Origin of the sequence: Cohnella massiliensis (genome assembly GCF_900169535.1) — a bacterium.
Taxonomy (GTDB): domain Bacteria; phylum Bacillota; class Bacilli; order Paenibacillales; family Paenibacillaceae; genus Cohnella; species Cohnella algarum.
The window spans coordinates 230,685-287,967 of record NZ_LT821259.1 but is presented as its reverse complement, the minus strand read 5'-3'; the positions used below and the strand labels follow the sequence as shown (position 1 = coordinate 287,967).

The following is a 57,283-nucleotide window of genomic DNA, read 5'->3' as shown; positions in this document are numbered from 1 at the left end:
GCGGCCGACAATGCGGAAGCTTCCCTCGCGCTCCAGCAGCACGAGCTCGGTGTGGCCGCCCGACACGACGAGCGCCAGCGCCGGGTATTCGATCTCGCCGATAAGCCGATTGGCGTAAATATGACCGGCGATATGATGCGTGCCGATCAGCGGCACGTCCAGCGCCATCGCCAGGCTTTTGGCGGCGACGACCCCGACGAGCAGCGCTCCGACGAGGCCCGGTCCTTGCGTGACGGCGACCGCATCGATGTCGGAAAGCGCGATGCCCGCCTCCTCCACCGCCTGCTCGATCATAAGCGTAATGCTCTCCACGTGCTTGCGCGAGGCGATTTCCGGCACGACTCCGCCGAAGCGGCGATGGGTGTCGATCTGGCTGGACACGACGTTGGAGAGCGCCTCGCGGCCGCCGCGCAAAACGGCCGCGGACGTCTCGTCGCAGCTTGTCTCGATAGCGAGCAGATGATAAGGCCGGCTCATTGCGCTTCTCCTTCCGACGTCCCGGCGGTCCGTTCTCCGTCCCATATTTCGGGAACGAGGTCCGCCCACATAATCAACGCGTCCTCCCGGTTGTCCGAATAATAGCCCGGACGGATGCCGGAAGGAGCGAATCCGAACTGGCGGTACAGCCGCTGCGCGCGTTCGTTCGAAACCCGCACCTCGAGCGTCATCCGCTGCGCTCCGAACCAGTGCGCGGTTTTCATCAATTCCCGAAGCAGCCGCTTGCCGTGACCTTGCCCCTGATATTGCTCGCGAATCGCGATATTGGTCACGTGCGCTTCGTCCACGATGACCCACATGCCGCCGTACCCGAGCACCGTCCCCGATTTTTCCATGACCATGTACTTGGCGAACATGTTGGAGGTCAGCTCGTTGCGGAACGCTTCCTCGGTCCACGGAGCGGCGAACGTCTCCTGCTCGATCTCCACGATCGTCCCGATATCTTCGATCGTCATGGCGCGAAACCGGAATTCTCCCGGCTCCGGCCTACCGTTATTCCGCATTACGCTTTACGCTCCTTCTGCGCCGCCAGCAGCTTGGCTTCCGCCTCCGCCAATTGCGTATAATTGGGGACGAACGCATGGGGTTCGTCCTTTTCTCCGCCGCGAATTCGCCGTTCGGCGAGCAAGCCGACGGCGCCGGCATCCATGCCGAAAGGGACGGCTTCGATCGAAATGCCCGCGTCGGCCAGCGCGCCCGCTGCGGCAGCGACGAGCTCCGCGAACGGTTCGGTTTGCCCGACGAAAACGATCGAGGACGGCCGCTCCCCGCCCGGGAGCTCCTCCGCAGCCTGCTTCAGCTTGTCGAGCCACGGCCCGAACAAACGGATGCCGTCCTCCTCCGTCCGCCGCCAGCTCCCGTCCGGAAGCGCCGCGAACCGCGCGCCATAAGCTTGTCCCCTCCGGCCGTCCATAAGCGGAACGATCCAGGCTTCGCCGCCGCCGTTGTTCGGCCCGATTTCCTTCCAGGCGCCGAACGCCAGCGCTTCCAGGCTGGAGATTCCGACGAGCGGCTTATTCCACGTCCAGGCCAGCGTCTTGGCGGCCGTCACGGCAATGCGCACTCCCGTATACGAACCGGGACCTTGCCCTGCCGCGATCGCGTCAACTTCGTTCCGGGACAGGCCGTTTCTTTCCAGCAGTTCTTTCAGTTCGGAGACGATCCGCACCGCGTGATTGCGCTCCGTAAATGAAAGGGAGGAATCGAGAACGGCCCCGCCCCTTGTGATCGCGGCCGCAAGCACCGCCGTAGACGTATCGAAAGACAGCACCGTCATGGGCGCCGCCTGGTTCTGCAAGTTCACTGAAGCGGTTCCTCCTCCATTTTCCGATCCCGTTCCGACCGAGCCGAAACGAAAACCCAGCCCGACCCCCGAGCCGAAACGAAAATCCCGCCGGTCATTCCCCGGACGGAACCATGCCGAGCTCCCGGCACCAGGCCGCATGCTTTGCGCCCCGCGGTTCGGCCGTAATCCGGCGGGAAGCCGGACCGGTCGTCTCCAGCCGGATATGCAACCGCTCATGCGGAAGCAGCGGCTCGATCAGCGAGGCCCATTCCACCAGGGACACGCCTTGTCCCTCGAAATATTCGTCCAGGCCGAGCTCGTCCGCCTCCTCCGGGGATATCCGGTAGACGTCCATATGATAAAAAGGCAGCCGGCCGCTTTCGTATTCCTTAATGATCGTAAACGTCGGGCTGCTGACGATTTCCCGCACGCCAAGGCCGTCCGCGAACGCTTGCGCGAACTTCGTCTTGCCGGCCCCCAGATCCCCGTCCAAAGCGAGCACGGTTTGCGGTTCGGACAATTCGGCAAGCCGCCTCGCGAAGCTTGCGGTCTCTTCTTCGGACCGCGCTTCCCAAACAAACGAGATTCCCTTCCGATCCCGTTCTTCCGTGTCGTCCCTATCGCTCATGCGTCTGCGACCCCCGGTTTATAATTGTCCTTATTATATCGGTGCGGGCCGGAAGTTGCAAAGATTTCGGCCAAGCGCAAACGGCGCGGGAGAGAGAGATTACGAACGCTTAAGCTCCCGTATGCCGCGAATCCGGTCCGCTCCTTCGTTCGCGGGCAAGGCCGCCCTTCGGTCCGAACCAGCGGGCCAGCATTTCGAAAACCGCCAGCCCCAGCGCCCCTCCGGCCAAATCGATCCAAATATCGGATACGAGCGACGTTCGGCCGGGAGTATACTGCTGGTTCAGCTCGTCCGCCGCCGCGACAAGCATGACGGCAAACAAGCAATATACCGCGCGCTGCGGGAACGAGCGCACGCGCCGCAGCGCGAGCCGGACGAGCACGGCCAGAAAAAAGTAGATGCCGAGATGGGCGGCTTTGCGAACAAGAAACTCGAGCCATGAGTAAGGGTTGCCGGCAGACGTACGTTTCGACTCCCAGAATTCGATCGGAAGGTCCGGCAGGGACCGCGAGAGCGATTCCGCGGACCAATGCTTTTGAAGATAGGGGATAAAATTTTGCTCGTCTCGGCTTTGCGAGGAAAAAAAGAAAATGACGCCGATCCATGCCGCAACGAACGCAAGACAGATGACAACCTTTACGCGCAACGGACGCCTTCCCTTCCAGCGAAGCGGCGGTACGCTTTTTCGCTTTTCTTTTTACTATCCTCCAAACCGCGGGCCTGCGCATCCCCCCTGGGTACTACTTCCGGGCGCTTGGCCGGCTTAAGCGATATCGGATTGGAACGGAATTTGGATGTGAAAAACGCTCCCCCCATTCCGGCCTTCTTCCATCCAGATGTCGCCGCCCATCAGCTCGACGAGATTTTTGCAAATGGCCAGTCCCAGTCCCGCTCCGTCGTAATTTCTCGCCATGGAGGAATCCACTTGGGAGAAAGGAAGGAACAACAGCTCCCGTTTGGAGGGGGGGATTCCGATTCCCGTATCCGCAATCGAAAATTTGACGATCGTGAGCATGCCGGAGTTGGATTTCAGGCTTTCGACCCGAACGGCCTCGGCGCGAACGAAGCCATGATCCGTGAATTTGACGGCGTTGCCGATCAGGTTGACGAGAATTTGCCGCAATCTTACCCGGTCGCCGTACAACCGGTCGGGGATCGTCCCGTCGATCGCGCTTTCCAGCCGGATCCCTTTTTGCATGGCGTTGACCGCAAACAGGTTCAAACATTCCTCGACGCAGGCGCCAAGGTGGAAATCCGAATTTTGCAGGCCGATGCCGCCGGCCTCGATCCGGGAGAAATCGAGAATGTCGCTCATGATGCGAAGCAGGGCCTGGCTGCTTTTCTCCTGGAAACGCAACAGCTCGCGCTGGCTTTCGTTGATCGGCGAGTTCTGCAGCAGCTCGTTGATGCCGACGATTCCCGTCAGCGGCGTTCGAATTTCGTGGCTCATGGCGGCCAGAAACCGGTTTTTGGCGGCGCGCGCGACTTCGGCCTCCCGCTTTGCCCGAACCAGTTCCAGCTCGGTCGCCCGCTCCTCGGTAATGTCTCTTCCCGCAGCGTACAAAAGCAGCCGATTTTCCTGGATCAACGGGAAAAAGGTACCGGAAACCAGCATCTCGTTCCCGAACCGGTTGACCAGATGGAATTCCACTTGCTGGGGCTCGGACAGGCGGAGAGCCAGGCTCGATCTCAATTCCAGCTCCATCCGCTCCTGGGCGTCGTTCACGAGCTTGACCGGATCGATCCCCGAGAAATCTTCCTCCGAAAAGCCGAGTCTCTCGATCACGGCCGAATTGACATGAACGACGCGTTGAACGAGAGGATCGTAACAGACGACCATGACCGGCGAATTTTCGAACAGGGAGACGAAGCGGCTTTCGTGTTCGGCGGCTTTTTTAAGCGCATGCCGCTTGTCGAGAAACATGCTCGTCCAACCGGCCGCAACGACGAATAAAACGCTGGCGCCGATCCCGATCGCCGTTTGCCGCTCATGAAGAACGGCCGGTCCCGGCCAGGAACCGTCCTCCGGCACGAAGCGGGCTCCGGCCATGGAAACGTAATGGGTCGCAATGATTGCAAGACCGAGCAGAACCGCCCCTAATATACGGGACTGGATCGGGATGCCGCCGGGATAACGCGCGCGGAACAAAACGCGTACGGCCATATACGAAATGCCGAAGGCGAAAAGCGCGGAAATCGCGATCGAAAGCGGCTCGTATTCGATTTCCTTCGGCATTTTCATCGCGGAAAAGCTGATGTAATGGAGGACGAGGATATTGAACCCGATCTGCAGGCCGCCGATCGCCAGATGCCGCCGGCGGATCTCTTTTTTCGTCAAGATATGCATCGCCCAATAGGAGGAGAAAACGGACAAGGCGAAGGATAAAATCGAGGAAGACACGCAATACGCGACGGGAAAATCGATATGAAGGGCGCGCATGCCCGTATAATGCGTGAACCAAATAGCCTTGCCCATGACGAGGGAAGACGCCGACAGCAGAAGGCCTTTATTTTTTCCCCTTTTGATAAAAAGATGGAGGATGTTCAATGAAATAAAAGAAAAAACGAGCGCGATCGTTATGGAGAACAGCACCAAGAAATCATTGTAGTGTCCGGTATCGTGTTGCATAGGCGCAGCTCCTACAATATTCGTTTGTATGCCTAAATCTTAAAACGCTTATGGTTAAAAATCAAACCCCAAAGTTAGGCGATTCGGCCGGGTTGAATTGGAACGAAAAAAGAAAAAACCAGAGACTCGTGTCCCTGGTTTCGCGAAAGCGGAAAGATCGAATTTACGCTTGCTTCATCACGTCGTGGTCGACATAACGCTCGCCGTTCATTTCGCTGATCACGTTGATCGCGACTTTGGCCCCGTCCCCCGCCGTAATGATCGTATGCATGCTCGCGCCCGCAACGGTTCCCGCCGCCCAGACGTTGTCGAGGCTGGTTTTCCCCTCGGGAGTGGCATCGATAATCGTCTTGATGCGGGGCTCGGTGCCGGGCTTCGTGCGAATGCCGCTCGCCTCCGCGAGATCGGCGAACATGCCGGTCGCTACGATGACGTGCTGCCCTTCGTACGAAGCTCCGCCCTCGGTCTCGACGGCGATGAAGCCGTCGCCGGCGGTTATTTTTACCGCTTTGTCCGTGACGAATTCGGTTCCGTGCTGCGCCGCCTGCTTTTTGCCGGTTTCGACCAGATCGGGCCCGTTAATGTTCGCGGCTCCGTAGTGGTTTTCCAGCCATGCCCGTCTCGTTACGCTTTGATCGTTGTCGATGACGAGCGTTTTTTTCCCCGCTTTGGACGTGAAAATGGCCGCGCTCGCCCCCGCGGGACCTCCGCCGATAATGACGATATCGTACGACATAGTGAATTCTCCTTCCGCATGGTAATGAAGATTGAAAGATTGCTCTTCCTTATCATACCATTCGGAAAGACCGCTTTCAAAAGCCCGACGTTACGGCCGGCCCTCTTCCAGCCGTTCCACCGATACCGTCAGCGTATTGAGCGGGTCGGATCCGACCCGCACGGTCGCCATTTCGTTCGCGACGTCGACATTTTCGATCCATACCGATTTTCCGCCCAATTGCACGGCAAACATGTCTTCGGATTCGTAAATTTGCTTCGCCCGCTTGACGTCCATCAGGGTCTGTCCTCCTCCATCGTGTCGGTCGTCGTTTCCTCGATCAGTCCGTTGTGGACCGTCACTTGCCCGCCGCCGAGCCCTTCGTTGATCATTCGGTCGACATCCATGTCGTATTCGTCCTTGCCTTCGTAAATGGAATCGGTTTGCTGCGGATTTTCCGCCATGTCCTTTTCCCCTCCTTGAGCGAAACAATAAAAACTTGCTTTAAGTTCCCCCGAGGGGTTTGATTTGATGCAAACGCGGGGAGGATAACAAAATCAAAAACGTTTCGGATGGGAGTGAAATCGCGATGCATACCGTGTGGAAAGGAGCCATCAGCTTTGGCCTCGTTCACGTCCCGGTGAAAATGTTTACGGCAACCGAAGATAAGGACATTCACCTCAGATATATCCATAAGGAGTGCGGGACTCCCATCTCGTATACGCGCAGCTGCCCCCATTGCGACCGTCCGGCCGAATGGGAAGAAATCGTTCGGGGCTACGAATATGAGAAAGGGCATTTCGTGCTGTTCGAAAACGAGGAGCTGGAGGCCGTAAAGCCGGAAAATACGCGAACGATCAAAATTTTGGATTTTGTCGCCCTGGAAGAAATCGATCCGCTTTATTTTCAAAAAACGTACTATTTGTCGCCCGATCAGGCCGGCGCGGGAGCCTACAGCCTGCTGCTTGAAGCGATGCGGGATTCGGGACGGATCGGCATCGCCAAAGTGGCCATTCGGAGCAAAAGCAGCCTCGCCGCCATCCGGGCGGTGGATAACTGCATTTGCATGGAAACGATGTTCTACCCGGACGAAATCCGGTCGCTCCAGGCCGTTCCGAATTTGCCGCAGCAAGCGAACGTGAACGACCGGGAGCTCGATATGGCGAAAATGCTCATCGAGCAGCTGTCCGCGCCTTTCGAGCCGACCAAATATACGGACGATTATCGGGTGGCGATGCTTGAGGCGATCGAACGCAAAGTCGCGGGCAAAGGCGTGGACGTCGTCACCGCGCCGGCCGCCGAGAGAACCAATGTCATCGATTTGATGTCGGCGCTGCAAGCGAGCCTGGAAGCGGTGAAGTCCGTTCCGGCGGACAAAGGGGCAGCGAAGGATGGGGAAGCTCCGGCGGCCCCGAAGCGGCGGACGGCCCGTGGGCGCAAAACGAAGGAGACGGCTCCGTAAGCGGGCGTATGGCTGACGCTGCTCGCCGAGTTCTCCCGAAAGGTGGATGCCGTTTACTGCCTCGCTCTGACATAATAGCGGCCTCCAGGGGCCGCTATTTGCCCGCAGTTCGGGAAATTCCTCGAATAACGGTCTCTCGCGACCGTTATTTCGGATGACGCATCCGTACCCGGGGTCACGCTCAATCAAATGTCGCTGTGCTCGCTGCCCCGCGATCCGGCGATGCGCCCGAATTTTTCGCCCTCATCGCCTCGCTCGCCCCGCCATCCGGCCAATGTGCCCGAATTTTTCGCCCTCAGCGGCTATCCGGGACGCCATTTTGTACGCGGCGTCTTATTTTTCCTGCGCTTCCATACCATTATTTATAGAATGAAATAGAGTCGGAAGATTGATAGAATGTTAAGCGTTCCAAAGCCAAAGTCTGCAGAGCAGACGCGGGGGAACCAAGTTTTCGGGGTGAAGCCGCTAATCGAAGCTATTGCGGCAGGGGCGCTCTTTGACCCGAACCCGTCAGCTAACCTCGCAGGCAAAACAAAGGGAGGAATGCTTTTTGTTCAAGAAGGGAAGCAAACGTTGGGGTACTCTGGCTCTTTCCGGCGCTCTGGTTACGGCCTTGTCGCTGCCGGCCGGCGCTGCATCCGCAGCATCCAATGCCGACGTGAGCGTGCATACTTTCAAATATACGATCAATAGTTCCGATTTGAACGGTCTGCTTAACGGCATCGATCTGGACAGCTTGCTCGACCAAATCAAGCAAGGCCTGTCGCAAGGCACCGTGACGAAGCCGACGGCTCCGTCCGCGCCGTCCGCCGACAACGGCAATTCCGGCTCGAACGCCGGCTCCGGCAATGCGAGCGGCGGATCGAACGGCAGCGCCGGATCGGGTGCGGGCAATGCCGGCTCCGGCAGCGCGGGCTCGGGCAACGCCGGTTCCGGCAGCAACGGCTCCGGCACGACGAATCCGGGCACCACGAACCCGGGCTCGGGCTCGACCGTCCAAACATCGCAATACGCCGCGGAAGTCGCCAAGCTGGTGAACGCGGAGCGGGCGAAAGCCGGCCTCGGCGCGCTTGCGATGGACAGCAAGCTGTCGGAAGTCGCTCTTGCCAAAGCCAAGGACATGTACAATAAAAACTACTTCAGCCATACTTCGCCGACGTACGGCTCTCCGTTCGACATGATGAAGCAGTTTGGCGTGTCGTTCAACTACGCGGGCGAGAACATCGCGAAGGGCCAAAGAACGCCCGCGGAAGTCATGAACGCCTGGATGAACAGCTCCGGCCATAAAGCGAACATCCTCGGCCAAAACTTCACGAAGATCGGGGTCGCTTACTACAACGGCGTATGGGTCCAAATGTTTATCGGCTAATCGCCGCGACGAAAGCAAAAGGCTGCGCAGCCGCATGAGGCGGGGCGCAGCCTTTTTTTTCATGTCGGCTTAACCGAATCCGTTCGTCCGCTTCGCCATCGGCATCGAAATCCGGCTTTCGATTTTCACCCAATCCACGACAACCCCAAAAAGCCCGCAATTCCGCAAACGAGGGCTCCGATCCGATAAGGCAGGTACGTTCTTCCTTCGGGCTCCTTCGTTCCTCTCAAGCGATGCACCCAGCTCCGGAACCATTCCGGATGCACGGCGATGAACAGAGCCGTTCCCGTCCAGAACACAAGCAGAAGCAATACGGCGGCGGTCAGCGGATTGCTCAAGGCGTTCACCTCATTTTCGAAAACGTTCGGAAGGAAAAACGCGAAGCTCCGTCATCCGGCAAAGCCGCGTCCTTGCTCCCGCTATGTTCGGTTTATGCAGGCAAAACGCCGCTTGTGCATGCCGGCGAAAATGTTCCGGCGGATAAAACGGCCGATTTTGGCGTATATTTTCGGAAAAGGCCGGTTGCCGACAATCCGCCGGACAGACGAGGAGAAAGCGATGCCGCAAAACGTTACGTTAACGATGGGCAAGGACGAACTGAACGTTTCCCACCCCGACAAGCTGCTATGGCCGGAGTCCGGCATTACCAAGCTTGACTATGTTCAAACGCTGGCCCGCCTCTCGCCGTATTTGCTCCCGCACAGCCAGGGACGATATTTGACGACGATCCGGTATCCGGAAGGCATCGCCGGCGAGACGTCCTTTTATCAAAAAAATTGCCCGCGCCCCGCGCCGCCGTTCGTCCGCACGGCCAAAAACGGATCGATCGAGTACATCGTGCTCGATTCGCTGCCGACGCTCGTCTGGCTCGGCAGCTTGTACAGCCTCGAATTCCACGTGTCGTGCGAGCGGATCGGCGAGGAGCTGCCCGACCGTTGGATGCTCGATATCGATCCGTCCGTCGAGGAGGAGCCGCGCCTTATGGAAGCGACGGACGCCGTGCTGGACATGCTGTCCAGGCTCGGACTCGAAGCGGTCGCGAAGACGTCGGGAGCGACGGGCGTGCAGGTCGTCATGCCGATCGAGCCCGGCCCGACGTTCGACGAGCTGCGGGCTTTCGGCAAATTCGTGTCGGAATATTTAACCGCCATGAAGCCGAACATGTTCACGGTCGCCCGCATGAAAAAAGACCGCGGCACGTTGATTTATCTCGATTACTTGCAGCACCATCCCGGGCGCACGCTGCCCGTTCCGTACACGCCCAGAGCGCGTCCGGGCGCGCCCGTATCGACGCCGCTCACCCGCGACGAAGTCCGCCGGGACGTGAAGCCCGGGGACTTCCACCTGGGCAATATCGTGCGGCGGCTGGAGACGGTCGGCGACTTGATCGGCCGCTGCAAGCCCCAGCCGCTCGGGCGCGTGCTTCAGTCGCTTTCCACGTTGTAGCCCGAGCCGCCAGCGATTCGCGCCGCGCGCAGCAAAGGCGACAGCATTCGCGCAAGCGCCCGGGCCGCGAACCGCGTCGAAACGTTTCCGGATCGACTTCGCGGCTGTCCCGCAAATCCCGGACGAAATCCTCCTGCGATAATCGCGGGCCGCAAAATAATAGAACGCGAGGCCGGCGATATTCAAGCACAGAACGGCGTCGCCGACTGCAGTGCGAACAGGAGCGGCAAAACGCACAGCCAACCCCATCCGGCTCCCTATTCGGCTCGCCCCCCCTAAAGCGCTCCGCTCGCATAGCTTGGACTCGGGCCTGGCCGGCCTTCGTCGGCCTTTTCGAACAAAAACTTCAGGTATGTTCATAACCTTGCAAGAATAAATAGCAATAGAGCGCTCAAATCGGCAAATCCCCCAAATCTTCGGTCTGGAAAGGAGAGGAAATGGCCAAGCGTAAAAAAAACGTCAAATGGTCGCTGCTCGTCATTCCGGAACCGAGCCGTTCGGCCAAACAATATCATCTTTCCCGCAGGACGATGCTTCTGCTGCCGGCCGCGGCCGTTTTGGCCGCAGCCGGCTCTCTGATCGCCCTCGAGGCCCGCTCGGAGCTTCGCCTGCGGGCGCTCGAAGGCAAGCATGCCGAGGAAGCCGGCGCGCTGTCGTCCGCGCTCGCGGCCAAGGAAAAGGAACTCGCCCTGCTGAAGCGGGAGCTGGACCGCCTGGCCGGCGAAGCCGCCGCCGCAAAGGCTTCCATGCGGCTGCGGAGCGAAACGCCGCGGCCGGACGCGGCCTTCGATCGGCGCGACAGCGGGGCCTCCTCGGCCGCTGCAGCCGGCGGCGCTCCCGTCGCCAAGCTGTCGCTCGAGGACGCCGCCGCCGCGGCCGGTTCCGATCGGCCGCCGGACGAAACCTCGGAACCGGACGAAACCTCGTTTTCTCCTTCCGCGTGGCCGACCGATTCGAAGCGGCTATCGTCCGGCTTCGGGTACCGCAAGGATCCGTTTACGGGAAAATCCGCGTTGCATGCCGGCGTCGATATTTCCGGGGAAATCGGAGATCCCGTCTACGCCTCGGGGAGCGGCACCGTAAAAGAAACGGGCGAAGACGGCTCCCGCGGCCATTATATTATCCTCGCCCACGGCGGCGAAATCGAATCGTGGTATTTGCATTTGGACGAAATCGAAGTGAAGCAGGGGGATGCCGTACGGCAGGGCGAGCAGATCGGCCGGCTCGGCAACACGGGAAGGAGCACCGGGCCGCACTTGCATTTTCAGGTGGTCGAGGACGGCGAGGCGGTCAATCCGCTGCCCTATATCGCAAAGGAGGATTGACGGCCATGCTCAATAAGTCCAAAAGCCCGAAGGGCGCCGCCGATACGTTGATCGGTGCGGGCACCGAAGCGGAAGGCGCGCTCAAGACGCCGACCGGCCTGCGCATCGAAGGCGAATTTCGGGGCGAACTCGAAAGCGAAGGAAACGTGGTCATCGGAAAAACGGGCATCGCCCGCTGCAGCATTCTGGCCCGCGACGTCACCATTGCCGGCAAAGTGTTCGGCGACGTTTGGTCGAGCGGCAAGCTGACCATACTTCCCGGCGGGCATTTGGACGGCAATGCGCAGACGGCCCTGCTTATCGTGCACGAGGGCGGCTGCTTCAACGGAACCGTTCGAATGGAGCCGTCCGAAGGCGCCGCCGCCCGCCTTCAGCCCGCGGTTTCGGCGCCGGCCGGGCCGCAAGCGGACCCATCGGCGGAATCGTCGGGCAAACGGGACAAAAAGGCGGTCTGACCGCCGACGAAGCCAACGCGAAAAAGCCGTCCCGTTCGGCGGCGATTGCCTGCCCGAAGGGACGGCCGGAACGAATGGCTTTCCTTAGCCCGCCACGTCGCGTTTGCGGAACACGGTCCAGGAAATCAGGTTGAAAATGACGAAGTAAACGGCCAGCACGGCGAGCGAGAAGCCGAACGTTGTCGGGTGATTCGGCAGCGGCCCGTTGCCCCCGTCCAAATAATTCGTCAACTGCAGATGCGGGAACAGCACGAACTTGACCCAGGGTTTGTCCGTCAACGACAGCAGGCCGCTGAGCATGCTGCCCGACAGCAGCAGGAAAATCGACAAGCCGATCGCCAGCCCGCTGCTGCGGAAAGCCGCGGACAGCATGAATCCGAACGTCAAAATCACGAGCTGGGTAATGAACAACAGCAAATATCCCGTTGCCGCGTACGCCCACGGAGACCCGCCCGCCAGCGGCGACGATTCGGGAATGAATCCCGCCGGGGATGCTTCGTATCCGAAGATCGCCGCGTTGATGACAAACGTCGCGACAAAGCAAAGCGCGCTGAACAGCAGGGCGAACAGCACAAGCGAAATAAATTTCGAGAGCAGGATGGCCGAGCGGCTCCACGGGCGAATCAGCAGCAGCTTGATCGTTCCCCACGTGAACTCTCCGGCGACGGAATCGGCTCCCTTGACGACTGCGAAAATGGTGATCAGCTGGAAGACGACCGACGTTTCCACCATCATCATATCCCAGTTCGTATAGCCTTCGGTGCCGTCCATGAACGCGATCAGGGCGCTCATCAGCAGCGGCGTCAGCACGATGAAGGCCATCATGATCCACGTCCGGGGTCGCCGGTAAATTTTCATGTTTTCATTTTGCACGAGTTTCCAGAAATTAGCCAATCGAATCACTCCCCGTCACCTCGAGGAATTGGTCCTCCAGCGATTTCGTTTTCTTGCGGATGCCGTAGACGTTGATCCCCGCTTCCACCAAGCGGCGGTTGACGGCCGCGACCATGCTTTTGTCCGCCGTTACGCTAAGCAACCCGTCGACGATCGTTCCCGCGCCCTGGCCTTCGAGAACGCCGAGCGCCGCATCGGGATGATCGACCTCGAACAGCACGTCTTCCGCCGCTCCGGACGCTCCGGAAGCTCCTCCGATGGAACGGATGTCCAAAATTTTGCCCTGCTGCAAAATGGCGACCCGGTCGCACATCAGCTCCATCTCCGAAAGCAGATGGCTCGAGACGAACACGGATGTTCCTTCTTCCCGGGCCAGCACGCGCAAATAATCGCGCAGCTCCCGGATGCCCGCCGGATCCAGACCGTTCGTCGGCTCGTCGAGGATCAGCAGCGAAGGACGGTGCAGGATCGCCTGCGCTACGCCGAGGCGCTGCCGCATGCCCAGCGAATATTTTTTCACCTTGTCGTGAATCCGGTTTTTGAGGCCGACCAATTCGATCACTTCGTCGATCCGCGCCTTGGTGACGCCCGGATTCATGCGGGCGAAGTGCACCAGATTTTGATACCCGGTCAAAAATTTGTACATCTCCGGATTTTCCACGATGGCGCCGACCTTGGAGACGGCTTGCTGCCAGGACGATTTTACGCTGTGTCCCGCAATCGAGATATCCCCGCCGGTAATCGAAATCAATCCGACCATCATGCGGATCGTCGTCGTCTTGCCCGACCCGTTCGGACCGAGAAAGCCGAACACTTCTCCCGGATACACGTCGAGCGAAACCCGGTCGATGATCGTGCGGCCGCCGATGCGCTTGGTCACTTCCTGCAGCCGGACGACTGGTTCCTGAGACATCGTTTCCCCTCCATTTTCCTGCATGCGAAATCGATAGCACCTATTTAAAATAGTTCATTTATGCCCGACCGTCACTAGCCTTAGGGCTAAGTTTCGCGACTGGCCTCGGGGCTAATCGTCGGTTTCAGCTTTCTCCGGAAGCGAGCTCCTCACCCCTTTTGGCGCGTTCGACCGCCTCGCAGCTCAGGCAAACGCCGAGCGGAACGTGAATTTTGTAAAATCCGGTCAAAAACAGCCGATGGGCCGACTCCTTGGGCAAAGACTGATTGCACCGCACGCAAAAAAACCGAACCCCTTGCTTCATGGACCTTCTCTCCTTTTGTCCCCGCATGATCCGCGATACTAACTGTATCAAAGAAAGGGTAACGAGGAGAGCGAAATTTGTCAAGAAAAATCGAGCGAAATTGTCGTTTTTTCGGGAATAAACGTCGCCAAACGCGGTCGGCGATCGGAATCGCAACGAAATCGCATGCGAAAAGGAGGGGCGGGAGGGGAAAAACGCGGGGAATTAAACGGCGCTTTTTCGGGATGCCAAAAGAGCCGCTTTTCTCAGCGGCCAAGAAAGGATAGGAAACCGGACCATCGACCAACTCCAAACGAACGCGAAGAAGCCGCTCGCCTTCCTGATGCGGCGGCCGCGGCGAATCCAAACGAGCTTGCCCAAAATTTGCCCGTCTTCGATCGGTTCGTCGTATTGAAGATTCGTGTCCCCTTTCAACCGATAGCGATAGGCATGTTCCGCCCTTTCGACGCGATGCAGCCGATGCCCGATCAGCCGGCCGTCCCCGGTCGCGAACAGCAGCACGTCTCCGGGCCGGCAGGCGGACCGGTCCGCCTTCTCCAGGGCCAAAAAACGGCACGAGTCGCCCTCCCGAATGTACGGGAACATGCTGTAGCCGCGCGATCGGATGTCGATCCATCCGTGAAGTTCGAGAAACCGCTTGCAAACCTCGATCCGTTTCTCTTCGTGCAGCATTTTCGGTCACCTGACTCTGGATTCGTTCAAATGGAAAAACCGCGGACATCGCAGCATGAAGCGATGAGGCGGAGCGCGCCTTGAGTTCAAGGCCGCTCGCGAATTCGCTCTGCTTGCGATGTCCGCCGGTCAACATCTTATTGCGTCAATCTGTATCATATTTTTATTCGTTAATTCGTTGATTCCCTCTATTGCGCATACTCGTTGTTTTTGAATTGGCCGCGGTAAACTTCCTGCCCGTTCTCGTCGTAGACAACGCCGGATCCGCTGCGAGCGCCGAACGCGAACTCGCCGACGTACTTCCACTTGTCGGGCCATACGTACTCGCCTGTTCCATGGATCATTCCGTCCAGGAAAGAACCGGTGTACGTCGAGCCGTCCGCCCAAACGATCGTCCCCTGTCCCGAAAACTTGTCGTTCGCAAACGAGCCGGTGTACGTATTGTCTCCCGTTTTCGCTTCGTCCTCGGCCAAGGGATTGCTAACGGCTTCGGCCTCCTCTTCCCGCCAAATGAACGTTCCTTTCCCTTCCCTTTTGCCCGCTTTATATTCGCCTTCGTATTTCAACGTTCCGTCCCCGTAGTACCACTTGCCGGAGCCGTCCATCAAGTTGTTTTTCCAGCCGCCCTCGTATACGACGAAGCCTTTGTCGTCGAAGTACTTCCCTTGGCCTTCCAACTTGCCTTTTGCGAAGTCGCCTTCGTAGAAGGTCATTCCGTTCGGATAGACCAGCCTTCCCTTTCCTTCCCATAGACCGTCCTTCTGTTCGCCGACGTAGGTGAATTTGCCGCCGTTAAAGGCGTCGACGAATTGGGAAAGATCCGTCGTCACGATATTGATCAGCTTCTCGCTTTGGTTCCAGCTGACAAAGCGGCCTGTCGCTTCGCTGATGAACCGAAGCGGAACCATGACATAGTTGGCGGAGGCGAAGGGGGCGGCCTCCAGCGTGAAGGAAACGCCGTTGACATAAGCTTCCGTCTTTCCGACGAACAGCTCGATCTTGTAGCCCGCCTTCTCGGCCGTCACTTTCCGGGCCGCGGCGTCCCACTGGACCGTCATGCCGAGTTCTTCGAACGTCGGCCTGAATTGAACGTAAGTTCGGTTCTTTTTGGAGACGGGATGGACTTCGTATTCGATCGCTTCGCCGTCGATCTTTACCTGAATGACGGGCCCCTCCGCCGCGAAGGCGGAGACCGGCAGCAGCAGCAGGAGCAGCCCCGCGACAATCGTGATGACCAGTTTTTTCAAACGCATGTACCTCCTCGTTCAATCGCTTTTCCGAATCGGCCCGGTCAGGCCGGATCAGTGCGATCCCATATCTCCCGACTTGGGCAGGAACGGAATCGTGTAGTCGACGCCTCTAAGCCGTTCCGGCTGGAACGGCGCGATTCCGCCGATCGGACCTGAAAATGCCGTTTCGAAACGAATGGGAACCACTTGCAAAACCGCAGGGGCCTCATAAGGCTTCTTCTCCATGTAGGTAACCTCCCGATCAAACCTTTTTAAGAACTCATGCCTTGCTTCGAACGAAACCGATTTCCGCCAGCTGCTGCAAAAAAAAAGGCAACGTCCCGTTCGGCGGCTTCGCGGCCAATTTCGTACCTTGCCTGCACGGCCTCCGTCAACTGCCCGATGTCCAGAGCCTGTTTCTCCAGGCATTCCCAGACAAACCCGCCGACTTCGTTTACCTGCGCAACCACTCCCCTCTCCGCCTCGACAATCATCCACTCGCCATCCATAACGACGGATTTCGCATGCTCCGTCCGTTCGAATGCAGCCGTCACGAAATCAACTCCCAAAATGCGTCGTTCTTTTGGAAAAACAAATCGTAGGATCGGACGCGGGAAGCCAGCGTTTCGATCAATCGGATAACCTTGACCGTTTCCTCGGGGGCATGCGGCCAGTAAAACACGGCGTTCATCAGCTTGCGAAAGGCGTCCGATCCGGCAAGCTCGGTCCGTTCGACGCGTTCGGACTGATTCAGAAAATGAACGGCGGCCAGCGGGTACGAGACCTCTCCGTTGTTCGCTTCCGAATCGCTTCGAAACGGAGAGTCATAGACGCGAACGTTCCCGTCTTCGGGGATGCAAACAAGAGACGCTTCATCCGACAAGACGGGACGCGACCGCGACATCAAGGCGACCGTCGACTTTCCGGCCCCCGAGCGGCCGGCGAACAAGTAGGCGTTTCCTCGATCCGCAACGCCGGACGAATGGATCAGCACCCCCCATCCGCGAAACGCGATCAACGCGCTGTACAGGTGAACCATCGCATGCTTGAGCGCCAACGGATCGCGCACCTCGAGCCAGGACTCGGCATAATCCTTCGCGACCCGAAGGCGATAATCGCTTCGCGTATAGGCGGTAACCGCGTTCGTCCGGTCGACCGCGACTTCGTAGCCCATAAAGGGCCGTCCGTACCCGTCGGCGACGTGCAGGACCGTATCCGGCTCCGCGGCGGAGTCGTCCGTCCGAAACAGCCCGCGAAACCAGTTCTCGATCCAAGCGGCCGAAGCGCGAATTCGCACCTTGTGCACGGCGATGGAAATCGTGAAATCGGACACAGTCGTTCTCTCCTCGATGTCCGGGATGGGCACCGCCCGGCAGGCGAGCGGAAAAATTTGTAACTATCATATGATACGTAATGTATCTTTGTCAAGCATGGTTTCATCATAGGCTCCGCGCATTAAATGCAGAAACCTTGCGCCCGTTACGGGGAAATCCCGGGCTGTTCGTTAGCCGCATTCTTTTTTTTCATCTGCTCGAGGTACATCAAACCGATCAGACCGACGACAAACAGCATATAGGCGGGTTCTTCCATCCATTGAAATACCGCCCCGTGAATCACGATGGTAATGACCAGGAACTTCGAATAATTATTAAAGCACAGCTTCCGATAGACGAAGAACCACATTGTGATGTAGATGATTAGTCCGAGTAGACCAAGATCGCCATATACGCCCATCCAAGAAAACAATAACGACCACATGCTAGATCCCGTTTGGGAATTGGTAATCCAGTCCGCTTGCTGAACTTCCCAAATGTAGCTCGTAGCCGGATGAATCGTAGCTCCCAGTTGGGATAGAAATCCGTAGTAATCCGGCATGATTTGCGCCAATCTTCCAACTGTGTGACCGGGACCAAGACCAAATAAGCCGTCTTTAAAGGATTGGTGGTATGAATGAATAATGTCGAATACTTGAAGCTTGGCCAGCAATCCCTGAAACGACTTATCGTAATCGGCCCAGTCCGCAAGTTGAGGGAACACCGTTTCCATCATCACCCACACAATGCCAACCAAACCGGACAGCGTGAGAAGGTAGATCATCATTCTTTTTACGCTATAGAAGTTGAAAACGGTCAATAAAGCGAGGCTGATCATAAATACAACCAGCGTTTGCTTATTGTCGACAAATGCCGTTACGAGCAGTTGAACGAGAATGAAGCCGGCTTTGAGTTTGATGGACTTTATGTGGGTAAGCGCATAAATGATGCTCGATAATGCAATGGCTCCGGCCACGTGGTGCCCTGCGCCCATGTTAAGAAATACGCCTTTCACATCGTCTTTTCTGAGGCCGAGCGCAAAGTATTCGACAAATGCGAATGCGGCGTTGATCAAGGCAAAGACAAAGAAGAATTGTCTTAGGCTGCTGATATGATGTTCGGACCACTCTCGATTGACCATGATATACAACAGAACAAACGGCTGAGATAACATGACGAATTCGAGAACGAAGTTTATGGCTCCCGCTCCTGAGTTTACGGCGCTAAGCGCAATCGATCCGGACAGTAAAAAAAGCATCATGTAAATCGGATACGCCGCTTTCGTTTGGATATTCAATAATACGAACGTAGCGATGATAGCGAAAAACGCATAATGCACGAAGTTGAATACGCCCGGAACCCCTACGGCCGTTACGATACGAGAATAGAACGCAAGGATTAACGAAAACATAAGGATTCGAACGTAAGTATCGCTCGTGTGCAAAGTCTGGTTGTCATTCATCGTCATGTAATGCAGCCGTGTCGATGCAGGATTCATATTCATCATCATTTTTCTCCCCGCATGAATGAATGAAAAGAGTCACTTTGTCGGTTGCTCTCTCGCTTTTTGGAAAAACGTTCGTTTCATCCATCGCAAAACCCAAAGAAACGGACGCAAGGGAAAGTAAAGAAAATGGAGTTTTCGCGGCAAAGGCAGCGTCAGGGCATCCTGATAGCTGGGATAGAGCAGTCTTCTGACGTACGCTGCCTTATGCCGGTTCGACAGCAATCGATACCAGTATCGATTGAATTCCTTGGACGAGCCTTCCGCCGCTGGCTCATTTATGAAAAAGAGCGCCTCCTGGGCCAATCGCCGGGAATGCCGTTTCGACATCATGCTCCTCATTTCCCTGACCGGGGAACCGAGCAACCCGGACGCCAGCAGCAAAGCCTGGCCGCCCAAATGCCGGCAATGATACTTTTTAAATAGCGCTTCGGTCCTGCTCCAGGCCAAACCGAGATGAATCATCCGGTCGATATCCACCAGCCAGCGCAGCCGAAACCAGGCATGCTTTGCTCCGTGAGCCACCAAATAAAAAAACAAGTCCTCTTTCCCGAGCGTGTAGACGGGATAGTTCGAAAATTGCTGCTTGTTTTTCCGTTCCCATAGTTCATCGAAAGAAGGTTCTTTTCCGAAATTCGCGTACAGTCTCCAATGAAGTTCGATTTGAATGCCCTTTTCAGAATGGATATAAGAGTCGTTTCTCCTTTTGATTTTCCATTCGTTCAATATCCGGGGGCCTTCCCCGAATCTTACGTAACCCGATTGAAGCAGGAGAGACTCCGCTTTTTCAAAGTCCTCCAGAGGAACCAGGATATCCAGGTCTTTGGAATTTCGAAAAGAGATGTCCCCATGGAGCAACTGCGCCAATGCAGGCCCCTTTAACGACAGAGCTCTTACCCGGTTGTTTTCGAACAATTCATTCACTCGGTCCAGTTCGGCCGTTAAATAAAGCATTTGCAGCGTATTGGAAACGCACAAGCGATGGATTTCTTCCGAAACTTGCTTCGGGACGATTGTTCGGTTTACGGATTGGAGGATGTGGCGAATGGAGGGGTAAACCCGATGAAATTCCACGAGTTTGAGAAAGAGGAACCAGTCTGTTCCGTCGTCGATTTTTTGAGCAACGCGCTCCAATCTTTCCGGTCGATTCGATAATTCCAGCATTGCTACCAACAAATGAAGCTCTTTGGAAAACGAACCGAGGTCCAGTCCTGATTCAATAGAACTACTCACCGCTATCTTCCTCCTCAGCCGATAGCCCGTACGTTTGAATGCCGTGAACATCGAGATGCCTTCTCCGGCTTCCGGAATCGTTCACTTGAATGCCTCCATCCCTCCCAACAATACCTTGCAACTGTTGGATCTCATGATTGCCGAAAAAAAGTCTAAGGAACGGGCAGACAATGCCTTCATTCCCTAGACTTTGCGGCTTCGGCTCAAACCGCAACGGTTTTATCCGCCCTGCTTTCCTGTTTGGAGGAGCCGACTCCCAATCCTTCGGCATCAAAGCCGATCTCGCGCAAATACGAATGGTCGAGGAAGTTCCGGGTATCGAGTAGATACGGGGTACGAACCTTGTTGAACATTTCCTTCCAATCCAAGTCCGCATACTCCTGCCAATGCGTCAGCAGCACGAGCCCGTCGACCTGTTCCGCCACTTCGAGGGGATCGTCGCAATAGGCGATATCCAGTTCCGGATTCAACGCGCGGAACATCGTCATTCCTTGCGGATCGTGAACTTTGATCCGGGCCCCGACTTCGGCGAATTCGCGGATGATGACGGAGGCCTGGGTATTTCTCGCGTCATCCGTGTTCGGTTTGAACGTAAGGCCGAGAATGCCGATCGTTTTGCCGTTCAGCGACTTCAACCGGCGCTTGATTTTGTCGGCCACGAAGTTGTGCATTTGAAGATTGGATTGCACCGCGGCCTCAATGACGCCCAGTTCGCAACCGTATTTCCGGCTCGTCGCCAACAGCTCGGCCGTATCCTTCGGGAAGCAGCTTCCGCTCCAGCCGCTGGAGACCTGCAGAAATTTGTTGCCGATCCGGGAATCGAGTCCCATTCCTTTGGACACGGCCGTCACGTCGGCTCCCAAAACCTCGCACAGCCGGGCGATTTCGTTGATATAGCTGATCTTCACGGCCAAAAACGCGTTCGATGCGTATTTGATCATTTCGGCGCTTTTGATATCCGTTTCGAAATAATCCGGCTTCTTGTTGTCGAGTTTGTAGTCGAATTGAAAATCGGCGCTTTTTTCGAAGTAATTTTCCCGTTGGACGATTCCTTGATAAAGAGCGCTCATCATCGCCCTGGCGCGTTCGTTGTCCGCCCCGATGACGATCCGGTCGGGGAAGAACACGTCCTCCAGGGCGTACCCTTCGCGCAAAAATTCGGGGTTGCTGACGACGGCAAAATGCTCGTTCGGAATCAGGCCGGAATTCTCCTCTATAATGGAGGAAACGAGATCGGCCGTGCCGACGGGAACGGTCGATTTATTGACGATGACCGTAAACCGTTCGGCATTCAAATGCTTGCCGATCCCCTGCGCCGCCAGCTTGATATATTTCAGATCGGCCGTGCCGTCCGGCTTCGAAGGCGTGCCGACGCCAATGAAAACAACATCCGCCTCGCGCACGACCTCGTAATGATCGACCGCGAAAAGCGTATTGCCGATGTAGGAAGAGATCAATTCGTCCAACCCCGGCTCGTAGATCGGGCTTTTCCCCGAATTGATGAGCTCCACCTTTTTCCTGTCGATATCGATCACGGTCGTCCTGTGCCCAAGCGTTGCAAATGCGGCGCCCGTGACGCTCCCCACATAACCCGAACCGATGCATACGATATTCATGATAAGCCTCCTTATTTTTCTTTTGAAATTTAAACGTCAGCGGCCAGCAATTGCTCCCTGTATACGGAAATCGTCCGCTTCAGCCCTTCTTCCAGATCGATTTCGGGTTCCCAGTTCAACAGGCGTCTTGCTTTCTCGATGACCGGACGGCGGACCTTCGGGTCGTCCTTCGGAAGATCGTGAAACGTGATCCGGCTGGACGATTCGGCCAACCGCTTCACCGTTTGCGCCACTTCCAGAATGGTGTACTCTACGGGGTTGCCGACGTTGATGATTTCTCCGGTCGCCTGATCGGCATCCATGGCAAGCCGGAAGGCGCGAAGCGTGTCGTCCACATAGCAGAAGGAACGGGTCTGGCTGCCGTCGCCGTAGACCGTAATGTCCTGGCCGGTCAAAGCCTGGGTGACAAAGTTCGAGATGACCCTTCCGTCGTCGTTCCGGAGGCCGGCGGAGTACGTATTGAAAATGCGCACCACCTTGGTGCTCACGCCGTAGAGCCGGTTGTACTCGTAGCAATAGACCTCGCCCAGCCTTTTCGCTTCGTCGTAGCAGGCCCGGGGCCCCCACGTATTCACGTTTCCCCGATAGTCCTCCGGTTGGGGATGAACCTCGGGATCCCCGTAAGCCTCGCTGGTGCTGGCATATAAAATTTTGGCGCCGGTCCGTTTGGCCAATTCCAGCATATTTTGCGTTCCGATCGTGTTGACGCTGATCGTTTCCAACGAGGATGCCTGGTAAAACCGCGGAGAAGCGGGAGAGGCGAGATGGTAAATTTCCTCGACGTCCTGCAGCTCGGGCAAATCGAGCGTTTCGCGCCGGGACACGTCGGATTCGATAAACGAGAAGGCCGGATGACCGATCAGACCGTCCAGATTTTTGGATTTGCCCGTCGACAAATTGTCCATGCCGACGACCCGATCCCCTGCTTCGACAAGCGATTTGGCCAAATGGGAGCCCAGGAATCCCGCTGCGCCCGTAATCAATATTTTTTTCATTCGCTTTCTCCCTCCATATCATCCATAGGATTCTTCCGGCTCGTCTCCGGTCGGGCCTAACGCGGATATTCGCAAAATTCCCGTCCACTGGCCGAACAACGTCAACAAATACAACGGATTTAAATATAAATATCGTTTCCAAAGCCTTTTGGGCTCCTGGGTCAACCGGTAAAACCATTCGAGCCCTCTGCGCTGCATCCAGCCCGGAGCCTGCTTCAACGTGCCGGCATGAAAGTCGAAGGCGGCTCCCACGGCGAGAAGCGGCATGTTCAGCAGCTTCCGGTATTCGTATGCCCACACTTCCTGCCTCGGACAGCCCAATCCGACGAAGACGATTTTGGCGCCGCTCGCGATAATTCGGGCCGCGACCTCCCGTTTTTCGATTTCGTTCAGCCTTCTGAATTTGGACGGTTCCATCCCCGCAATGATCAGATCGGGGAATTTCTTTTTCAGGTTCGCGCTGAAGCTTTGCAGCGTTTCCAGCTTGCTGCCGTACAGATAGACCGGAAGCTTATGCCTCGCTGCGGCCTCCGCCACTTTTAACGTCAGGTCGGGACCGTAAACCCGCTCTTTCAGATTGGTCCGGTAGAGCAGATTCAGTCCCCATCTGACCGGCTGGCCGTCGGGAAGCACGAGATCGAGGCCGTTCAGCCTGCGCCGGTGAACGGGATCCAGGCGTCCGGTCATGACGCCGTGCACCGCAAGAGCCGAAACTGCAAAGGGGACGCCGCGTTCGGCCGCCGAAACGATTTTCTTGACGGCTCCTTCGTAATCCGCGGCATTGATGTTCACTCCGCCGATCGGGTATTTGCCTTTGTCGATCATACCGTGACTCTCCAGCGCTCTTTGTTTTCTTCGAAGATGCCTTCGATGATCAGCCGAATATGGTTGAACTGCTGCTTCCATTCCGGGTAGTGCGATTGAAACTTCGTCAAGTCCGAAACGTACCATTGGTGGTCGCCCGCGCGGGCCGTGTCCACGTACTGGTAGCTCAGCTTTCTTCCGCTGATTTCTTCGGTCAATTGAATCGCTTCGAGCATCGACACGTTCGACGCGATTCCTCCGCCCAGATTGTAAACTTCCCCGCCGCGGCGCGGCCGTTCGAAGAAAGCATGGAAGGCCGAAATCACGTCGCTGGAATGGATGACATCGCGCACTTGCTTGCCTTTATAGCCGAAGATCGTATAAGGCGTGCCGGTCATGACGCATTTGACCAAATAATTGATGAAGCCGTGAAGCTGAACCCCCGATTGCTTCGAGCCGCTAAGCACGCCGCCCCGGAAGCAAACGGTCTTCATATTGAAATACCGGCCGTATTCCTGCACCAGCACGTCGGCCGCGAGCTTGGAGGCGCCGAACAGGGAGTGCATGCTTTGATCGACGCTCATTTCCTCGGAAATGCCGTTCTCGAACGGGTGGCCGGCCGCCACTTCCCAGCGCGTATCGCTTTCGACGAGGGGCAGCGTATTCGGCCGGTCTCCGTACACCTTGTTCGTGGACGTAAAGATGAATACGGCCTCGGGGCAATGCTGCCTCGTCGCTTCGAGCAGGTTCAGCGTGCCGTTCGCATTCACCCCGAAATCCGTGAACGGATCGCGGGCGGCCCAATCGTGGGAGGGTTGGGCGGCGGTGTGAATAATGAGGGAAATATCGCTTCCGTACTTCGCAAAAAGCTCGTTGACGCCTTCCTGATTGCGGATATCGATATTGTAGTGCTCGTATTTGGAGCCGAGGGTTGCCTCCAGCCGCTGCCGGTTCCACACGGTCGAGCCTTCCGCGCCGAAAAACGTTTCCCGCATGTTGTTGTCGATTCCGATGACCTTGTACCCCGCGTTCGTGTAAAACTCCGTCGCTTCCGAGCCGATCAGGCCGGCCGATCCCGTAATGATGACGATGGACATGATGGTTCTCCTCCTGTTTATTGGCTTTTTTTAAGTTTTTTCGGGTAATGGGTCAAAACGCGATCGTAAATGTTCATGAGCAGGTCGTAATGCCGCTCCGCCGTATACTTGTCTTCAAATTCCTTTCGGGCATTTGTTCGCATTCGTCGCAGCTTTTCCTCGTCGCTCAGCAGCGCGTCAATTTTCACGGCCAAATCCGAAGCGTTTCCCGGCTCGAAGTAGCTTCCCGTCACCCCGTCGCGGACGATGCTCTCCATCGCTCCCAATTTCGAAGCCACGACCGGAGTGCCTTTCGCGTAGGCTTCGATGATCGTCCTCGGCAGCCCCTCGTACCAAACGGACGGAAAAACGAGCAGCCTTGCCTCCCCCATCAAATCGTAAACTTCTTCGATCGATTTGGAGCCGACATACTCGATATTCGGATTCGTTTCGGCCGCCTGAAGCGCTAGTTCGGTGAGCGGCCCGTCGCCGGCGATTTTTAACCGGATCGGGTTCTTCAGCAGCTTCCATGCGGCCAGCAGCGTATCGATTCCTTTTTCCGGGGACAATCTGCCGACGTACAATACATAGTCGCCTTCGCCGCTTCCCTCGCCCGGATCGGGCACGAAATTCGGCTTCACCGCAATCCGGTCGGATGGAATGCCCCCTTGGATCAGCTTGTCGCGGGCGAATTCCGTCAACGCCACGTACATATCCACTTTGTCCCGCCAGGTTCCCAAAGCGCGGTGCGTCGTCAACATCGCCGCGATCGTCGCGCTTCCCGCCAGGCTTTCCTTGTAGCATTTGTTTTTGACGCCCGGCCACGGCACGAACTTCCCCATGCAATCCTCGCAAACCCGGCCTTCGCGGAAAAACAGCGCGTTGGGGCATAGCAGCCGGTAGTTCCTGATGTTCTGGATGACCGGAACGCCCATTTCGTTGGCAACGTAATAGATGGAAGGCGAGATGAGGGGAAACGTGTTCTCGCATTCGATCAGATCGATCCGCTGTTCGGTCAGCAATTTTTTGAAATATTTGGAGGTTTCTTTCGACCAGATCGTTTTCGCGGCCGTGCGGATTTTTCCCAGCTGCTCGATTCTCGTATTCGATTCCGTATGAATGACGACGTGGTGCCCCTTATCCTTCAAAAGCTTGTTCTTGGCGGCGAACGAGCCGTCCTCTCCCCCCCGAATCAAATACGTATTGTGAATCGACAAAATCTTAAGGGGCATAATTGACCACTCCGTGCTTTTCGACGTACCACTCGACGAATTTGGCGATTCCGTCCTTGATGTTCGTGCGGGGAGCGTAATGAAGCAGACGGGAGGCTTTGCCGATGTCCGCATACGTTTGGGGAACGTCTCCTAACTGATGGTCATGCTGCTCGATCAACGCTTTTTTTCCGCATGCTTCTTCAAGGGTGCGGATAAGCTCATTCAGGGTGACCGAATCGTTATTCCCCAGATTAATGACCTCGTATAACGATTGATCGTAATCCATGGCATGGCGAATGCCCGAAACGATGTCCTCGATGTAGGTGTAATCCCGACGGGTTTCTCCGTTGCCGAACTTCGGAATCGGTCTGCCTTCGAACAAGCAGCGCGTAAATTTATGTATGGCCAGATCGGGGCGCTGTCTCGGACCGTAAACGGTAAAGAAACGCAGGGCAACGAACCGGATGTTATACAGAGAGCTGTAGACATGGCCCAGCAGTTCGCCGCTTACCTTCGTGCTTGCGTAAGGACTGATCGGGTTCAGGACATCATCGTCCTCGCGCCAGGGGACGTTCGGATTCACGCCGTACACGCTGCTCGACGATCCGAAGACGAACTGGGGAACTCCCCGCGTCCTGGCCCACTCGAGAAGCCGCTGCGTCCCTTCGACGTTCGTCCGGTAATAGCCGACCGGATCTTCGATGCTCGGACGGACGCCTGCTTTTGCCGCCAAGTGAACGATAACGTCGTAAGGGGCGTCCAGCTCGCTGCCGATTTGATCCAGCTGCAACAAATCGCCTCTCACGAATCGGAAATTTTCGTGCTTCAGCGCCTTCTCCATATTGCTCTCTTTAATGGACGAATCGTAGAACGGATCCCAATTGTCGAGGCAAGTGACCTCCCAGCCGCCTTCGTCCAGCAAGGCTTCAATCAAATGACTCCCGATAAACCCGCTGCCTCCCGTAATAAGCGCTCTTTTCAAATCGATACGCCTCCTCTAGGCTTGATTTTATTGGTCTTTCAGCACGCCTCCGTGCGCAGGAGCAGCTATTAATAGGTATTGCTTTTAAAAATAACCTTGACGGTTCGAAAAATGATTTTCAGGTCCATTGCGAAAGAGATTTGATCGATATAATAAAAATCATGATGCAAATTTTCGTGGATCGGCTTTTTCCGGTCCTCGCTCGTCTGCCAAAGCCCCGTTATCCCGGGCTTGACCAGAAAGCGATAGTAATCCTGATTCGAAAAATGGGCCTCGACGATCGATCTCTGCTCCGGACGCGGGCCGATAAAGCTCATGTTTCCCTTCAAAATGTTGAAAAGCTGCGGCAGCTCGTCAAGACTTGTTTTCCGGAGGAACCGGCCGACTCTCGTGATCCGCGGGTCGTTCCCCCTTTCCGGAGAACGCCCCTGCATGGGGACGTCGGCATACATCGTCCGAAACTTATAAATCGTAAACACTTTTCCTCCGGCGCCGATCCGCTCTTGCCTGAAAATTCCGTTCCCCTTCGAATCAAGCCGGATAAGCACATAGATGAGCGCTAGCAGCGGGGAAAGAACGACGATGAGCACAAAGCCGAGTACTCTATCCAAAGCGGGCTTGACGATTTTACAGTACGTTTTATTCGTCGGATGAATCCTTGGCAGCTCGAGAGGCAGATCCGAGGGATGCAACGGGGATGAATTTTTCAAGATTTCCATTGCCGCAATTACCCTCCCTTCTAACGATGGTTAAACGACAAACGCTTTTTCGAGCTCCTCCAATTCCGAATCCTTTGCGCCTGCCGGTTCGGAAATCCGTTCCTCTCCGAGGAGCAGCCCGATTAATCGATCCAGGTCCTCGTCCTGCTTGCTGGAGACGGCTTCGTACACTTCCCTTCCTCTTCTGGCGTACGCTTCGCGAATGTCCGAATCGAACAGGACGCTGATGATTCTGTTTTTCATCTCCTCGATGCTGAACGGGTTGAAATAGATGACCCCGTCGCGGCAAACCTCGGAAATGGAGGTGATGGAGGAGGCGATCACCGGCGTTTCGTGCCGCATTCCTTCGAGCGGAGGATAGCCGAATCCTTCGTTAAGCGTCGGATAAACGAAACAGAAGGCCTGACGGTAGAAAAAATCGAGCTGTTCCGAGCTTACGTAATCCAGGAACACGAATTGCTCCGGATTTCGGATGGCTTTTTTGTACATGTCGCTATTTTTCACGCCAAGAACGACCGTTTTGACATTCGTCCGGAACGCGCCGTAAATTTCATCGAGAGCCCGAGTCGCCCTGTATCCGTTCTTCAGCCATCGGTTGCCGCTGATCAGCAAAAAATAGCCGCGCGGCTCGACGCCATACGGCGACAAATCGAAAAACTTGTCGCTTTCCTCGGTTTTTCGGGGACTGTACATGACCTTCACGTTCGAGGCGTCGAACTCGGGAAAATAGTTGATCAAGCTGTATTTCGTATGGAAGGAAGGCACGACGATTTCGAGCGGGGCTTTCGACTTCAACAGTTTCTCGATCTGTTCTTTTTTGTGCCGGACGTAAGAAGCTCCGAACAAGCTTTTCAGAACGAACTTCATTTTTTCGGAAACGCCCTGGCGATACTTGCCTTCGTAGCGGTCGGTCGGAAGCTCGATTTCTCGCAGCCCGTGAATCGTATAAATCAGTTTGACGTCCGCCCGCTCGATCTTAAGATCGTGGTACCGATAAGGCAGGGCGCTGTAAAAGACGGAATAGTTCCCCTTGTTCAGCAAGCCCGACAGTTCCTCGTTCGTGCTGAGCGCGATCAGCTCGAGACGGTTGCGTTCCACCAGGCCGCGAATTTCCTCGTCCAATTCCAATCCGCTGTCGTAAAAGCAGGCCAGGCTGCCGGCGTCGGCTTTGGCGACAAGATGCTTGAATACGATTTTCGCGTACTCCCCGCCCCCGTGAAATTTCGATTCTCCGCAAGGCTGGGTCGCGATCAGATCAAACAATAGTTTCATGCAAAATCACCCTCTCTCGATTCGACACCTTCCGCATTTTGGAGGTGATGAGCCGCAAAGCGATCCATTGCGCGACCAACCGCGCGAAGCTTGACACCACCAGGGAGTAAGCGGCTCCTTCCACCCCGTAGGCCGGCACCAAAAAAAAGCAGGAGACGATGACGGCCGCGGTCCAAATCAGGCCCAAATAGGGCTGAACGCCGAATTTTTTCGTCGCGGAAAGCCCGTAGCCCCCGAATACCGCAACGTAATCGATCAGACCCGCTACCGTGACGATGAGGAATACGGTCGAATACTGCGCATACTCCGCGGTGTACAGGAGCGCAAGGATCGTCTTGCCGGCGACCGCGGCCGCGGCAATGCCCAGAAGCCCCAACGCCAATCCCAGTCCCATCAGCTTGTACGTGAGCCGGTAAAAATGCCCGAACTCCTTATCGTCCAGGCTTTTCGCCAAACGAAACGTCGCCGCCTGCCCTAAAGCGGAAACGACCGTGCTGCCCGCAACCAGAAGGTAGGAAACAGCGGTAAACAGCCCCAATTGCTCGACTCCGACCGAACGCTCGATGAAAAATCGGGGTATATTCGTGTTCAGCGAAGTCAGCATAAACACGATTCCCAGCGGCAAGCAGATTTTTACGACCCGGAGGCACTCTTTCCACCGAATTCGGGGAAATACGGCCTCGTAGCGTTTCGTTTTCGGCAGATCGTAAATGAACAGGGAGATCAGCCAGGAAACCATCCATCCGAACGCGGCCCACACGAGACTGCCGCTCGTTTGCAGGATCGCGGCGAATACCGGAATCGCGATCGTGCCCTTGATGATTTTCGAGATGGCCAGCGCTCTCATGTTCTCATGCTTTTGAAAGACGCCATGACTTACGTCGCTTGCGCTTTCCACCGCTTTGGCCAACAAGACGAACCCGAGGACCATTGCCGTTTCGGAATCGTAGCCGAACGCGAACACGGCGATAAGCGCCAGCAGAACGGAAACGACGATCGTAAGCAAACGAAGGCCCATCAAGTCCCGGAACAGATATTGATTCTGCGTATCGGTCGCTTGAACGACCCGAAGCTGGAGGTTGGTCAGCGTCATGATCGGCGTGACGATGGCAAGGCAGATCGAAAATTGACCGACCATCGCGGCGGACCCGAACTTGGCGATAACGACCAGAAGCAGCCATTGCGCTGCGGCGAAATACACATTTCCGATCAAGCTCCAGGACAAGCTTCGCCGCAAAGAGCCGAACTTCATGTAACGACCTCGGCCGCCCGCAGTTTCAATTGCTGAACGATGTCCTTCACTTTCTGGGACTGGCTTTTTTTGCAGATCAGCAAGAAATTGTCCTTCTCGACAATAATCAGGTCGTCCACGCCGATTAACGCCACGTTTCGATCCTTCTCCAAATAAACCAAATTTCCCGTCGAATCGATCAGCACTTCATCGGAAAACGTAATATTTCCGTTCTCGTCGGGCCTGTATTCGTCAAAAAACGAGTCGAAGCTTCCAAGGTCGTTCCACCTGACATCCATCGGCACGACGGAAACCCGTCTCGAACGTTCCATGACCCCGTAATCGATCGAAATGCCTGGCGTGTTTTCGTATTTTTGCTGAACGGACGGGAGGAGAAACGCATCGTAAACGTCGGGACAATGTTCCTTGAGCTCCTCCAAAAAAACGCCGGTTTGAAACGCGAAGATTCCGCTGTTCCATAGACAGCCTTCCAGGATCAGCTCCGCCGCCAGCGCTTCGGACGGCTTCTCCTTGAATTCCTCCACGCGGAATCCGATGAAATCGGGGTCTCCCGGCTTTATGTATCCATACCCGGAATGGGGCTTGCTTGGCTTGATTCCGTAAATGACCAGCCGTTGATCAGTGAGCGGCAGGGACAATTCGATTCTATCCGCGAATTTCCGATCGTCCTCGATAATGTGATCCGAGGGGAGGACCAGGGCCAATTGATTTCCTTTCGCGTGAATGTGCTGCGCAGCATAAGCGATCGCGGGCAACGTGTTTTTGCTCGATGGCTCGACCAGGACGTTCGGGGCCGGGATCCGGAACCCCATTTGCTCGATTTGCTGGTGTACGATTCCCGCATACGAGCGGTTTGTCACGACGTATACATTTTCAAGCGGGGCAAGCTTCAGACAGCGGTCAACCGTCATTTGGAAAATCGTTTTCGGCATACCCTTCAATTTCACGAATTGTTTCGGGAAGTCGGAATGGCTTAACGGCCAAAGCCTCGTTCCGCTTCCTCCGGCTAGCAGGATGATGTTCATCTGTATCCACTCCGTAATTTTTATAAAAAGCCTGACCTTTGTCTCCCTATCCTTGCAATAGAGCGGCAAAGGTCAAGCTTTCCCAAAGAAAGGGATAATCGGGGCATTTAACCCCCCCTCACGTCATACCCTCGACGATAAACGTCTAAGGTCCGATGAACCCACAGCATGACCGAGTACCTGCAGTGATAAAGGAGGCAGCAGGCTTTCCCTGATGGCCGCTTCCGCCATCCGCGTTCGCGAGAACCTAGCAAGCTATAAAATTTTTGAATATTTCGTCTTATTCAAAACCACGCCCAGTACGCGGGCATTCGCATGCTCAAGGGACTGCCTTACTTTTTTGAGCAATGCTTTTTTGGTCTTGCCTTGGCTTGCGACGATAAACACGCCGTCGCATAACGAACAGATTTTCAGGCCGTCGGTAACCGTCAGCAGCGGCGGCGAGTCGAACAGGACGATATCGAAGTGTTGCTTGATGTCCGAAATGAGGTCCGGCAAATATTCTGAAGCGAGCAGATCGGATGGATGCAAAGGCGTGATACCGGAAGTCATGACGGATAGCCTGGGGATTTGGGTTGCCTGAATAACCGACTTCCATCCCTTTTCGTTCAATAACGCGTTCGTCAGACCGGATACATTGGAAAGCGAAAACAGGTGATGCAGGGACGGGTCTCTTATATCCCCGTCGATCAGAAGCGTTTTTTTCCCTTCTTGCGCATAGGCGACAGCCAGATTGGCAATCGTGGTCGACTTCCCGTCGCCGTTGCCGGGCGAAGTTACCATGATCGTTTTGACGGGATCCTCGCCGGATGCAAACTGGATATTCATTCGAAGAGCCCGATAAGCCTCGGATAAAGATGAGCTTGGGTTGCGGTGCACGATCAGTTTCGAATTAGCGGTTTGCGGCGGCATATGTCTGTTCACCTGCTTTGTGAGATGGTTGGGAAGGGAAATTGTTGCTCCTGCGAGGCTTCAAGTCCTTGCTGCGAATCACTTGAATGACGGACAAAGTCGGATAACCGACCGTTTTTTCGATATCGGCTTCCATTTTCACCGTATCGTCCAGGTAATTGCGCAAAATGACAAAACCGATAGATATCATGCACGATAGAAGGAACGCCAGCACAACATTAAGCATCGGATTTGAAGCCAAATTGACGGGAGGAGCGTTCGGATCCGCCGGAGTGAGAATCGTTACGTTATCCAGCTTCATAATATTCGGAATTTCGCGGCGGAACGTTTCGGCCACCTCGTTGGTCAACCTGACGGCCGTTTGGTAATTCTCGTTGTAGACCGTCACCGTCATGATTTGCGAGTCTTCCGACGAGCCGGCCGCTACGGATCCCATCAGCTGCTTGCCGGTCATGTTCAAATCCGGATTGGCTTCGGCAACCTTGTTCAGGATGGCCTCGGACAAGATGATTTCTTTGTACGAGTTGATTAGCCGAATGTTCGTGTTGATCGAGTTAATGTCGATCGAAGTGGTACCGTTGTTGGGATTGGCATAGTTAATAAGTAGTTTTGCAGAAGCCCGGTAGTATGGCGAAGCATTGTTGTAACTGTATAACGCGGTAGCAAGACATGAGATGATGACGACGAGTGCGATTAGCCACAGGTGTTTTCTGAGTAAGGCAAGTACTTCCTTTAATTCCATTCCTAATCCTCCGCTCGAAAAAAAGATTCAGCAATCTCGGCAGTTTTTTGTTACAATAAGGAACATTTCGGAGCTAGTTATAAGATTATGATACAATTTGTAACTTGTCAACTGCTTTGCCGATCTTATCTTTCGTTTTTTTGAGAAACGAGCAGCGGCTCCGCTCTTTCGCGTTCAATGATTTCTTCCAGAGCTGTAAGCAGCGGATGACGGAGCTCGTGATTTTTAATCGCGAAATCCAGCGTCGTTAAAATGAATCCCAGCTTTTCGCCGACGTCGTACCGCTTTCCTTCGAATTCATAGGCGTATACCCCCTGGTCCTGGTTCAGCCTTTCGATCGCGTCCGTCAGCTGAATTTCGCCGCCCGCTCCGATTTCATGCTTTTCAAGGTAATGAAAAATATCCGGCGTCAATACGTAGCGGCCGAGAATGGCCAAATTCGACGGCGCTTTTCCTCTCGCCGGCTTTTCTACGAATTTGTTCACCTGATAGAGTCGGCCGTTGGCAAGCAACGGGTCGACGATCCCGTACCGATAGGTCTCTTCGATCGGCACGGACTGAACGCCGATAACGGATTGCTGGAGCCGCTCGAATTGATCGACCAATTGCCGGATGCACGGAGTTTCGGCCTCTACGATGTCGTCGCCGAGCAAAACGGCAAACGGTTCGTCGCCGATGAATTTGCGGGCGCACCAAATGGCATGGCCCAATCCTTTCGCTTCTTTTTGACGTATGTAATGGATCTCGACCTTGGAGGACTTGATCACTTCGCCAAGCAAATCGACTTTTCCCTTTTGCATCAGCATTTGCTCGAGCTCGAACGCGTTGTCGAAATGATCCTCGATGGCCCTCTTGCCTTTTCCCGTGACGATAATGATATCCTCGATGCCGGAATTGATCGCTTCTTCGACAATGTATTGAATAGTCGGCTTGTTGACGATCGGAAGCATTTCTTTCGGCATCGCTTTGGTCGCGGGCAGAAACCGGGTTCCCATTCCAGCGGCGGGTATAATCGCTTTTCGAACTGTTCTCATCCTCATCCATCCTTTTTATTGAAGTGGCATGATACAATTCGTATCACTTTTATACGTTCACAATACGATGTGTATTCGCTTACTGTCAATGCCTTTTTTCATTTCTTTTTTCATAAACTTTCGGCTTCCGCGCTGGAAAAGGATTGTAAGGGTTTACAGCATATTCCGTAAACTTTATCTGAAACATATTGTATCTTTTTCTGTAAAAAATGATACGTACCGTTGCATATTGTTTGATTTTCTGTATAATTTAATCCATGAGTAATGTCGGACTCTGTTCGAGGAGGCATCATGAGTTTAATTGCCGGTGTCGTAAAAACGGACCAAGCTGTCGATTTTCCGGCAGATGACGGACTTCGCCTCATGCAGGCGATGCGCAACTATCCCGCCGACGATTCGCGGGTCTGGCACGACCGTTTCGCGTTTCTCGGTTGCCATGCTCAGCGGGTGACTCCCGAATCGGTTCATGAAGTTTTGCCTCTATATAAAGAAGAACTCCGATTGGCCATTACGGCGGACGCCTTCCTGGACAACCGGGATGAATTGTGCGACAGGCTGCGGATCCCTTTTCCCCTTCGAAACGGAATGTCCGACAGCGAGCTGATTTTGCTGGCTTACGAAAAATGGGGAGAAGATTCCGCCAAATTTTTGCTCGGCGACTTTGCCTTCGTCATTTGGGATGCGGACAAACGCCAGCTGTTCGGCTCGCGGGATTTGACCGGCAGCCGGACGCTGTACTACGCTTTCGAACGGAAACGGGAAAAGTTCGTCTTTTGTTCCGCCGTCGCGCCGATGTTTTCCGTTCCGGGCATCGAGAGGGAGCTTGACCGCGACTGGCTGGCCGACTTTCTGGCTCTCCCTACGGCTCTCGACTCGACCGATCCCGGCTCAACCGCTTATCGGCACATCGGCCAGATCCCGCCGGGGCACTCCTTCACCCTGAGAAACGGCAGGCTCTCGCTTACCCGATACGGGTCGTTGGTATCCGAAGAACGGCTGAACCTGAGCTCCGACGGGGAATACGAGGAAGCGTTTCGCGACGTGTTCGGCAAGGCGGTTTCCGCCAGGCTTCGGACGCACAAACAGGTCGGAGCTACGCTTAGCGGGGGACTCGATTCCGGAAGCGTCGCGAGCTTCGCGGCCATGGCGCTGCGGCATGAGGGAAAGACGCTTTATACCTACAGCTCGGTGCCCGCGCCCGACTTCAAGCCGTGGACGGCTCCTCACATGGTCCCCGACGAGCGGCCGTTCATCCGGGAGACGGTCCGGCATGTCGGCAACATTCGGGACCGCTACCTGAATTGCCCCGGACGGAGCCCGTATTCGGAAATCGACGAGTGGCTTCGGATGCTGGAGATGCCGTATAAATTTTTCGAAAACTCCTTCTGGATAAAAGAAGTTTTCGAATCGGCCCGTTCGGAAGGGATCGGCGTGCTGCTGACGGGGGCCAAGGGAAACAACACCGTATCCTGGGGCTCCGCGGCGCAATACTGCGTTTTTCTGCTGAAAAAGTGGCAGTGGATTCGCTTCTATCGGCAAGCCACCCTGCTCAGCAAGCAGATGAAAATGCGCAGATCGCGGCTCTTCCCCAAGATCGGCATGCTGGCCGCTCCCTTTCCAGGCGGCTTTCCGTTCTCCGGAGCAAAGCCGGAGCGGACGTTTCCGTCCATGATTCATCCGGACTTCGCGGCGAAAACCCAAGTGTTCGAAAAGAAGGGCGAGCTGTTCGGCCGACTCGAGAACCCCAACGAGAGCATGCTGGAGGAACGGCAAAATTACTTGGGCAACCTGGCCCTGCTGAGCATGCAGGGCATGTCGGGCGCCAAGCTTTCGCTTCGCTACGGACTGTGGGAACGCGATCCGACGTCCGACCCGAGGGTCGTTCGTTTCTGCTTGTCCGTTCCGATCGAGCAGTATGTTCTGAACGGGGTCGGACGCTCGTTGATCCGCAGGGCAACCGAGCGGTACTTGCCCGACAAGATTCGGCTGAATATGCGCTTCAAAGGCGTGCAAGCGACGGACTGGGTTCACCGGATGCTGCCGAGCTGGCCGGAATTTGTCCGGGAAGCGAAGGCGATTGGCGACAGCGCGATTGCGGCCGAGTGCTTAAACGTCTCTCAAATTCGAAGCTCGCTGGTCAAACTGGAGGCGCAGCCGCCAAAGCCCGAGCTTGCCGTAGACCCCGACATGAAATTGGTCATGCGCGGCCTGATTGTGAACCGGTTTTTGAAAAGCTTCGAATAAATTAGCGTGAAAGGAGGTGAAATCGATGAAAAAAATGTGGAAAGAGCCGCAAATAGAAGTACTTAACGTTCGGGAAACGATGCTTGGAACGGGTTCGACGAATGTGGACTGGGTTTGGGTTGGTTCCCAACTCGACGCCGATCTCTATGACGACGGTAAGCAGACGGGCGGCAACACCGGTCCTATTCTGGCTTCCTAATCGTAGTTTCTAAGCTTCAAGCGGCCCTTATGCCTTCAGTTTTCGGGATAAGGGCCGTCTATTTCATGACCGACTGAGGCGGTGGTATTCATTCGTTTCGAACCTAAATTCCGCTATACCGCTTTCGGCTTCCGGATCGCCAGCGAGATCGAGTTTCCGGAGCTGCTTCCCGGTTCCGACCGCGGCCCTGCGGATATCGAAATCGGAATGGCCGATCTACTGGACGCATGGAAGGAAGAGGAAACGGCCAATCGCATTTATCGGGTCCAGGATAACCGGGTTCTTTTTCATTTTCCCGACGTCGCCATCGCTTCGATCAGCGACGGCCGTAAAATCGGCGTTTGCCCGCTGCCCGGCGTCGACGAACGACTCGTTCGCCTTTACATACTCGGGAGCTGCATGGGAGCCGTTCTGTTTCAAAAAAGGATTCTTCCGCTTCACGGCAGCGCAATCGTGATCGGAGGCAGAGCCTACGCGATCGTCGGAAATTCGGGCGCCGGAAAATCCACGCTCGCGGCTGCCTTCGTCGAACGAGGGTATTCCCTCCTGACCGACGACGTCATTGCGGTTTCCGTTTTGCCGGAAGCCGGAGGCGTTCCGCACGTCATTCCGGCTTATCCGCAGCAGAAGCTATGGCAAGAAAGCATCTCCTTGCTTGAGATCCAGGCAAGCGAATATCGTCCTTTATGGAACAAAGCGGACAAATTCGGCATTCCCGTCGTTTCGAAATTCGCGAGCGAGCCGATCCCGCTGGCGGGAATTTTCGAGTTGACGGCGGCCAAGCAATCGGGCGTGCAGCTGCATCCCGTCGAACGCCTCGAAAGCTTGCCGCTATTGCGTTACCATACGTACCGCAACTTTTTGATCGCTCCCTTGCATCTGGAGCAATGGCACTTCGACGCGTCGGTCGCGATCGCGCGCGCGACTCCGATTTACCGGCTGACTCGTTCTTCCGGCGAATATACCCTGCACGAGCTGCCGGGCCGCATTCTTCAAACCGTCGAAAAGGAGAGTATCGTGTTATGAAGGACCTTGCCGCAATACAGCCGGACACCACGGTTTGCCAGGTTCAAGGGCACGTGACGAGCGATATGTCCGGCGAAAAAGTGATGATGAGCATCCGGAACGGCAACTACTACAACCTGGGGGAAACGGGGGGAAGGATTTGGGAGCTCCTTCAAACCCCGACGACGGTCAGACGCATTGTCGATACCCTCGTTCAGGAATACGACGTTGATCCGCTGTCATGCGAGCAGCATGTGATTTCCTTCCTGCAGCGTCTTGTCGACGAACAGCTGATTCAAGCGGAGTAAACGGCAATGAGGAAATGGAAAAAGTTTCTCTCCCTTCGCTCCGATAAGAAGAAGCTTCTGTTGGAAGCCCTTCTCTACTTGGGCTGGGCCCGCATCCTGAAGGCGCTGCCCTTTTCGCGGGTCGCGCCGATGCTGGGGGAGCCGATGACGGAAACCTCCTACGACCGCAACCTCGCGAACGAAAGGATCGCCCTGCAAATATCCCAGGCGATTCGGGTCGCCAGCAAGCATACGTGGTGGGAAAGCAAGTGCCTGGTTTCGGCGATCGCCGGCATGAAAATGCTGCAGCGGCGGCGAATCGGCAGCACGCTTTATATGGGAACGGCCCGGGACCCATCGGGCAAATTGGTGGCGCACGCCTGGCTCCGCAGCGGCGGACTGATTCTTACCGGAGCCGGAGGGCTGGAGCAGTATACCGTTGTCGCCAAATTCGGCCAACGGATGCCGGAAACGAAAGGGATTCCCACATGAAACTCATCGTAAACCTTTGGAAGCAGCTGCATGCCTTTGCCGGATTCAAACTTTATCTTAACCTTTTTACGATGCTGCTCAGCAGTCTCGCGAACGGGATCGGGCTGCTGCTCCTGATTCCGATGCTTCATTTTGTCGGCGTCTCCAGCATTCAGTTCGGAAATATTCCGTTGGTTTCATCCTTGTTCGAGTCGTTAAGCGCGTTTACGATCGATATCAATTTGCCGATCGTCCTGGCGATCTATCTGCTGCTCACGATCGGACAAACGCTCCTGCAGCGGAATCAGGTGCTGCTGGATACCCGGATTCAGCAAGGCTTCAGCCGGCATCTCAAGGTGAAAGCCTACGGGGCGCTGCTGCAAGCCAATTGGGAGTTTTTCCTTAAAAAAAGAAAATCCGATTTCAATCAACTGTTGACGACCGAAATCGGGCGCGTCGCCCAAGGCGTATCCCTGATTCTGGGCTTCGTTTCGGCCTTGATCTTTTGTACGATTCAAATCGGAATCGCCTTCTGGTCGTCCGCCGCCCTTACCTCGTTCGTTCTGATCAGCGGCTTGATTCTTGCGTACTTCTCGCGCAAGGGCGTGTCGAAGGCCAAGCGGCTCGGCAAACAAACGACGGAGCTCTCCTTGGACTATTTTTCGGGACTTTCGGATCAGTTGAACGGGATCAAAGATATAAAAAGCAACCGGCTTGAGGTTTCCCATCTGAATTGGTTTCAGTCCGTCAGCGTGCAGATCGAGCGAAACGTGACCCGTTTCGTTCAACTGCAAATGAATACGAAGTTTTTCTACAACGTCGTATCCGCGCTGCTCATGGTTGCGTTTATTTTTATCGCCCGCGTGCTCTATCAAGTCGAAATCGAGCAGTTAATTTTGATCGTCCTCATTTTCATCCGGTTATGGCCCTTCGTCATTTCCATTCAGAACAATATCCAGCAGCTCGGCTCCGTGCTTCCCGCTTTCAAGAGCCTGGACGATTTGCTTAACGAGTGCAAGCTTCATAACGAACGGTTTCCGGCGGAAACGGAATCCCCGGTTCGGCCGCTGCCCGTCGCGCAAGGGATCGAATGCAGCGGAATTTGCTTTCGCTACGATCCCGATTCGCCCGTCTACGCATTGAACGACATCTCGCTGCGAATCGCCGCCAATCAAATGACCGCCGTCGTCGGCAAGTCCGGCGCGGGGAAAAGCACGCTGATCGATATCCTTACCGGTCTGCTCCGGCCCGAGCGGGGCCGGCTGCTCGTCGATGGCGCGGCCATTACCGATGAAACGATTCCTTCGTACCGGCAATCGATCGGTTACGTTTCGCAGGACCCGTTCCTGTTTAACGCCAGCATCCGCGAAAACCTGCTGATGGTGAAGCCCGATGCGACGGAAACGGAGATTTGGGAAGCTTTGCGATTTGCCGCATCCGACGAATTCGTACGGAACCTTCCCAACGGCGTCGATACCGTCATCGGCGATCGGGGAACGCGGCTGTCGGGGGGCGAGCGTCAACGGATCGTGCTGGCGCGGGCAATTTTGAAAAAGCCGGAAATTCTCATCCTGGACGAAGCCACCAGCGCGTTGGATCACGAGAACGAAGCGAAAATTCAAGCGGCCCTGGAACGGCTGAAGGGAAGCATGACCATCATTGTCATCGCCCATCGCCTTTCCACCATCCGCAACTCGGACCAGGTCGTCGTTTTGGAAAACGGCCGAATCGTCGAACAAGGAGGATATGTTCAGCTTTCCAATGACAAAAAGGGTACGTTCCGAACGCTGTTGGAATATCAGATGGGGAGTTAACGTCCGTATCGCGTAAAAGGCCAGCCGCAGCTGACGGCTGGCCTTTCGCTATGGTGACGGGTTCCCTTCATACGGGTTGTTCCGTTTCCGGCCGCGACCTTACCCGTGTCTCTCGCTAATTTCGCGATATAGTTCCAATATCCGTCGATTCGAAACCAACACCGTTCGCAAATATTCGTTAAGCTTGTATTCGAAATTTTGCTGCTCGCTGCTCGTCAGCCTCCAGCAGGCGGAATATACGAACAGCCCTTCTTCTTCGCGGAAATTTTCGATAACGGAGGTTAACCGGACCGTATGCAGCCCCAGTTGGATCTCCAGCATCCATTCGACGTCATCGCGCGCGGGAATCCGCAAAAAGGTCTGGAATCGGCAGCCTTTGAAGCTGATTTCCTTCAACAACACCTTTTGCTTGTTGCTGCGGATTTCTTTTTCCTGAATTTTTTTGATCGAAATATCCGCAACCAGATGATAAATTTTGATCGGAAGGCAATCCCGGTAATTCAGTTCGTCTTCATCAGCGGCAAAGTCCAACGGCCTTCACTCCGATACCATATGTATCATAATCCTACTTTGAATTTATGATACATTTCGTATCTAGTCAAGGTTTTTTTTGACATTTGTGCTACAGAAACATCATAATTATACTTGCTTACTTTTTTGATGTCGTGCAGGTTTAATCGTCATCCTTACGGATCATACTAACGATTAAGCGTTGCGACGTTTCGTCGCAATCAATGAAATTGTTTACTATTCGTATTATGATTGAACAAGAGAAACGCCTAAGGGGGGACAATTAATGAATATCGGCAGCCGTATTGCATTCCTTAGGGAGAAACAAGGCTGGACCCAGGAGGAGCTCTCGTCTTCCCTCGGAATATCGCGCGCAGCCCTTTCCCACTATGAGAAAAACAGAAGAGAGCCCGATACGGAGACGCTGACGAAAATCGCGGACATTTTCAAAGTTTCTCTGGATTACCTGGTAGGCCGTACCCAAAATCCGAATTCGACGTTGGAGACGGACGTTCGGCAGTTCGTCGAAGATCTTGAGCTCTCCGATCAGGAACTGCTCGAACGCTTCTCCCTTACGATTGACGGCCGCAAGCTTTCGCCGGAGGAGGCCAGGCGATTCATCGCCTTCGTCAGAGCGGAACGCCAATTAAACCAATAAACGAACTTTCGGATACAAAAATCTCTAAGGCGACGGATCGTTTCGGATCCTTTCATCCGTCCTTGGAGTTTTTTTGTTTGACTCGTTATCGCGGCTCATCGCTCTTGTATGTAATCATCTGCAGCGCTTCCAGACGTCGTTCCTCACGGATGCCCATCTGAATCATGATTTTTCGGATGTCGAGTTCCAATGGTTGAATGGATTCGTTCCTTTTGTTCGATTCTTTCGAAACACTTTCGTTTCTCTCCATTTCCACCCAATCCCCTCATTTTTCTAACCTCAAAAAAAAAACACCGACTACCCTTATTCTATAACAGAAGCGCCGCGAAGAATGTTGAACATTGTTGTCGTTTCCACGGAATTTAACCAGAATACTTACCATTTTTCCATATTTTAAGAGAGAAAAAAGGGGACTTTGGATCGATTACAAGTCATAAGGGCTTCGTCGGCCTTGAAAGGCGGCGAAACGCAAAGACACCCCCCGAACCTTCCGGGGGGTGCCGCGAAACTTATTTAATTCCCGCCGACCCGGGACAAATCCCGCATGTTCGCTTCGAAGGCGGCGAGCAGCGCCTGCTCTCCGCTCAAGCCTTCGGCTTGAACTTTGGCGATTTGCTCCATCATCCGCTTGTAATCCTTCGGAATGACCTTGACGAACCGCGGGAGGAACTCCGTCCACTCGCCGAGCACGCGCGCGCCGAGCTCGCTGCCCGTATAGCGGACATGCTTCTCGACCATGCCGCGGACTTCGGCGATTTCGGTTTCGTCCTCCAGCTTTTCGAGCAGGATCATCTCGAAGTTGCAGCGCTTGACGAAGTCGCCGTCCCAATCGATGACGTAGGCGATGCCGCCGGACATGCCCGCCGCGAAGTTGCGGCCGGTGTTCCCGAGGACGACGACGCGCCCGCCGGTCATATATTCGCAGCCGTGATCGCCCACGCCTTCGACGACGACGTTCGCGCCGCTGTTCCGGACCGCGAACCGCTCGCCCGCCACGCCGCGAATGTAGGCTTCGCCGTTCGTCGCGCCGTAAAACGCGGTATTGCCGACAATAATGTTCTCTTCGGCTTTAAAGGTCGCCTTCGGCGACGGGTAGACGACGATTTTGCCGCCGGACAGCCCTTTGCCGATATAGTCGTTCGCATCGCCTTCCAGCGAAAGCGTCATGCCCTTCGGCACAAAGGCGCCGAAGCTTTGGCCGGCGGTTCCGACGAAATGGAACCGGATCGTATCTTCCGGCAGTCCGTCCTTGCCGTGCTTCATCGTCACCTCGTGGCCGACGATCGTCCCGACGACGCGGTTCGTGTTCTTGATCGGGAACGTCCCTTCGACGGACTGCTTGCTCTCGATGGCAGGCGCCGCCGCCTGAAGCAGCTGCTGCATGTCAAGCGACTCTTCCAGGCCGTGATTTTGGCTCTTCGCTTTGTAGCGGAAAGAGCCTTCCGGCAGTTGCGGCATGTGCAGCAGCGGGGCCAGATCGACGCCCTGCGCCTTGAAATGCGCGATCGCTTTCTTCGTGTCGAGGCGATCGGTGCGTCCGACCATCTCCTCGACCGTCCGGAAGCCGAGCTGCGCCATGATCTCGCGGAATTCTTCCGCCAGGAAGCGCATGTAGTTGACGACGTATTCCGGGTCGCCCATGAACTTCTTGCGCAGCTCCGGATTTTGCGTCGCGACGCCGACCGGACACGTATCCAGCTGGCAGACGCGCATCATGATGCAGCCGAGCACGACGAGCGGAGCCGTCGAGAAGCCGTATTCCTCGGCGCCGAGCAAGGCGGCGATCGCGATGTCGCGGCCGGTCATCATCTTGCCGTCCGTCTCGACGACGACACGGTCGCGCAAATTGTTCAGGATCAGCGTCTGATGCGTTTCCGCCAGGCCGAGCTCCCACGGCAATCCCGCGTGGCGAATCGAGCCGATCGGCGAAGCGCCGGTGCCGCCGTCGTATCCGCTGACCAGAATGACGTCGGCGCGGCCCTTGGCGACGCCCGCGGCGATCGTGCCGACGCCGACTTCCGATACGAGCTTCACGTTGATGCGGGCTTTCGGGTTCGCGTTTTTCAGGTCGTGAATCAGCTCCGCCAAATCCTCGATCGAATAAATGTCATGGTGCGGCGGCGGCGAAATCAGGCCGACGCCCGGCGTCGTGCCGCGCACTTCGGCGACCCACGGGTACACTTTGCGGCCCATCAGCTGGCCGCCTTCGCCCGGCTTCGCGCCTTGCGCCATTTTGATCTGGATTTCATCGGCGTTGGACAAGTAATAGCTCGTCACCCCGAAGCGTCCGGAAGCGACTTGCTTGATCGCGCTGCGGCGGGAATCGCCGTTCGCGTCCGGAATGAACCGGGCCGGATCCTCGCCGCCTTCGCCGGAGTTCGACTTGCCGCCGATCCGGTTCATCGCGATCGCGAGCGCCTCGTGCGCTTCCTTGCTGATCGAGCCGAACGACATCGCGCCCGATTTGAACCGCTTGAAGATCGATTCGACCGGCTCGACCTCCTCGAGCGGCACGGGCGGCTGGTCGAACTTGAAGTCGAGCAGCGACCGCAGCGTGCGGATTTCCTCGTATTCGCCCTGGACGAGGGCGGAATATTTCTTATACAGGTTGTAGTCGTTGGCGCGGGTCGCCATCTGCAGCGTATGAATCGTCTTCGGATTGAACAGATGGTCTTCCCCGTCTTTGCGCCATTGGTAGTCGCCGCCGGAATCGAGTTCCGTCTCGGCGCCTTCCTGTTTCGCGTAAGCGCGGCAGTGCGGCTTCAGCGTTTCCTCGGCGATCGTCGCGAGTCCGATGCCTCCGATCCGGGAAGGCGTCCACGTGAAATATTTCTCGATCAGGTCTTCCTGAAGGCCGATCGCTTCGAAAATTTGCGCGCCGCGGTACGATTGGATCGTCGAGATCCCCATTTTCGACAGGACTTTGACGACGCCTTTATTGGCGGCTTTCAAATAATTTTTGACGGCTTTTTCGTGCGAAATGCCCTTCAGCCGGCCTTGGCGGATCAGATCGTCCAGCGTCTCGAACGCCAGGTACGGGTTGACGGCGCTGACGCCGTAGCCGAGCAGCAAGGCGAAATGATGCACTTCGCGCGGTTCGCCCGATTCGAGCAAAATGCTGACCTTCGTCCGCGTGCCCTTGCGGATCAGATGATGGTGCACGGCGGATACGGCGAGCAGCGACGGAATCGCCGCGTTGTCCGCATCGATGCCCCGGTCGGACAAGATCAAGATGTTGTGCCCGCGCTCGATGACGCGGTCGGCCGCTTCGCAGAGCAGCTTCAGCGCGCTTTCCAGCCCGGCTTCGCCTTCGTCGGCCGGGAAGAAAATCGGCAGCGTAATCGACTTGAAGCCCGGACGGTGCACATGGCGCAGCTTCGCGAAATCCTCGTTCGATACGATCGGCGAGACGAGGCGGATGTGGCGGCAGCTTTCCGGCTCCGGATTCAGCAGGTTCCGCTCCGGCCCGATCGTCGTATACGTGGAGGTTACGATCTCCTCCCGGATGGCGTCGATCGGCGGATTCGTCACCTGCGCGAACAGCTGCTTGAAGTAGTTGAACAGACGCTGCGGACGTTCCGACAGGACGGCCAGCGGCGCGTCGTAGCCCATGGATGCGAGCGGCTCCACGCCGCTGGACGCCATCGGCTCGATGATCTTGCGGATATCCTCGAACGAGTAGCCGAACGCCTGCTGGCGCTGCTGGACGCTGTCATGGTCCTCTTCCGGCAGCTCGGTAGCGTCCGGAAGATCGTCCAGATCGACGAGGTGGTCGTTCAGCCACTCCCGGTACGGATACTCGGACACGATTTTCTTTTTCAGCTCTTCGTCGGATACGATCCGGCCTTCCTTCGTGTCGACGAGCAGCATGCGGCCCGGACGAAGCCGGTCCTTCAGCACGATGTCTTCCGGCGGAATTTCGATGACGCCGGCCTCGGATGCCATGATGATCAGGTCGTCCTTCGTCACGTAATAGCGCGCGGGACGCAAGCCGTTCCGGTCCAAAATGGCGCCGATTTGCACGCCGTCGGTAAAGCCCATGGCGGCGGGGCCGTCCCAGGGCTCCATCAGCGTGCTGTGGTATTCGTAGAACGCCCGCTTTTCGTCGTCCATATGCTCGTCGTTTTGCCAAGGCTCCGGCACCATCATCATCGCGCAATGCGCGAGAGGACGTCCGGCCAGGTACAGAAACTCGAACGTATTGTCGAACTTGCCCGTATCGGACAAATCGTGATTGATGATCGGTTTTACCTTTTCCAGGTCGTCGCCGAACAGCTCCGATTCGAACAGCGTCTGCCGGGCGTGCATCCAGTTTTCGTTGCCGCGCAGCGTGTTGATCTCGCCGTTGTGAATCATATAATGGAACGGATGCGCCCGCTCCCAGCTCGGGAACGTGTTCGTCGAAAAGCGCGAGTGCACGAGCGCGATCGCCGTCTCCATGTCCGGATCGTGCAATTCCGAATAAAACTGCCCGACCTGCTCGGTCGTCAACATGCCTTTGTAAATGACCTTCTTGCTCGAAAGGCTAGAAAAATAGAACGAATCGCCGCCCGGAATTCCGGAATAGCGGATCGCCTTCTCGGCAAGCTTGCGAACGACGTACAGCTTTCTTTCGAACGCCAAATCGTCGGCAAGTCCGGCGGCGCGTTCGATGTATACCTGGCGGACGAACGGTTTGACGCGCTTGGCCGAAATGCCGAGCATGCTGTCGTCCGTCGCCAGCGTGCGCCAGCCGAGCAAACGAAGCCCTTCCTGCTCGACGATGGAGGCGAAAATTTCCTCATGTTTGGCCCGCTGGCCTTCGTCCTGGGTCAAAAAGACCATGCCGACGGCATAACGGCCTTCTTCGGGAAGCTGGATGCCGAGCTTGGACGTTTCTCTCTTCAGGAATTTGTGCGGAATCTGCATCATCAGGCCCGCCCCGTCGCCCGAATTCGGTTCGCTTCCTTGCCCGCCCCGGTGCTCCATGTTAAAGAGCAGCGTCAGCGCCTGCTCGATAATCTCGTGCGATTTGCGGCCTTTGATATGGGCGACGAAGCCCATGCCGCAGGCATCCCGTTCGTATTGCGGATCATACATCCCCTGCTTCGGAGGCAATCCGTTCACGAGCTCTTTCATCTTAAAACGCATCCTTTCTATAGGAGAAGATCTGGAAGAGGAAGGAACGATCAAACGCTGGCGGCACCGACTTCCGGGTCTATAACGCAAACGCTCGAAAGCGATCGGCAGCTGAGCGCCGGGCGGCCATCCCCCTTGTGCGAACCGTCCGGAAACTACTGCCTTTCGCCGTAAAGTCTGGTACAATAGTAACGCGCAACGAGTCGAAGCGGCAGCCTCGGCCAAACGCTTCGACGGTCAAGCCCGGAGTCCGACCCGGCTTGAGATGGTTTTTTATTGTTATGTTATTTTAACACCTTCGTTCGGAAAATGACAATTTAATATTTCGCCAATAGTTTGCAGAAAAAGACAGGGTTCGAATAATTATTCATGAGTGGAGGCTTGCGATCATGACTCGGAAACGACACGGCCTGTACGCCGGAACCGTTTTTCGCAAATTGGCCGCCGTCGCGCTGGCCGGGACGCTGGCATGGACGGCATCGGGGGCGCTGCCGGCTAACGCCGCGGAAGGGGATTCGGCAGATCGGGCGCCGACCGCCGCCGTCTCTTCCGCCGACGCGTATCGGATCGTGGTGCTGGGGGATTCCATCGGGGTCGGCTACGAGCCCGGAGTCGCCGCCGCTTCCGACGTTTACGGCTATGCCGACCGCCTGTACGAGCAGGCGCTCCTGCACGGCCGGGCGGAGTTCGCCAATTACGCCATTCTCGGCCTGAAAACGGAAGGACTGGCGAACCAGCTCCGGGGCGCGGCGGAGCGGAAGGCGCTTCCCGCCGCGGCCATTCAGGACTTCGCGGATCCGCGCATCGAGCAGCAAGCGGAGGCGGTCGCGGCGCTGGGGGCGAAGCTGGCCGACGATTTGGCGCAAGCCGATCTCGTGGCCATAACGATCGGGGGCAACGATTTTCTTGCGTTTGTCCGCGACCTGCTCGAAAAGCCCGCCGAAGAGGCGGCGCGGACGCTTAACGCGGAAATCGAAAGCAAACTGAATAATTATGCAGAGCATGCAGAAACGGCCGTCCGGCTCGTACGCGAGCTTGCTCCGAACGCTGTCATTCATATGTCGGATCAATATTTGCCTTTTCCGAGACAGGCGAACCCGGAGCTGTACGATCTTCTGATCGGGCATATGCGCGAATTGTCGGCCGATTTGGACGAACTCGCGGCCAAGCTGCAGGCGGAGAACATTCCGCTGAACATCGTTCGCGTCAGCTCCGCGTTTACGGGCTTCGAGCTTTCGTTTACCCACGTTTACGCGAACAAGGACATTCACCCGAACCAGAACGGCTACAACGCAATCGCCAAAACGTTTTCCGAATCGATATGGAACGAATACGCAAAATTGTCCGCCGCGAACAAGGGGTCGGCAGCTTCGCCCGCCGCTCCCGCCATTTACATCAAAGGCAAGCTGCTTGCCACCGCGAACAAGCCGAAGCTTCGCAGCAGCACGACGTTCCTCTCGCTCAGGGACGTGGCCGACGCCACGGGAGCGCAAGTCGACTGGAACGCAAAGACGCAGACGGCCCTGTTCAAATTGAACGGACGCGAGGTCGCGATCACGATCGGCTCGAAGACGCTGGCGGTCAACGGGGTCGAGCAGCCGCTGGCGGCTCCCGCCTATTTGGAAGCGGTCGGAAACGAGAAAAAAACGTACGTCCCGCTCGCCGCGATCGCGAACGGCTTGAATTACCAGGTCGTCTACCGTCCCAAGCTGTACAGCGCCTTTATCAATCCGTAATTTAGCTCGGTAACGGCTTTTTATGCAGCTTTAGTATATCCTGCCGCCGGCTTCCTAGTCCGCCGCCGAGATCAAAAAACGGGATGGCCCGGAACCTATCCGGACCATCCCGCTTCTATTTTTTACGGTTTTTCCACTTTAACGCGTATCGTGACCGTCTTGCCGTCGTATTTCGCTTTGACCGTCGTGCTGCCTTTGGCGACGCCCGTGACGACGCCCGATGCGTTTACCGTCGCCACCTTCGTGCTGGTCGCCGTCCACGTCGCGAGCGAAGTCACGTCGACCGTTTTGCCGTTTTCGTACAAGGCGGTCAGCTTCACGGAACCGGTAGTTCCCGGCTTCAGCGTCAACGGCCCGTTGGAGGCGGTAATTTTGGTCAGCTTCGCGGTGACCTTGAACGGGATCGTGAGCGTTTTGCCTTGAATCGAGCCCGTGATTTTGCCGCTGCCTTCCGCAATCGCCTTGACTCTCGCGCCGTCGACCGTCGCGACGGTTTCGTCCGACGACGCCCATTCGATGCGGGACGCGATCGAAACCTTTTTGCCGCTCTTCGTCTTGCCCGTTACTTTAATGTTTTTCGTTTTCTTCAACGTCAGCTCGATGCTCGTCGGATCGATCGTAAAGGAAACGAATTCTTCCTCGACCGTTACCGTCATTTTGACGGTGGCGTTCAAGTACGTGCCCGTCAATGTCGCCTTGGCCGCCGCCAGGCCTTTCCAGGTCGTTTCCTTCACGAGCAGATTGACCGAAGAGGAGGTCCACTTCACTTTATCCGTAATCGTCTCTTCATTGCCGTTCTCGTAGACGACCGTCACTTCCGGATAAGCGACCTCCGTGCCGATGATCATGCTCATCGATTCGGTCGAAGGGATCAGCAGGTGAACCTTTTCGTTGACGACGACTTCGAACGACCCGGAAAGCACGTCTCCGCCGCCGTTCGTCAGCGTCGCCGTCAGCGTCGCCGTTCCCGTTTTCAGCGCTTTCCACTTGCCGTCCTCGATCTCGACGACGGAATCGTTCGAGCTGGTCCACGTTACCGCGTCGCTGATGTCGATCGTTTCGTCGGCAAGCGTCTTGCCGCCGACGGAAGGCAGCGTGCCGCTCTCGTCCGCGTACGTGTCGATCGTTTCCTCGTCGATCGTCAATTCGGTAATGGTGGGATACACCGTGACGTTGAGCGTTTTCGTCAAGCCTTTGTACGATGCCGTAATCGTCGTCGTGCCGGCGCTCTTCGGCGTGACGTACGCCTTGCCGCCCGCGATGTCGACCGTTGCCGTCACCAAATTGGAGGACGTCCAGGTCACCGCCGTCGTCACGTCGGTTTTCGTCTCCAGGTTGTTCAGCACGTAGGCGCTGATCTCCTTCGGACCGCCCTGCAGCGAAATCTTCAGCGTTTTTTCCGGAGTGATGCGCAGCGCTTCGTACGGAGTCCGGACGACAAACGTAATCGTACCGGTTACGCCCAAATACGTCGCTTTGATCTCGGCCGTGCCGACCCCGACCGGCGTGACGGCCCCGTCTTCGTCAACCGTCACGACGCCGGTATTGCTGCTCGACCACGTTACCTTGTCCGTGACGGTTTCGGTTCCGCCCGCTTTCAGCGTAGCCGTGACCGTGAGCCCCGTGTAATCGTCGTCGCCGACGTACATCTCGATCGGACCGCTTTGGTCGAACTTCAAGCTCGAATAGGGCGAAGATACGGTCAGCTTCACCGAATCCGTGCGCCCCAGATAGCTGACTGTAATGGTCGCTTCGCCGGAGGCGAGCAGCGTCACGACGCCGTCCTCGACGGTGGCTACGCTGCTGTTCGAAGTCGACCAGGCCGCTTCGTCGGTCACGTCGGTCTCTCCGCCGCCGTTCGTTTCCTTGCCGATGGCATTCAGCGAAAGCGATTCGCCTTGCCGGATATCCAGCTTGTCGGCCAAAGCGGCCGATTCCCCCTGCTTGCGAAGCTCGATGGAGCTGTAGCGATATACCGAATTTATCGTGACGGTTGCCGTATAGCCGCTGTATTTGCCCGTAATCACGACATTTTTCGCGCTTGAACTTGCCGTAACGACGCCGCCGCTAACGGACACCGCCGAATTCGAGGAAGTCCACGTCGCGACCGAGGTTACGTCTTTTTTCGTCGTCGAGCCGCTTACTGTGGCCCACAGGGTCAACGCGATCGAATCTTCGTTTACGTACACCGTGTTCGAGGGAATCGAAGACAGTTCCACGGCCGTTATCGTATCCTCCGCCGCCGCGAGCCCGCCTGCCTGGCCCCACAATAAAGCCGCCACCAATAGGGCGACGATCCAACGAGTCGTCATGCGCTCCGGACGCCGCGGTTTTTGCGGAACCGCTTGAATCGCGTTGCTGTTCATCGGGTTGAATAATCCTCCTACTGATTTCTTTATCGTCATCATCCGATATTGTTATCGGCAATTCGTCCGAGATAATGAAGGGATAAAGGGAAATTCGGGAAAAAATCAGGCCATTAGACTCAGAAAAAGAAAGAAGGCCGGCAGCCGGATCCGGCCGCTCAGCCTTCCATTGATCTATCAAGCATTTGCGGGCGCTTGGCCGGCGCCGTTGTCGCCGTCCGGCTCGCCGGCCGCGCCGCGGCGGCGGCTCCGAACCGCAAACAGCGCGAGAATAAGCGCGACGAAGGCGACGGCGTATGCTCCCAGCGTATAAAGCTGCGTCCGAACCTCCGCGATCCCCCCTCCCGCGATGAGCAGGCGCAGCGCATTGATCGCGTAAGTCATCGGCATCCAGTCGCCGATTCGCTGCAGCCAGACGGGCAGAAGCTCCGCCGGATAGGTGCCGGCGCTGGCCGCAAGCTGAAGCGTCAGCAAAATGACCGCGACGAACCGTCCGACGTTGTCCGCCAGCGTGACGAAAAATTGCACGATGGTCATGAACGTAAGCGAAATGACCGCCGTGGCCAAGATGAACATCGGCACGTTCGGCACTTCCAGGCCGATCCCGAACAACAGCAGCGCATCCGCCAGCAGCGTTTGCGCCAGCGCCACGGGCGCGAACAGCAGCAGCTTGGACAAATACCAGCGGAAGCCGCTGCGGACCGGGCCGGCCGCATCCCGCAGCGGAAGGATGATGGTCGACATCAGCACGCCGACGTACAGGCCGAGCGCCAGGAAATAAGGCGTCATGCCGGTGCCGTAGTTCGGGATATCGGCGAGCTTGTGCTCCTGAACGGAAACGGGGGTCGCGAACATGTCCGCCTGTTCGTCGGTGCCGGCTCCCGCCGCCGCTTGCGCGGACGCCTCGCCCAGCTTGTCGGCGAGCTCGCTCGAGCCGTCCTGCAGCTTCAGCAAGCCGCCCGCCAGGTCGGTCGTGCCGTCCGCCAAGCGGCGCGCGCCTTCATCGACCGCGTTCGCTCCCTTGACCGCGCCGCTTAATCCGCCTTTCAGGCTTGCGGCGCCTTCGGCGACCTCCTGCGCGCCGTCGGCCAGCTTCGCTGCGCCGGAGGAAGCTTCACCCAGCTTGCCGCTCAGCGCCTCCGCCCCTTGCCGCAGCTTCGCTTGCCCGGCCTGGAGCTCCTTCGCTCCGGCCGCCAGCTCGCCCTGCCCGGCGGCGAGCTTCGCCGCGCCGTCCGCCACGCTCGCGGTGCCTTGCTCCAGCGCGTCCGCGCCGGCGGCGACGGACTTCGCCGCCGCAAGCAGCTGCGCGAACGCCTCGTCGCCCTCCATGCCGCCGTTCGCCGCGGCATATTGCTCCAGCCCGGCCGCCAGCTGCGCCGCCCCGGCCGCAAGCTCGGCGCCGCCCGACTTCGCGTCGGCCGCACCGTTCGCGAGCGCCTGACCGCTCGCGGCCAGCTCGCCGGCTCCCGACGCCAGCCGGCTCGCCCCTTCTTCCGCGTCCGCGGCCCCGGCTGCCACGGCCCTGCCGCCGCTAGCCAGCTGCGCCGCCCCGGCCGCAAGCGTCCTGCTTCCGTCGGCTACCGACTGCGCGCCCGTCTGCAGCTTGGCCGCGCCGCCGGCCAGCCGGCCGACTCCTTGCTTCAGCTCCGACGCGCCGTCGGCCAGCTTCGCCAGATTCGCTTGCAGCTTCTCCGCGCCCGATTCCGCCTCTTCGGCCCCGTCCGCAAGCTTGGACGCCCCTTCGCTCGCCTCGCTGAATCCGCTCGCGGCTTCGCCGACCGAATCGTACACGGCTTGCGCGTAGGCCTTCGTCACCGATTGTCCGACGTCGGCTTTCAGCTTCTCCGAAGCCTCGGCCCCGATCCGGGACGACAAATAGTTCCACCCGTCGTCCACGTAGTACTCGATTTGGGCCGGCTGGGGCGTCTCCTCCTCCAGCGTCGTCGCTTTTTGCGAAAAATCGTCCGGAATGACGAACGCCATCGAATAGCGATGCTCCTTGAGCCCGTCCATCGCCTCCCGCTCGTCCGTGAAACTCCATTTGAAGCTGTCGTCCTCCTTCAGTTCGTCCGTCAAATCCAGGCCGATGTGAAGCTCCTTTCCGTCCATGAAGGCGCCGGCATCCTGGTTGACGACCGCCACCGGAAGCTCGTTGAGCTTGCCGTACGGATCCCAAAAAGCCCCGATCAGCATTCCGCTATATAACAGAGGGATGACGGCCAGGCCGGCGATCGACAGCATCGTCATTTTATTTCCGGCGAGCCGCTTGTATTCGGCTTTGACCGCTCCTCCGCGGTTTTTCTTCTTCATTTTTCTCCCGCTCCTTCTCTTTCCGCGTTTATAAGCACAATATTATTTGCGAAAAATACGAATTGACCAATTTGACCATTCGGTCAGTCAAAACCAAAAAAAGAAAGCGTCAGCGGTTAGCCAACCCTTCGATGCAGTACAATCGGAAGCTGTCGACGACTTCCTCTTTCGTAAGCGGATCGTGCAGATGAGCGCCTTCCGCCGTCAACGCCAAATACATCTTCAACATCATGTACGCCGTAAGCCGCGGGTCGCACGGACGGATTTCCCCTTTGGCCGCCGCCGCCTCCACATGCTTCGCGATATAGCCGATAATCGCCCGCTCGATTTTCTCCAGCCCTTGTTTGGCCATCGGAGTTCCGATATCGAGCACTTCCTGGGACAGCTTGGCCGCAAGCGCGTGCCGGTCGCGAAAATCGAGCACGCGATGAAGAACCTTGAGCAGGTTGTCCGCAAACGAAAGAGACGAATCCAGCGTCTCGTCGGCTGCGGCCTTCAGATCGCGGATCAGCTCCTCCATGATTACTTCGAATAGTTCTTCTTTGTTCGCGTAGAACGTGTATATGGTTCCTTTGCCGACGTTCGCAAGCTTGGCAACCTGGTCCATCGTCGTCGCCTTGTACCCGAACGAGGCAAACGAGCGGGCGGCCGCTTCGGTAACCTGCTTGCGCCGATCCGGCGTTTTGCGCTCCTGAGCCACCGCGCATCGCCTCTTTTCGCTAAAAAATGACCAAAATAACAAAACGGTCATTTCGTTCTGAAGACAACTTTATCACAGCCCGCCTCAATCTTCAAGCATTAGCTTTCGTATTCTTTTCGCAATCCTTCCAACAGTTCGAGCGAACGTTCGGACCACCGTTTAAGGCGGGCCATCCGCTCCATCTCGGCCGCCAGCGCCGTCCGGCGCGTTTCTTCATAGGAAGGAATCGCTCCGTCGTACGGCTGGACGGCCGTGGACGGAACCCATACTTTTTCGCGGTAAGCGGAAGCCCGGCGCTCATGAAAGATCGGGGCGTCCGGATCGTAAGGCCGGTGCAGGTCCCCTTGCGTCGGATGCTGAAGCACGGCCAATATTTGCACGAGCGTCCTTTTGCCGTCGATCTCCGCGATCTCTCCGATGTATTCTCCCGTTTTATGGCCCGCTTTGACGATTCGGCCGATTTCCATGTTCTTTTCCATGTTCATGTTCGGAACCTCCATGTTTTCGTTTACCTTTTGATTGGATTGTACCGCATCGGCCCGGACAACGCACGAGAGCAAATGGTACCATTTGGATGATTTGAGGAGGAATGCTAATTCGTTCCGAAGAATACTTGTCCCGAGTCCCGGAAGCGCGTAATATGGAATGTAGGTAAAGTGGAGGAATGTTTACAATGCGTAAAAAACGAGTTCTGCTGCTTTCCGAAGGATTCGGCACCGGTCATACGCAAGCGGCCCACGCCATTTCGGTCGGGCTTCGGCAGTTGTCTCCCCGGATTCAGACGAAAGTGATCGAGCTGGGGACTTTTCTCAATCCGGTTATCGGGCCGCTGATCCTGTCGGCATACCGCAAAACCGTGAGCACCAGTCCAAAGCTGGTCGGCAAGCTTTACCGGAACCAGTACGACAAATCGTTGACCCGGATGAAACGGTTCGCCCTTCACCGGATTTTTTACAATCATGTTTCGGATGTCGTGGGACAGCTCAAACCGGATATTATTGTTTGCACGCATCCGTTTCCCAATGCGGTCGTCAGTCGGCTCAAGCGGCTCGGGCTCGATGTGCCTTTGTATACCGTCATTACCGATTACGACGCGCACGCCACCTGGGTTAACCCGGAAGTCGACATGTACCTGGTCAGCACCTCTTCCGTTCGCAACAAGCTGATCGCGCGCGGCATTTCGCCCAATAAAATCGAAGTGACCGGCATCCCGGTTCATCCGAATTTTTGGCATCCGCACGACCGCGCCGAAATTTTAACCCAGTTCGGATTGGCGGACATGCCGACCGTGCTCATTATGGGCGGGGGCTGGGGGCTCCTGTATTCCGAGCAAATGGTCGAGTATATGACGACCTATGCGGACAAGGTGCAGCTCATTCTGTGCGTCGGCAATAACGAAAAAGCCCGGGAAAAGCTGCAGGAAGACCCCAAATTCCAACATCCGAATATCAAAATCATCGGCTTCACCAAAGAAATCAGCAAGCTGATGGACGTCTCCGACCTGCTGGTGACGAAGCCCGGCGGCATGACGTGCACCGAAGGAATGGCCAAAGGCATTCCGATGCTGTTCTACGAGCCGATCCCGGGGCAGGAGGAAGAAAACCTGGAGTACTTCGTCAAGCATGGCTTCGGCGAGTCGCTCACGTCCGTCGAGACGATCGACCGCTGGCTGCGGCTGATTCAGGAGCCGTATGCGGCCGATCAGCACCGTGGGACGCTGCTGGAGCTGCGGAACGCGGAATACAATCCGGCCAAATGCTCGCAGGCGATTTTGGAGCTGCTGGAATAGGCTTCTTGGCGGTCCGCAAGCGATTCGCAAACAAAACGCAACCTTACCCGGGATGAAATGCACGCGCTGCATCTCATCCCTCTTTTTCGTTCGCGCGGCCCCGTCCCGCCCGATCCTCGGCATGCTTCTTGTCCCGACTCCTCGATTCGGCATCGTTCCGACTCCTTGTCCTCTCTCCTCGTTGCCAGTTCCTCGTCCCGACTCGTTCTGGCTTCTCATCCGGGCGAACGGATGCTTGGAATAATTTGGTGAATGGCCCTTGGATATACTCTCCAGATTTCCTCTTACTGCGATATCCCTTTCGCTCAGTGATTATTGGATAGCGGAAGAACAGGCGGTTTTTTTTGCAAAAAATTAGGGTATGATCCACGGACGTACTCTCGAAGTCCACCCTTATCGCGATATCCCTTTCGCTCAGTGATTGGTTAGCGCAAAGAACAGGTTATGTTTTTTAGCAAAAATTAGGGTATGGTCCATGGACGTACTCTCAAAATCCCCCCCTTATCGCGATATCCCTTTCGCTCAGTGATTGGTTAACGGGAGACACCTCCCAGCCGTGCGTTATTGGACCAGCTAAGCTATAAAAGACTCACCTCTCCTGAGCAAACGGGATACCGGCACCAGGACGCAAACAGCAACTCACCCCCTCCTGAGCAAACGGGATACCGGCACCAGGACGCGAAACAGCAACTCACCCCCTCCTGAGCGAACGGGATACCGGCACCGGGACGCAAAAAATAAAAACAGCCCGCCGGCAACAATGGCCTAGCGGGCTTATGGGGCGGGCCGGAGGACGAGGCTTATGCATGCACGGTAATTGCCCATGCCTTACGGGAAATTCGGCGAAAAAGAAACCGTGTCCGTGAACGAAAAATTTCAACGAGAAACCGGTACCGATGACCGGTAACGATATCGATATGTTACCGAACCTGCTTTACAATCACGTCCCCGCGCCAGGTTTCCCCTGCAAACTCGAACGCTTCGATGACATCCGGCTCGGGCAGCAGCGAAGCTTTGACCGGATTGCCCGTGTGGTCCAGGTACGAATCCACCGGCACATGGGCATGATGCAGGCAGATTGCGTCGGCCCAACCGTCGCTTTCGACGAGCAGCCCCGTCGCCTCCCAAGGCGCGAGCTCCCGCCCGTCTGCCCGGACCGGAAGACGCCGGACGCTTACCGCCGGTGCCTCCGTACCGAAAGGGACGATAACGGTCGCAAGCTCCGCTTTGCCGACGGCCGACATCGCGCGCTTAACCACCGGATTGGCGGAATATCCGCTTTTCTCGAAATAGAGCCCCGATTCCAGGATCAGCTCGTCGGACAGCACGATGAACGGGCTTGCTCCCGTGGCGGCGAAACGCTTCGGTCCCGGATCCGCATCCGGCTGCGGGTATACGAGCAGCGCGTTGGCGTCCGGACCGTTCGTGCGAATCCGGCGCCCGGTCGGGTCGTACACGGCCTCTCCCGGAGGCAGATGGAAGTATTGCTCGTACACGTGCCGTTCCTTCGCCTCGAACAGGTCGACGACGAGCCAGTAACGGTTTTTGACGAACAGCGTCTTCCGGGAGTGAATGACCGGATCTTCGTAGCGCGTATACCCGTAGTGGCTGGCGAAAACGTAATCGAACCGGCTTTCGCTGCGGAAATCCCATATTTTGCAGGCGGCCGTCGGCGGCGCTCCCCAATGGAGGCCCCTGACGTGCTGGTCCTGGCCGTCGACGACGACCGTATTGTGCGCGCGGGTCGAGACGACGTACTTCCGCTCTTTGTTCCATTCGTACAGCCCCATGCCCGAATCCGCCACGAGCTCCTTCCCGCCCGCGTAAAGTACGAGGCCGAGCGCGTCCGAATGGGCGTGGCCGTTGATGCCGACGCCGGCCCTCATCGCCATGTACATCGCGCCGCGTTCCCAGCTCTGCCGGGAGACGACATACCCGCCGACGGGAAAGCACGCGGCCGTCTCGCTCGGCGGCGCCGAAGGGAGGCGGCCGTAACGTTCGATCGCTTCCGGCCCGAGCCGCCACAGCAGCGCGAACGGCAGCCGCGCGTGCCCCGCGAATTTGAAATCCGGCCGCCCGAACAAATACGCGCCGAGGCTCATCGCGTCCCGCAGCTCCCGCACGTCGCTCGCGCCCGTATCCCCGATTCGCGGCAGCTCCCCTTCCGGCGTCAGCAGATGGTTCAGCACGACGAACATGTTCTCCAGCGTCTCCATGTATTCGGAAGCCTCGAGCTTCGCCGCCCGGAGCAGCGGCACCAGCTCGTACAAATCGCGCATGACGACCAGATGGTAATTCGGGCTCGCTTCGAACTGGACGCCGTCCGGATACACGTTTTGCCGGATGTACTTCGGCATCTCCCGCAGCCCGTAGGCGAGCCATTCGCCGGCCTCGCGCAGTTCCGGCAGCAGCAGCGCGACCTGAATCAGGCCCCGAAGCTGCATGCAGGCGTGGTTCCCGTGATCGGCGTGGTACTTCCGTACGTACCTGGCGTGCTGCGCGAACGACTTGACGAGTTTCATTTTCACTTCCGGCGCAAACGACGGGGAACCGAAGAAG

Annotated in this window: 55 protein-coding genes and 1 riboswitch (2 of these 56 only partly in view); of the genes, 14 read left to right on the top strand and 41 right to left on the bottom strand. The window is 56.5% G+C overall.

Going from position 1 to position 57,283, the window contains the following annotated elements; genetic code table 11:
• The 9 genes from tsaD to B7E11_RS29615 all read right to left on the bottom strand — a co-directional run.
• Window positions 1-477, bottom strand: the beginning of a protein-coding gene (tsaD, locus tag B7E11_RS15200) for a tRNA (adenosine(37)-N6)-threonylcarbamoyltransferase complex transferase subunit TsaD (protein ID WP_080836118.1). Its footprint begins 567 nt before the window's first position; the window shows 477 of its 1,044 coding nt (coding positions 1-477); the start codon lies at window positions 475-477; its stop codon lies beyond the left edge, outside the window.
• Window positions 474-1,001, bottom strand: coding sequence for a ribosomal protein S18-alanine N-acetyltransferase (gene rimI, locus B7E11_RS15195; protein WP_080836115.1), 528 nt, complete (start codon window positions 999-1,001; stop codon window positions 474-476). Before rimI ends, tsaD begins: the two co-directional genes overlap by 4 nt.
• Window positions 1,001-1,801: a tRNA (adenosine(37)-N6)-threonylcarbamoyltransferase complex dimerization subunit type 1 TsaB gene (gene tsaB / locus B7E11_RS15190; protein WP_245809739.1), complete on the bottom strand. Its 801-nt coding sequence runs from the start codon at window positions 1,799-1,801 to the stop codon at window positions 1,001-1,003. The genes rimI and tsaB overlap by 1 nt, the downstream gene beginning before the upstream one ends.
• A 94-nt stretch (window positions 1,802-1,895) precedes the next feature.
• Complete coding sequence (gene tsaE, locus B7E11_RS15185; RefSeq protein ID WP_080836113.1) at window positions 1,896-2,411, bottom strand: tRNA (adenosine(37)-N6)-threonylcarbamoyltransferase complex ATPase subunit type 1 TsaE; 516 nt, start codon at window positions 2,409-2,411, stop codon at window positions 1,896-1,898.
• A 109-nt stretch (window positions 2,412-2,520) separates the two neighbouring features.
• A complete protein-coding gene (locus B7E11_RS15180) occupies window positions 2,521-3,057 on the bottom strand; it encodes a VanZ family protein (protein ID WP_080836111.1) in 537 nt (178 codons plus the stop codon).
• 117 nt (window positions 3,058-3,174) lie between these two features.
• Window positions 3,175-5,040: a sensor histidine kinase gene (locus B7E11_RS15175; RefSeq protein WP_080836109.1), complete on the bottom strand. Its 1,866-nt coding sequence runs from the start codon at window positions 5,038-5,040 to the stop codon at window positions 3,175-3,177.
• Window positions 5,041-5,203: 163 nt separating this feature from the next.
• Window positions 5,204-5,776 carry an FAD-dependent oxidoreductase gene (locus B7E11_RS15170; protein WP_080836107.1) on the bottom strand — a complete coding sequence of 191 codons (573 nt, stop codon included), beginning with the start codon at window positions 5,774-5,776 and terminating at the stop codon, window positions 5,204-5,206.
• 90 nt (window positions 5,777-5,866) lie between these two features.
• A complete protein-coding gene (locus B7E11_RS15165) occupies window positions 5,867-6,052 on the bottom strand; it encodes an H-type small acid-soluble spore protein (RefSeq protein WP_080836105.1) in 186 nt (61 codons plus the stop codon).
• Complete coding sequence (locus B7E11_RS29615) at window positions 6,052-6,219, bottom strand: hypothetical protein (protein ID WP_176220775.1); 168 nt, start codon at window positions 6,217-6,219, stop codon at window positions 6,052-6,054. Before B7E11_RS29615 ends, B7E11_RS15165 begins: the two co-directional genes overlap by 1 nt.
• Before the next feature lie 125 nt (window positions 6,220-6,344).
• Between B7E11_RS29615 and ku the strand changes: the two genes are divergently transcribed.
• Together ku and B7E11_RS15155 are read left to right on the top strand one after the other, a co-directional pair.
• Window positions 6,345-7,217, top strand: coding sequence for a non-homologous end joining protein Ku (ku, locus tag B7E11_RS15160; protein ID WP_080836103.1), 873 nt, complete (start codon window positions 6,345-6,347; stop codon window positions 7,215-7,217).
• Window positions 7,218-7,619: 402 nt separating this feature from the next.
• Window positions 7,620-7,761: riboswitch (cyclic di-AMP (ydaO/yuaA leader) on the top strand.
• A 6-nt stretch (window positions 7,762-7,767) separates the two neighbouring features.
• A complete protein-coding gene (locus tag B7E11_RS15155) occupies window positions 7,768-8,586 on the top strand; it encodes a CAP domain-containing protein (protein ID WP_240353129.1) in 819 nt (272 codons plus the stop codon).
• Window positions 8,587-8,711: 125 nt separating this feature from the next.
• Here the strand turns inward: B7E11_RS15155 and B7E11_RS15150 are convergent, their stop codons facing one another.
• Window positions 8,712-8,924: a hypothetical protein gene (locus tag B7E11_RS15150; protein WP_080836100.1), complete on the bottom strand. Its 213-nt coding sequence runs from the start codon at window positions 8,922-8,924 to the stop codon at window positions 8,712-8,714.
• A gap of 220 nt (window positions 8,925-9,144) precedes the next feature.
• Here B7E11_RS15150 and ligD point away from each other — a divergent pair, with 220 nt between their 5' ends.
• The 3 genes from ligD (at window position 9,145) to B7E11_RS15135 (ending at window position 11,812) form a co-directional block, all read left to right on the top strand.
• Window positions 9,145-10,032, top strand: a complete 888-nt coding sequence (ligD, locus tag B7E11_RS15145; RefSeq protein WP_080840841.1) for a non-homologous end-joining DNA ligase — start codon at window positions 9,145-9,147, stop codon at window positions 10,030-10,032.
• Between the two features lie 437 nt (window positions 10,033-10,469).
• The gene (locus tag B7E11_RS29030) at window positions 10,470-11,357 is read left to right on the top strand and encodes a M23 family metallopeptidase (RefSeq protein ID WP_139787214.1); all 888 of its coding nucleotides are present in this window, start codon (window positions 10,470-10,472) and stop codon (window positions 11,355-11,357) included.
• A 5-nt stretch (window positions 11,358-11,362) separates the two neighbouring features.
• On the top strand, window positions 11,363-11,812 hold the full coding sequence (locus B7E11_RS15135) for a bactofilin family protein (RefSeq protein WP_080836099.1): 450 nt from the start codon (window positions 11,363-11,365) through the stop codon (window positions 11,810-11,812).
• Window positions 11,813-11,896: 84 nt separating this feature from the next.
• Here the strand turns inward: B7E11_RS15135 and B7E11_RS15130 are convergent, their stop codons facing one another.
• The 23 genes from B7E11_RS15130 to galU form a co-directional block, all read right to left on the bottom strand.
• The gene (locus B7E11_RS15130) at window positions 11,897-12,706 is read right to left on the bottom strand and encodes an ABC transporter permease (protein WP_080836097.1); all 810 of its coding nucleotides are present in this window, start codon (window positions 12,704-12,706) and stop codon (window positions 11,897-11,899) included.
• Window positions 12,699-13,619, bottom strand: a complete 921-nt coding sequence (locus tag B7E11_RS15125; protein WP_080836096.1) for an ABC transporter ATP-binding protein — start codon at window positions 13,617-13,619, stop codon at window positions 12,699-12,701. Before B7E11_RS15125 ends, B7E11_RS15130 begins: the two co-directional genes overlap by 8 nt.
• 124 nt (window positions 13,620-13,743) lie before the next feature.
• Window positions 13,744-13,923, bottom strand: a complete 180-nt coding sequence (locus B7E11_RS15120) for a hypothetical protein (protein ID WP_080836095.1) — start codon at window positions 13,921-13,923, stop codon at window positions 13,744-13,746.
• Window positions 13,924-14,127: 204 nt separating this feature from the next.
• Window positions 14,128-14,595, bottom strand: a complete 468-nt coding sequence (locus tag B7E11_RS15115; RefSeq protein ID WP_080836093.1) for a S24/S26 family peptidase — start codon at window positions 14,593-14,595, stop codon at window positions 14,128-14,130.
• A gap of 188 nt (window positions 14,596-14,783) precedes the next feature.
• On the bottom strand, window positions 14,784-15,842 hold the full coding sequence (locus B7E11_RS15110) for a copper amine oxidase N-terminal domain-containing protein (protein WP_176220774.1): 1,059 nt from the start codon (window positions 15,840-15,842) through the stop codon (window positions 14,784-14,786).
• A gap of 54 nt (window positions 15,843-15,896) precedes the next feature.
• Window positions 15,897-16,070 (bottom strand): hypothetical protein, encoded by a 174-nt coding sequence (locus B7E11_RS29610; protein ID WP_176220773.1) that lies wholly within the window; start codon window positions 16,068-16,070, stop codon window positions 15,897-15,899.
• A gap of 26 nt (window positions 16,071-16,096) precedes the next feature.
• Complete coding sequence (locus B7E11_RS15105; protein WP_080836088.1) at window positions 16,097-16,378, bottom strand: PqqD family protein; 282 nt, start codon at window positions 16,376-16,378, stop codon at window positions 16,097-16,099.
• Entirely contained in the window at window positions 16,375-17,157 is a 783-nt protein-coding gene (locus tag B7E11_RS15100; RefSeq protein WP_080836087.1) for a hypothetical protein, read from the bottom strand. Before B7E11_RS15100 ends, B7E11_RS15105 begins: the two co-directional genes overlap by 4 nt.
• A gap of 146 nt (window positions 17,158-17,303) precedes the next feature.
• On the bottom strand, window positions 17,304-18,644 hold the full coding sequence (locus tag B7E11_RS15095; protein ID WP_080836085.1) for a hypothetical protein: 1,341 nt from the start codon (window positions 18,642-18,644) through the stop codon (window positions 17,304-17,306).
• A gap of 33 nt (window positions 18,645-18,677) precedes the next feature.
• On the bottom strand, window positions 18,678-19,874 hold the full coding sequence (locus tag B7E11_RS15090) for a nucleotidyltransferase domain-containing protein (RefSeq protein WP_176220772.1): 1,197 nt from the start codon (window positions 19,872-19,874) through the stop codon (window positions 18,678-18,680).
• Between the two features lie 203 nt (window positions 19,875-20,077).
• The gene (locus B7E11_RS15085) at window positions 20,078-21,490 is read right to left on the bottom strand and encodes a UDP-glucose dehydrogenase family protein (protein ID WP_080836081.1); all 1,413 of its coding nucleotides are present in this window, start codon (window positions 21,488-21,490) and stop codon (window positions 20,078-20,080) included.
• Window positions 21,491-21,519: 29 nt separating this feature from the next.
• Window positions 21,520-22,485, bottom strand: coding sequence for a UDP-glucuronic acid decarboxylase family protein (locus tag B7E11_RS15080; protein WP_080836080.1), 966 nt, complete (start codon window positions 22,483-22,485; stop codon window positions 21,520-21,522).
• Between the two features lie 18 nt (window positions 22,486-22,503).
• A complete protein-coding gene (locus tag B7E11_RS15075) occupies window positions 22,504-23,310 on the bottom strand; it encodes a WecB/TagA/CpsF family glycosyltransferase (protein ID WP_080836078.1) in 807 nt (268 codons plus the stop codon).
• Window positions 23,307-24,386, bottom strand: coding sequence for an NAD-dependent epimerase/dehydratase family protein (locus tag B7E11_RS15070; RefSeq protein WP_080836077.1), 1,080 nt, complete (start codon window positions 24,384-24,386; stop codon window positions 23,307-23,309). The genes B7E11_RS15075 and B7E11_RS15070 overlap by 4 nt, the downstream gene beginning before the upstream one ends.
• Before the next feature lie 17 nt (window positions 24,387-24,403).
• Window positions 24,404-25,597 carry a glycosyltransferase family 4 protein gene (locus B7E11_RS15065; RefSeq protein ID WP_080836075.1) on the bottom strand — a complete coding sequence of 398 codons (1,194 nt, stop codon included), beginning with the start codon at window positions 25,595-25,597 and terminating at the stop codon, window positions 24,404-24,406.
• The gene (locus B7E11_RS15060) at window positions 25,587-26,561 is read right to left on the bottom strand and encodes an NAD-dependent epimerase/dehydratase family protein (RefSeq protein WP_080836074.1); all 975 of its coding nucleotides are present in this window, start codon (window positions 26,559-26,561) and stop codon (window positions 25,587-25,589) included. Before B7E11_RS15060 ends, B7E11_RS15065 begins: the two co-directional genes overlap by 11 nt.
• A 68-nt stretch (window positions 26,562-26,629) precedes the next feature.
• Complete coding sequence (locus B7E11_RS15055; RefSeq protein WP_080836073.1) at window positions 26,630-27,280, bottom strand: sugar transferase; 651 nt, start codon at window positions 27,278-27,280, stop codon at window positions 26,630-26,632.
• 30 nt (window positions 27,281-27,310) lie between these two features.
• Entirely contained in the window at window positions 27,311-28,552 is a 1,242-nt protein-coding gene (locus tag B7E11_RS15050) for a glycosyltransferase (protein WP_080836071.1), read from the bottom strand.
• On the bottom strand, window positions 28,536-29,804 hold the full coding sequence (locus B7E11_RS15045) for an oligosaccharide flippase family protein (RefSeq protein ID WP_080836070.1): 1,269 nt from the start codon (window positions 29,802-29,804) through the stop codon (window positions 28,536-28,538). The genes B7E11_RS15050 and B7E11_RS15045 overlap by 17 nt, the downstream gene beginning before the upstream one ends.
• Window positions 29,801-30,829, bottom strand: a complete 1,029-nt coding sequence (locus B7E11_RS15040) for a mannose-1-phosphate guanylyltransferase (RefSeq protein ID WP_080836068.1) — start codon at window positions 30,827-30,829, stop codon at window positions 29,801-29,803. The genes B7E11_RS15045 and B7E11_RS15040 overlap by 4 nt, the downstream gene beginning before the upstream one ends.
• Window positions 30,830-31,084: 255 nt before the next feature.
• The gene (locus tag B7E11_RS15035) at window positions 31,085-31,741 is read right to left on the bottom strand and encodes a CpsD/CapB family tyrosine-protein kinase (protein WP_080836067.1); all 657 of its coding nucleotides are present in this window, start codon (window positions 31,739-31,741) and stop codon (window positions 31,085-31,087) included.
• Window positions 31,722-32,483: a YveK family protein gene (locus tag B7E11_RS15030; RefSeq protein ID WP_080836065.1), complete on the bottom strand. Its 762-nt coding sequence runs from the start codon at window positions 32,481-32,483 to the stop codon at window positions 31,722-31,724. Before B7E11_RS15030 ends, B7E11_RS15035 begins: the two co-directional genes overlap by 20 nt.
• 125 nt (window positions 32,484-32,608) lie before the next feature.
• On the bottom strand, window positions 32,609-33,517 hold the full coding sequence (galU, locus tag B7E11_RS15025) for a UTP--glucose-1-phosphate uridylyltransferase GalU (protein ID WP_080836063.1): 909 nt from the start codon (window positions 33,515-33,517) through the stop codon (window positions 32,609-32,611).
• 291 nt (window positions 33,518-33,808) lie between these two features.
• Between galU and B7E11_RS15020 the strand changes: the two genes are divergently transcribed.
• From B7E11_RS15020 to B7E11_RS15000, 6 genes are all read left to right on the top strand, one after another.
• Window positions 33,809-35,761: an asparagine synthase-related protein gene (locus B7E11_RS15020; RefSeq protein ID WP_080836061.1), complete on the top strand. Its 1,953-nt coding sequence runs from the start codon at window positions 33,809-33,811 to the stop codon at window positions 35,759-35,761.
• A 25-nt stretch (window positions 35,762-35,786) separates the two neighbouring features.
• Window positions 35,787-35,960: a paeninodin family lasso peptide gene (locus B7E11_RS30670; RefSeq protein ID WP_139787213.1), complete on the top strand. Its 174-nt coding sequence runs from the start codon at window positions 35,787-35,789 to the stop codon at window positions 35,958-35,960.
• Between the two features lie 81 nt (window positions 35,961-36,041).
• Window positions 36,042-36,986, top strand: coding sequence for a phosphoenolpyruvate carboxykinase (ATP) (locus B7E11_RS15015; protein ID WP_245809738.1), 945 nt, complete (start codon window positions 36,042-36,044; stop codon window positions 36,984-36,986).
• Window positions 36,983-37,273 (top strand): lasso peptide biosynthesis PqqD family chaperone, encoded by a 291-nt coding sequence (locus B7E11_RS15010; RefSeq protein WP_080836059.1) that lies wholly within the window; start codon window positions 36,983-36,985, stop codon window positions 37,271-37,273. The genes B7E11_RS15015 and B7E11_RS15010 overlap by 4 nt, the downstream gene beginning before the upstream one ends.
• Window positions 37,274-37,279: 6 nt before the next feature.
• A complete protein-coding gene (locus B7E11_RS15005) occupies window positions 37,280-37,744 on the top strand; it encodes a lasso peptide biosynthesis B2 protein (RefSeq protein ID WP_080836058.1) in 465 nt (154 codons plus the stop codon).
• Entirely contained in the window at window positions 37,741-39,537 is a 1,797-nt protein-coding gene (locus tag B7E11_RS15000) for an ABC transporter ATP-binding protein (RefSeq protein ID WP_080836056.1), read from the top strand. The genes B7E11_RS15005 and B7E11_RS15000 overlap by 4 nt, the downstream gene beginning before the upstream one ends.
• Window positions 39,538-39,636: 99 nt before the next feature.
• Here B7E11_RS15000 and B7E11_RS14995 read toward each other — a convergent pair whose 3' ends face one another.
• Window positions 39,637-40,068, bottom strand: a complete 432-nt coding sequence (locus B7E11_RS14995) for a hypothetical protein (protein WP_080836054.1) — start codon at window positions 40,066-40,068, stop codon at window positions 39,637-39,639.
• A 265-nt stretch (window positions 40,069-40,333) separates the two neighbouring features.
• On the opposite strand from B7E11_RS14995, the gene B7E11_RS14990 reads away from it, so the two are divergent.
• Window positions 40,334-40,705, top strand: coding sequence for a helix-turn-helix domain-containing protein (locus tag B7E11_RS14990; RefSeq protein ID WP_080836052.1), 372 nt, complete (start codon window positions 40,334-40,336; stop codon window positions 40,703-40,705).
• An 85-nt stretch (window positions 40,706-40,790) separates the two neighbouring features.
• Here the strand turns inward: B7E11_RS14990 and B7E11_RS29605 are convergent, their stop codons facing one another.
• Both B7E11_RS29605 and gltB read right to left on the bottom strand, forming a co-directional pair.
• Window positions 40,791-40,955, bottom strand: a complete 165-nt coding sequence (locus B7E11_RS29605) for a hypothetical protein (protein WP_176220771.1) — start codon at window positions 40,953-40,955, stop codon at window positions 40,791-40,793.
• Window positions 40,956-41,218: 263 nt separating this feature from the next.
• Entirely contained in the window at window positions 41,219-45,823 is a 4,605-nt protein-coding gene (gene gltB / locus B7E11_RS14985) for a glutamate synthase large subunit (protein ID WP_080836050.1), read from the bottom strand.
• A gap of 389 nt (window positions 45,824-46,212) precedes the next feature.
• Between gltB and B7E11_RS14980 the strand changes: the two genes are divergently transcribed.
• Entirely contained in the window at window positions 46,213-47,559 is a 1,347-nt protein-coding gene (locus tag B7E11_RS14980; RefSeq protein WP_080836048.1) for an SGNH/GDSL hydrolase family protein, read from the top strand.
• 122 nt (window positions 47,560-47,681) lie between these two features.
• Here B7E11_RS14980 and B7E11_RS14975 read toward each other — a convergent pair whose 3' ends face one another.
• From B7E11_RS14975 to kapB, 4 genes are all read right to left on the bottom strand, one after another.
• Window positions 47,682-49,925 carry an Ig-like domain-containing protein gene (locus tag B7E11_RS14975; protein ID WP_176220770.1) on the bottom strand — a complete coding sequence of 748 codons (2,244 nt, stop codon included), beginning with the start codon at window positions 49,923-49,925 and terminating at the stop codon, window positions 47,682-47,684.
• Between the two features lie 177 nt (window positions 49,926-50,102).
• Complete coding sequence (locus B7E11_RS14970; RefSeq protein ID WP_080836045.1) at window positions 50,103-52,235, bottom strand: YhgE/Pip domain-containing protein; 2,133 nt, start codon at window positions 52,233-52,235, stop codon at window positions 50,103-50,105.
• 109 nt (window positions 52,236-52,344) lie between these two features.
• Window positions 52,345-52,935 carry a TetR/AcrR family transcriptional regulator gene (locus tag B7E11_RS14965; protein ID WP_245809737.1) on the bottom strand — a complete coding sequence of 197 codons (591 nt, stop codon included), beginning with the start codon at window positions 52,933-52,935 and terminating at the stop codon, window positions 52,345-52,347.
• A 98-nt stretch (window positions 52,936-53,033) separates the two neighbouring features.
• Complete coding sequence (gene kapB, locus B7E11_RS14960; protein WP_240353131.1) at window positions 53,034-53,420, bottom strand: sporulation phosphorelay system protein KapB; 387 nt, start codon at window positions 53,418-53,420, stop codon at window positions 53,034-53,036.
• Window positions 53,421-53,608: 188 nt separating this feature from the next.
• Between kapB and B7E11_RS14955 the strand changes: the two genes are divergently transcribed.
• Window positions 53,609-54,724 (top strand): MGDG synthase family glycosyltransferase, encoded by a 1,116-nt coding sequence (locus B7E11_RS14955; protein WP_080836042.1) that lies wholly within the window; start codon window positions 53,609-53,611, stop codon window positions 54,722-54,724.
• Window positions 54,725-55,644: 920 nt separating this feature from the next.
• Here the strand turns inward: B7E11_RS14955 and B7E11_RS14950 are convergent.
• Window positions 55,645-57,283, bottom strand: the 3' portion of a protein-coding gene (locus B7E11_RS14950) for an alginate lyase family protein (protein ID WP_080836040.1). The gene runs 629 nt beyond the window's last position; 1,639 of the gene's 2,268 nt are visible here — the last part of the coding sequence; its start codon lies beyond the right edge, outside the window; its stop codon occupies window positions 55,645-55,647.

Bases quoted from the DNA above. Each gene is read 5' to 3' on its own strand.
- B7E11_RS14955 (WP_080836042.1), top strand. From the start codon at position 53,609: ATGCGTAAAAAACGAGTTCTGCTGCTTTCCGAAGGATTCGGCACCGGT.
- B7E11_RS29030 (WP_139787214.1), top strand. From the start codon at position 10,470: ATGGCCAAGCGTAAAAAAAACGTCAAATGGTCGCTGCTCGTCATTCCG.
- B7E11_RS15055 (WP_080836073.1), bottom strand. From the start codon at position 27,280: ATGGAAATCTTGAAAAATTCATCCCCGTTGCATCCCTCGGATCTGCCT.
- B7E11_RS15050 (WP_080836071.1), bottom strand. From the start codon at position 28,552: ATGAAACTATTGTTTGATCTGATCGCGACCCAGCCTTGCGGAGAATCG.
- B7E11_RS15035 (WP_080836067.1), bottom strand. From the start codon at position 31,741: ATGCCGCCGCAAACCGCTAATTCGAAACTGATCGTGCACCGCAACCCA.
- B7E11_RS14975 (WP_176220770.1), bottom strand. From the start codon at position 49,925: ATGAACAGCAACGCGATTCAAGCGGTTCCGCAAAAACCGCGGCGTCCG.
- B7E11_RS15075 (WP_080836078.1), bottom strand. From the start codon at position 23,310: ATGATCGACAAAGGCAAATACCCGATCGGCGGAGTGAACATCAATGCC.
- B7E11_RS15010 (WP_080836059.1), top strand. From the start codon at position 36,983: ATGAAGGACCTTGCCGCAATACAGCCGGACACCACGGTTTGCCAGGTT.
- kapB (WP_240353131.1), bottom strand. From the start codon at position 53,420: ATGAACATGGAAAAGAACATGGAAATCGGCCGAATCGTCAAAGCGGGC.
- B7E11_RS15120 (WP_080836095.1), bottom strand. From the start codon at position 13,923: ATGAAGCAAGGGGTTCGGTTTTTTTGCGTGCGGTGCAATCAGTCTTTG.
- B7E11_RS14980 (WP_080836048.1), top strand. From the start codon at position 46,213: ATGACTCGGAAACGACACGGCCTGTACGCCGGAACCGTTTTTCGCAAA.
- B7E11_RS15040 (WP_080836068.1), bottom strand. From the start codon at position 30,829: ATGAACATCATCCTGCTAGCCGGAGGAAGCGGAACGAGGCTTTGGCCG.
- B7E11_RS15020 (WP_080836061.1), top strand. From the start codon at position 33,809: ATGAGTTTAATTGCCGGTGTCGTAAAAACGGACCAAGCTGTCGATTTT.
- B7E11_RS15005 (WP_080836058.1), top strand. From the start codon at position 37,280: ATGAGGAAATGGAAAAAGTTTCTCTCCCTTCGCTCCGATAAGAAGAAG.
- B7E11_RS15135 (WP_080836099.1), top strand. From the start codon at position 11,363: ATGCTCAATAAGTCCAAAAGCCCGAAGGGCGCCGCCGATACGTTGATC.
- B7E11_RS15080 (WP_080836080.1), bottom strand. From the start codon at position 22,485: ATGAAAAAAATATTGATTACGGGCGCAGCGGGATTCCTGGGCTCCCAT.
- B7E11_RS15070 (WP_080836077.1), bottom strand. From the start codon at position 24,386: ATGTCCATCGTCATCATTACGGGATCGGCCGGCCTGATCGGCTCGGAA.
- B7E11_RS30670 (WP_139787213.1), top strand. From the start codon at position 35,787: ATGAAAAAAATGTGGAAAGAGCCGCAAATAGAAGTACTTAACGTTCGG.
- B7E11_RS15175 (WP_080836109.1), bottom strand. From the start codon at position 5,040: ATGCAACACGATACCGGACACTACAATGATTTCTTGGTGCTGTTCTCC.
- tsaE (WP_080836113.1), bottom strand. From the start codon at position 2,411: ATGAGCGATAGGGACGACACGGAAGAACGGGATCGGAAGGGAATCTCG.
- ligD (WP_080840841.1), top strand. From the start codon at position 9,145: ATGCCGCAAAACGTTACGTTAACGATGGGCAAGGACGAACTGAACGTT.
- B7E11_RS15170 (WP_080836107.1), bottom strand. From the start codon at position 5,776: ATGTCGTACGATATCGTCATTATCGGCGGAGGTCCCGCGGGGGCGAGC.
- B7E11_RS15085 (WP_080836081.1), bottom strand. From the start codon at position 21,490: ATGAATATCGTATGCATCGGTTCGGGTTATGTGGGGAGCGTCACGGGC.
- ku (WP_080836103.1), top strand. From the start codon at position 6,345: ATGCATACCGTGTGGAAAGGAGCCATCAGCTTTGGCCTCGTTCACGTC.
- B7E11_RS15125 (WP_080836096.1), bottom strand. From the start codon at position 13,619: ATGTCTCAGGAACCAGTCGTCCGGCTGCAGGAAGTGACCAAGCGCATC.
- B7E11_RS15115 (WP_080836093.1), bottom strand. From the start codon at position 14,595: ATGCTGCACGAAGAGAAACGGATCGAGGTTTGCAAGCGGTTTCTCGAA.
- rimI (WP_080836115.1), bottom strand. From the start codon at position 1,001: ATGCGGAATAACGGTAGGCCGGAGCCGGGAGAATTCCGGTTTCGCGCC.
- B7E11_RS14970 (WP_080836045.1), bottom strand. From the start codon at position 52,235: ATGAAGAAGAAAAACCGCGGAGGAGCGGTCAAAGCCGAATACAAGCGG.
- B7E11_RS15000 (WP_080836056.1), top strand. From the start codon at position 37,741: ATGAAACTCATCGTAAACCTTTGGAAGCAGCTGCATGCCTTTGCCGGA.
- galU (WP_080836063.1), bottom strand. From the start codon at position 33,517: ATGAGAACAGTTCGAAAAGCGATTATACCCGCCGCTGGAATGGGAACC.
- gltB (WP_080836050.1), bottom strand. From the start codon at position 45,823: ATGAAAGAGCTCGTGAACGGATTGCCTCCGAAGCAGGGGATGTATGAT.
- B7E11_RS15065 (WP_080836075.1), bottom strand. From the start codon at position 25,597: ATGCCCCTTAAGATTTTGTCGATTCACAATACGTATTTGATTCGGGGG.
- B7E11_RS15165 (WP_080836105.1), bottom strand. From the start codon at position 6,052: ATGGACGTCAAGCGGGCGAAGCAAATTTACGAATCCGAAGACATGTTT.
- B7E11_RS15095 (WP_080836085.1), bottom strand. From the start codon at position 18,644: ATGATGAATATGAATCCTGCATCGACACGGCTGCATTACATGACGATG.
- B7E11_RS29615 (WP_176220775.1), bottom strand. From the start codon at position 6,219: ATGGCGGAAAATCCGCAGCAAACCGATTCCATTTACGAAGGCAAGGAC.
- B7E11_RS15045 (WP_080836070.1), bottom strand. From the start codon at position 29,804: ATGAAGTTCGGCTCTTTGCGGCGAAGCTTGTCCTGGAGCTTGATCGGA.
- B7E11_RS29605 (WP_176220771.1), bottom strand. From the start codon at position 40,955: ATGGAGAGAAACGAAAGTGTTTCGAAAGAATCGAACAAAAGGAACGAA.
- B7E11_RS29610 (WP_176220773.1), bottom strand. From the start codon at position 16,070: ATGGAGAAGAAGCCTTATGAGGCCCCTGCGGTTTTGCAAGTGGTTCCC.
- B7E11_RS15030 (WP_080836065.1), bottom strand. From the start codon at position 32,483: ATGGAATTAAAGGAAGTACTTGCCTTACTCAGAAAACACCTGTGGCTA.
- B7E11_RS14990 (WP_080836052.1), top strand. From the start codon at position 40,334: ATGAATATCGGCAGCCGTATTGCATTCCTTAGGGAGAAACAAGGCTGG.